Raw genomic sequence first — 55,001 nt, forward strand, 5'->3', positions numbered from 1 at the left:
AGCGAATGCCGAGATGTTCTCCGGCACCTTGGCATCCTTGCCAGCGGTGAACATTTCCTGGGCCTGGCGGGTGAAGTCCTGGACTTGACGTGTAAAGGCATCGTTCATGGGGGACACTCCTCAGAAAAATTTGTAATGTGCTCTCAAATGCGGTCGACGCTCGACGGCGAAACCTTGAAAAATATATAGCGGATAGTTTTGTGCACCGCAACATCTTTTTTGCGGCGCGTCCTAAAAAAGGGGAATTCAGCCCCGTTTGAGGCCGGTTTCTACCTACTAAAGTAGGTTAGCTTAACCCTGACAGGTAGGTAAACACCTATCCTCGCCTTCGCAGATGCGAAACGGATTTGGCGTCTCAAGGTTCCATCGGAAGCTGCGGAAAAACCTCGCGATAGCCGAGGGCCGCGGAATCAAAGATGATGTCGCGGCGGGTCAGCGGGCGCGCGAGCGCTAGACCCTGCATCGTCCGGCATCGCGACAAAGCGACATAGGTCTGGCCGTGCGCGAAGGTGCCGGTACCAAGATCGATGTAGACCTTATCGAGGGTCAACCCTTGCGCTTTGTGGATCGTCAGCGCCCAGGCGAGGCGTAGCGGAAACTGCTTGAAGGTACCTGCGACCGTCTCGACGATCTTTTCCGCCGATTGGTCGAAGGCGTAGCGGCGGTGCTCCCAGGCGACCGGCTCGACCTCGTATTCGCGGCCGTTCACGTCGACGAAAACCTGTTTATCGGTGAGACGCGAGATGCGGGCGACCGTGCCGTTGACCCAGCGTTTGTCCGGGTCGTTGCGCAGCATCATCACTTTGGCGCCGGGTTTCAGCTCGAGGGCCGGATCGGCGGGTTCGATATTGGCGTTGAAGTCACCGGTGATCGTCGCGTTGAAGCGGACGGCGCGCTCGGGGAGCGCTTCGAGGTAGCGGTTGTTGATGCGTTTCGCCGCCGCGTTTGTGGTCGTCAGGATGACGTAGGGTTCGCCTTCGGCGAGGGTGCGGATCGGGCGGACGCAGGTGTTGATGAAGGCGAGATCGCTGTCGTTGACATTGCCGTCGCGGACCGCATTCAAGACGCGGATCAGATCGTCGTCCGTCTGCCGGAAGATTTGGGTCAGCTCGAGAAGCGACGTGCCAGCGCCTTCGCGCAGGGCCTCGATCAGGAAGAAGAATGGACTGCCATGGATGTCCGTGAGATGCGTTAGCACCTCCGGTTCCTGGATCACCGGCGGCAGCTGGTGAAGATCAGCGAACAATAGAACGCGAGCGCCGCCAAACGCCTCGCGCGGGCGGCCGCGGTTGATGCGCATCGCGCGGTCGATGCCCCACATCAAATCCGAGCGCACCATCGAGGCTTCGTCGATGACGAGGAATTCGAGCTTGCGCATCACGCGGCCGTTGCGGCTGCGCTTGATGTCAGTCTCTTGAATCAAGCGCGGCGGAAAGCCGAAGAACGAATGGATCGTCTGACCGCCGATATTGATGGCGGCAAGGCCGGTCGGCGCCAGTACAACCATGCGGTCGGCGTAGGCATCGCGCAGCGCTTTCAGGAGAGTCGATTTTCCGGTGCCGGCGCGGCCGGTGACGAAAAGATTGCCGCTGGGCTGTTCCAGGAAGCGCGCGGCGCGCTCAAAGGCTGGGGTCGGAGTAACGCCTTTGGGCCAGATCACGGCGATTTATCTTCCAGGAGCTTTGGGGATTGGAATCAGAAACCAAACGTCGGCAGTCAAGTCAATGGAATCAAAAGCGCACGAGAGCCAATCGACTCTCGTGCGCTTTCCAAGTCCAGGGAGAAAAAATGCTCAGTCTGCGGTCATGCTGCGCAGCTTGAAATCCTTGTCGAATTTCAGGTCGTAATTCCTGCCATCCTTGCACTTGGCGTCGTCGAGTTCGAATACGCCGGATGCTTCGGTTTCTTTTTCCCATTTGCCGCCTTCACAGCCCCAGGCCGCGGCGGCAGCGGTTGCCTGCTTTTGTTCGTCTTCGTTCAAAGGTGCGTCGGCGAGGGCGGGGAGCGAAAAGGCAAGGATGAGCGAAGAAGCCAAAAGCATGCGTTTCATCGGAAACTCCTGTGGTTTGCTGGGGCGATGACCCCTACGTGGGAGTTCCGATTCAGCACGGCAATGCGGGAATTTTTCCCGATCACGCGATTTCACGGCAAGTCCGGGGCTTAAGCAGCACCGCTGGCGCGCTCGGCCTCGCTCTTGCGAGTCTGGCGCTTGCGCTCGTTGGGATCGAGCCAACGCTTGCGCAGGCGAATGGATTTGGGCGTCACTTCGACGAGTTCTTCATCGGTGATGTAGCTCATCGCCTTTTCGAGCGTCAGCCGCATCGGAGGAGTCAGCAGCACCGCTTCGTCTTTGCCCGACGCGCGGACGTTGGTGAGCTTCTTACCCTTTACGACATTGACTTCGAGGTCGTTCTCGCGCGAGTGCTCGCCGACGATCATGCCCTCGTAAACGCGATCTTGCGGGTTGACCATGAAGGGGCCGCGGTCCTGCAGGTTGAAGATCGCATAAGCAACGGCTTCACCCGGACTGTTCGAGATCAAAACACCCGTTCGCCGTCCGGCGATCTCGCCCTTGAACGGTTTATATGAGTGAAACAGCTTGTTCATGATGCCGGTGCCGCGCGTGTCGGAGAGAAGCTCCGACTGATAGCCGAGCAGGCCGCGCGTCGGGACGTGGAACACCATGCGCGTGCGCCCGCCGCCCGACGGTTTCATTTCCAGGAGATCGCCTTTGCGTTCGGCAAGCTTCTGCACGACGACGCCCGTGTAGTTGTCGTCGACGTCGACGATGACTTCCTCGATCGGTTCGAGCCGCTGTTTGGTTTCCGGGTCGACCTCGAACACGACCTTCGGGCGCGAAACCGTCAGCTCGAAACCTTCGCGGCGCATATTCTCGATCAGGATGGCGAGCTGCAATTCGCCCCGGCCCGAGACGATAAAGCTGTCCTTGTCGTCATTTTCGTCGATGCGGATGGCGATGTTGCGCTCGGCTTCCTTGAAGAGGCGATCGCGGATGACGCGACTTTGCACCTTGTCGCCTTCCTGTCCGGCGAACGGACCGTCGTTGATGCGGAAGGTCATCGACAGTGTCGGCGGATCGACCGGCTGCGCGGGAAGCGGTTCCTCGACGGAGGGATCGCATAGCGTATCGGCGACGTTCGCCAGGCTCATGCCGGCCAGCGCGATGATGTCGCCGGCGCCGGCTTGCTCGACGGGCGTCCGTTCGAGGCCGTGAAAGGCAAGAACCTTTTGCACGCGGAACTGTTCGAGCACCTTGCCGTCGCGGTCGAGCGCCTTCAGCGCCTGGTTCGGCTTGACGGTGCCCGATGTGATGCGGCCGGTCAGAATACGGCCGAGAAACGGATCGGCGTCGAGCGTCGTCGCCAGCATGCGGAACGGGCCGTCGTCGACGGCGGGCGGCGGCACGTGCTCGAGGATCAAGTCGAACATCGGCCCAAGATTTTCCTTCGGTCCCGACGGATCGCGCGCCATCCAGCCGCTGCGGCCTGAGCCGTAGAGCACGGGGAAATCAAGCTGCTCGTCCGTCGCATCGAGATTGGCGAACAGGTCGAAGACCTCGTTCAGCACATCAAGGTGACGCTCGTCCGGGCGGTCGATCTTGTTGATCGCGACGATCGGGCGGAGACCGCGTTTCAGCGCTTTCGAGACGACAAATTTGGTCTGCGGCAGCGGGCCTTCGGAGGCGTCGACGAGGACGACCACACCGTCGACCATGTTCAGGATGCGCTCAACCTCACCGCCGAAGTCGGCGTGGCCGGGCGTATCGACGATGTTGATGTGCGTGCCCTTCCATTCGACGCTGGTGCATTTCGCGAGAATGGTGATGCCGCGTTCGCGCTCGATGTCGTTGGAATCCATGGCGCGTTCGGCGACTTTTTGGTTTTCGCGGAAGGAGCCGGATTGCTTCAAAAGCTCGTCGACCAGTGTCGTCTTGCCATGGTCGACGTGCGCGATGATCGCGATATTGCGAAGGGCCATTGGAAACCTAGAGTTGAATCGGCTGAGCGCCGCGGTGCGGCGCAATATCGCCCGCACCTAGCATGATCGCCCGGCCTGCCGCTAGGGCAGGGGGTTTCGGGCCGGGTGCGGCTTATCAGTCGGCAGCGATATCTTCACGTCTGTAAGGGTTTTTCGGCCGACGGTCGCGCATTTTCCTCTTCCCGGGTCCGCAGCGCCGTCAGAAAGGCATCGACCTCGGGCTTCGGCGCCGGCTCACGCGCCAGCCGGCGGCGCTGGTGATCCTGCATGATGCGCGCGGCCATGTCCGCACCAGGGACCTTCAGCCGGCGTGCTCCGGAAATTAATAACGGGCTTTGCGGCTCTTCGAGATCGAGTTCTTCGAGGAACGTTTCACGGAGCGCGAAGAAGGACTGCAGGATCGCTTCGCGGACCAATGTCTTCTGTTCCGCCGTCGCCTCCGGGTTGGTGCGCGGGTCGAGCGTTTGGAGCGCCCGGCGCATATCGTGCAGCGGCGCGTAGGGATAAAGCCCGACAAGCGTGCTCGTCTCGCCCGAATTTTTATAGACGATGCGCATCGTGTCGATGGTTTCGCTGATCTTGTAGAATGCCGCGAGATAATCGTCGGTCGCGAGATAAGGTTTTTCGCAGGTCGAAAGAAGCGCCGACTTGGTGCGTACGATGTTGCGCCATTCCTCCTCCAGGCTTTCGACGAACTTGGAGCGCTTCTGGAAAATGTTCGAGAGGTAGGCGACGCCGCCGGTCGCGATCAGCAGGGACATGTCCCGCATGAAGTCATAGATTTTATTGGCAGCGGACACGACAAATGGGGGGAGGCCGGATATGTCGTCGGCGAATTTCGAGGCCAACAACAGCAGCAGGACGGCCGTCAGGAGCCCATAGAGGCGGTTGAGCGTGCGGTTGACGGAAACGCGGGTCATCGGTCGGGCGTTCGAAGCTCAGTTGCCATGTTCAGTTGTCGGGCGCGGGTCGGGGAAGTGTTCCGGACATTCGTGACCGGATCGCGACGGAGAGGCGGTGGAGATTGCCCGAGATATGGCCGGATGAGATGGATTTGGCAAATCGGTGCGGGTCATATGCGGGGAGCGTGTTGCGCTAAAGCTGTTCGGCATCGTCCGGCCGCTTCAGGATGGCCCAGTTCATGATGGCGATCTGGGCGCCGATCAGCATCAGGACGATGTCGATGCGAAATCCGGTGACGGCGGCCCAAAGTCCAACGGCGACGCCCAGTCCGGCGATGATCTTGGCAGCCATGGCGCGGGAGGCGAACGTCGCGATGATGTCGCGGTAAATGCGGCCGCCGTCGAGTGGGAAGGCAGGAAGAAGATTGAAAATGGCCATGGCCAGATTGATGCGGGCGAGCGTCACCGTGGCATGCGCCAGCCAAGGTGTCTCGCTCATCCAGTCGGGCCGATCGGTATAATGGAAATATCCGGCGCCCGAGACCTCCGGCGAGCCGAGCAGGCGCCAGAGCGCAAGGAAGATCGCGGCGTTCGCCAAGGGTCCCGCGAACAAAATGATGATATTCGCGAGCGTCGACGGTGCGTTCGCAAGCATCCGCGCGTAGCCGTAAAATCCGCCGACGAGGATTTCGCCGACCGGCACGCCGAAGAGCCGCGCCAGTGCAGCATGGCCGAGTTCGTGAAACAGGACCGATAAAAACACGCCGATAACGATGGCTGCGAACGCCGGTGCCGCAATTGCAAAAGGCGCCTGCTGCAGGATGCCGAGCAGCAGTAGCGGCACGAATATAAACGTGACGTCGATCCGGATTGGAATCCGGCCGATGCGGAACAGCTCAAGGCGAGGCGTATCGTCGATAAAGTTCATGGCGGCCAGCCTTCGGCAAGACGCATCGTTTCGTCAAGCCGAAGTCGCAAGCACCTCAGTCGCCGCGGCGGATGACGAATTTCACCGTGTCCGATGGAATGCCGCTGATTTCCACCGTTACCGGTCCCTGGCCCATCGCGAAACGGATGCTTTTCCGGACGCCATCGCAATCCGTTTTGCTGGTATGCGCGGCGGATTTGAGAGTCTTGCCGTCTTGCACGACGTCGACCCAGCTCCGTATCGGAAGGGAAATCTGATAGATGCCGGGCTCGCCGACGTTTTCGAACGTCACGGCACCACCGAACTGGGTTTTGTCGGCTTCCTTGCGGCGACGGCTCTGGTCGGCCGTGAACTTGACTTGCTCCATCGGGAGCAGCGACAGCGCGATGGCTTTCGCAGGAGGTTCCTTGAGGGTGGCGCCGGACGCGACGGCTTCGCTGTCGGCGGCCTTCAGCCATTGCAGCTCGGTTGCGATCGCCCAGGCGAAGGTTTCGCAGCCGCCCGGCTCGGCGGCATAGGCGTTCAATGGCACCAGACATGCCGCCGCTGCAACTGCGGCCCAGATCGATCTCTGCATTTTCATGTTTAGTCTATGGCCACCATGACGTCGGAGGATTTGATCACCGCCGATGCCGTCATGCCTTTGACAAGGCCCAGATCGTCGACGGATTCGTTGGTGATCGAAGCGGTGACGATCGTGCCGCCGACATCAATGCGGACATGGGCGGTCGTCGCGCCTTTGACGATGTCGACGACTTTCCCCTTCAGAACGTTCCTGGCGCTGATCTTCATGGCGGCTCCCGGAGTTGTCGCGTTGGTCTATCTTTAGACGATGCTTTTCGCGTAGAGATCGGTCCGGCGATCCCGGAAAAATCCCCAGTCGGCACGATAGCTTTCGATCAGGTCGAGGTCAAAGGCATGGATCAATACGCCTTCGTCTGACGACCCGAAACTTTCGACAAGCTCGCCGCGATGATCGCTGATGAACGAGTGGCCATAGAATTTCTGTTTCACGCCGGCGTTGTCCTCGAGGCCGATGCGGTTGGCGGCGACGATCGGAACGGCGTTCGAGACCGCATGGCCCTGCATCGCGCGCTGCCACGGCAGATGCGTGTCGAGCGCCGCATCGTAGGGCTCGGAGCCGATAGCGGTCGGATAGAACAGGATTTCAGCGCCTTGCAGCACCATGGCGCGGGCGCATTCCGGATACCACTGATCCCAGCAGATGCCGACGCCGATGCGGCCGAACTTCGTCGCCCAGGTTTTGAAGCCAGTGTCGCCTGGGCGGAAATAATACTTTTCCTGATAGCCGGGGCCATCCGGGATGTGGCTCTTGCGGTAGACGCCGAGGATTTCGCCGTCGGCATCGGCGATCGCGATGCTGTTGTAATAGCGCGGACCGTCCTTCTCGAAGAACGAGATCGGAATGACGACTCCAAGCTCTTTCGCGAGTTTCTTGAGTGCGAGCACGCAGGGATGTTCGTTTGCGGCGTGGGCCGTCTCGAACCATTTCGGGTCCTGTCGCGTGCAGAAGTAGATGCCCTCGAACAGCTCCGACGGCAAAATCACCTCAGCGCCCTTGCGTGCAGCTTCACGCACGAAGGCTTCCGTCTTGCCAATGTTGGCTTTGAGGTCGTGACCATACGACGTCTGGATCGTGCCGACGGTGATCGATCGTTTCGACATCAGGCCGGCTCCTGTTGAGTGATGCAGTGGAACGAGCCGCCGCCCGCCTCGCCGCATCCGAGCAGGCCGCGCGAGGACACGCCGACGACGGCGCGATCCGGGAAGACAGCTTGCAGGGCTTGCAGCGCGTCGGCTTCGGTGGCGGTTCCGTAGATCGGTACGACGACGACGGCGTTGGCGATGATGAAGTTCATGTGTGATGCAGGCGAGACTTCGCCGAGCGCGTTGCGATAGAGGCCGACGCCCGGAATGCGGATGACGTCGAGCTTGCGCCCTGCGGCATCGGTTTCGCGAGCCAGCGTCGCGGCGATGGCGTCGAGCGTCGCGGCGTTCGGATCGTCGGGTCCGGCAGGTGCCTGGCAGACGACGCGGCCCGGCGCCACGAAGCGCGCGATGTTGTCGACGTGTCCGTCCGTGTGATCGTTCTTCAGACCCTCGTCGATCCAGATGATTTTCTTCGCACCGAAGGCTTCACGAAGCGCTGCCTCGGCAGCGTCTTTTGCCCAGCCGTTGCGGTTGGGGTTCAGAAGCGTTTGCCGCGTCGTCAGGATCGTGCCTTCGCCGTCGTGATCGACCGCGCCGCCTTCAAGCACGAAGTCGAAACGACGGATCGGTGTCTTGGCGATGGAGGCAACATGGTCGCCGACGGTCGCGTCGTCGGGAAGGTCGTACTTGCCGCCCCAGCTGTTCGTCTTGAAGCGCAGCGCGACGACGCCTTCAGGCGTCCGTGCAAAGATCGGTCCGGTATCGCGCAGCCAGATGTCGCCGTACTTCGCCGGGATGATTTCCGCGACGTCGATCGATAGGGCAGCATGCGCGGTCGTTTGCGCTTCGTCGCCGTTCGCAAGGACGCGGACCTTGTTGCCGGCGATGCTCAGCGCGCGGACCAGCGCCGCCACGTCACGGCGCGGCGTTTCGAGATCGCCGTTCCATTCGCCGGGGTCGGCGGGCCACGCCGTCCAGATCGCTTTCTGCGGCGCCCATTCCGAAGGCGTTACGATGGGGGTTTTGCTCGGCGCCGTCGTCATATCTGTCCCTAAGTTTGTCGCCGCGGTGCTTTGCCGGACGCGCGCTGGCGCTCATCCTGCGCGAGATCGCCATGTCGTGGACCGTGCCACGGGTGTCAAGAGTTAGCTTACCGTCACGGATCTGTCGCGCGGCGGGCGCGCCAGCCTAGCGTTAATGTTTCGCGAACATCGAGCCGAGCAACGCGACCACGATCACCGCCGGAATGGTGATCATCAGGACGGCGCCGAGCGTGACCGCCAGCCCGAGCATCAGAAATACGACAACTGCGAGCAGCAGAAGCATCGCAAGGAAGACGACGGCGCGAACGACCCATTCGCGCCATCCGTCAATGACGGTCGTCTCTCCGTTCCTGGTGATGACGATCATGATCAAATTCCGCGTCGTTCATCCCGATAATAAGCTCGAAGTCTACTTTGGGTTCCGCTGTCCAAGCGTGCGCAGCCGCAGCGCGTTGAGCTTGATGAAGCCCTGGGCATCCTTCTGGTCGTAAGCGCCCTTGTCGTCCTCGAAGGTCACGAGGGTCGGCGAATAAAGCGACTTCGGGCTCTCGCGTCCGACGGTGATGACGTTGCCCTTGTAGAGTTCGAGCGTCACTTCGCCTTCGACGTGCTCCTGCGATTTGTCGATCAAGGCTTGCAGCATCTCACGCTCGGGCGCGAACCAGAAGCCATTATAGATCAGCTCGGCGTAGCGCGGCATGATCTCGTCTTTCAGATGCGCGGCGCCGCGATCGAGCGTGATGCTCTCGATGGCGCGATGGGCCGCAAGCAGGATCGTGCCGCCTGGCGTTTCGTAGACGCCGCGCGACTTCATGCCGACGAAGCGGTTTTCGACGAGGTCGATGCGGCCGATGCCATTGTCGCGGCCGAGATCGTTCAGCGCCTTGAGCAGCGTCGCCGGAGAGAGCTTCTTGCCGTCCAGCGAAACGGCGTCGCCTTTCTCGAAGCCGATCTTGATCGTCGTCACCTTGTCGGGCGCGGCCATCGGAGAAATCGTGCGCTGATAGACCAGCTCGGGGGCTTTAACGGCCGGATCTTCGAGAACCTTGCCTTCCGAGGACGAGTGCAGAAGGTTGGCGTCGACCGAGAACGGCGACTCGCCTTCCTTGTCCTTGGCGACGGGAATTTGATGATCCCGAGCGAACTTCAAAAGTTCTTCGCGGCCCTTGAACGCCCATTCGCGCCAGGGGGCGATGATCTTGATGCCCGGCTGCAGAGCATAATAGCCAAGCTCGAAGCGGACCTGATCGTTGCCTTTGCCCGTCGCGCCGTGGCAGACGGCGTCGGCGCCGACCTTCTTGGCGATCTCGATCTGCTTTTTCGAGATGAGCGGGCGGGCGATCGACGTTCCGAGGAGATAGACGCCTTCGTAGACGGCGTTGGCGCGGAACATCGGGAATACGTAGTCGCGGACGAATTCCTCGCGCAGGTCTTCGACGAAAATGTTCTCGGGCTTGATGCCGAGCAGCAGAGCTTTCTTGCGCGCCGGCTCCAGTTCCTCGCCCTGGCCGAGATCGGCGGTAAACGTCACGACTTCGGCGTCGTAGGTTTCCTGCAGCCATTTCAGAATGATCGACGTATCGAGGCCGCCCGAATAGGCGAGGACGACTTTCTTCACGGCTTTGGGTGCGGCGGTCATGCGGGCTGGCTTTCGATTTGATTGTAGGGTGAGGAACGCGCGGCACTATAGGGGCGACGGTGTCGGTCGCAAGTGCGGGCGAAGCGGCAACGCGACACGCCGCACGCGTAAGGATTATGACGCTTTAACGAAAGTCCGGGTCACGTGACGTTGGCGATCGCCACACGGGGACAGGTTCAGTCGGAGCGTGCTCGGCGGCTTGCCGATACGCGGTTCTCGACGATCAGGATCGCCGTTTTTTGTAGGCGAAGCCAAAGCGGCGGGCACACGCTTTGGCGCTGCGATTCGCGGGGGCGGATAGCTCTATTCGAGAGGCGCGCGGGGCTGATCCGATGGCCGGATGCGCCGAACGCCGCGAAATGCAAATCCCTTAGGGCTTTGCTCGGCTGGTTATTCATTGCAAAATCCGCATGTTAGGTTCGCTGCATTGCCATTGCGCATCGCATCAATTCCATAAACATAAAAATGGCGCGGGAGCGTTGTTTGGCGTAGGTCGCCAGGGCTCGAAATGCTAAGGAAATGGGAAGTTTTCTGAGGGGGGAGAGCGACCGTGTCGAGACTGAGCGGATACCTTGCGGTGCTGTTTTTGGCTGGGAGCGCATTGGCGTTGCCGCTCTCGGCGGAAGAGATAACGGTCACCATACCGCCCGATCCGCCGGCGCAAACTGCGGCCTCCGACACGCCTGAAGCTCAGCCGTCGACGCCGTCGTTTGTCGACAGCAGTTCCGCGACGTCGGCCGTGGCGCAGGACACGACATTGCCGCCGCCGGAAACTCAACAGGAAGCAGCGCCGCCGCCAGAACCGCCCCAGGCGAGCGAAAGCACGCCCGCGCCGGAAGCTGCACCGGCTGCTCCGAAGCATCAGGCTAAAGCCAAAAAGGCGACGGCGCCTGCCGGCGCAGCGGCTGCGTCCGAGACACCCGCTCACGCCGATGCTGCTCCCGCGAAGCCCAAGGCCAAGAAAGCGAGCGCGGCGGTGTCTTGCAAAAAGCTCGATGAAACCGCATGCGGCGGTAATTCGGCGTGCATCTGGGTTGTCGGCACGCCCGCAGAGGGTGCGAGCAAGGGGACTACGGCCGGGTGCCGGTCGCTTGCGGCGATGAAGAAAGAAGCAGAAAAGGCCCAGAAAGCCGCCAAAGCAGGCGCTTCTGAAGTCTTGCCCTGGGCTGCTCACACCGGCAGCATTCCGGAGAGCGGAGCAGGCGCTACATCGGCGGGTGCCGCGTCGACAGGTGATGGCGCGGCGAAACCGGCAGCTGCGAAGAAGACCAAGACGGCTACCGCGAAGAAGCCAGCCAAGCCAAAAACGGCTGAGCCCACGCCGCCTGCTGCTTCAGAAAGCGGAGATCAAGCAGCTCCATCGGCCGATGCACCAGCGGCGTCCGGTACGGACTGATTTTGCGGTTGAGCCGGCTCGTCGTTTGGCGCGTTAGTGGAGATAGGACGCACGCCGCCGGCGCGGCTCGAAGCTATTGCGCGGGCTGTTGTTGTCGTTGAACATGGAGCGCCATTGCGCGCACGCCGCGTCGGCGGCATCCATCGCGCAGGTGCTTGCTCGTGCTGTTGGAGCGGCGACCGAGTAGGGCACGCCGTAGCTCAGCATCATCGCCGTCAGCGGACCTTGGTAGAAAGTCCACGGGCTCGCGTTCAGGAATACGTTTGCGGTGAGCGAAGGCCAAGCGGCGGCGCCAGCCACCATTGCCGTCGAGGCGGGCGTTGCCCATGCCTGCCAAGCCTCGGCCATCGGGTTATTGGTTCGCGGCGGAGCGTTGACGTTCGTCCAACAGTCGAGCCAGTTTTGCCAGAGCGAAAACGGGTCGATGTTCGGTGCCGCAGGCGGGCTTGTCGTCGCGTGAATGGTATTAACCAGTTCGTCGTTGAAATTGCTTTGCCATGCAATTCCAGCGGCAAGCGAAGCCTGGCCCATTTCAAAAAGGGCCTCGGTAGCCTTTTGCAGGCATCGGAAATGGAGCGCAAAATCGAACACGGGCGAGATCCCCCCGAAAAACCCGATCATAGCAGAAGTGTTGCATTGCAGCAATCATGATGCGGCACGGTAAGACGGCGACGGAAGTCCTCGGATTTGCTGCCTTGTTGGGCATTTGGCGTCGACTCGCCCAAATATTTTTGTTGCCGATGAGACGCGAACTAGCGGTTCGGATCGGCCGAGCCGGTGTTTTGTTCGGTGTTTTGTCCGTCGACGGGTGCGGCATTTGCCTCTGCCGGGCCTGTTTCGCTCTGTCTGAAACTGAGCCGGTTCAGAAGCGTGCGATAGGTCGGCCGTGGCGTCGCGAGCGTCGTTGGTTTGCGTTGGGGAGCGCTTTCCGCGTTCGAGCTTTCGCCGGGCGATTGCGCGACAACGTCGGGGACTGAAGGCCCTTGGGCTGTCGCCGGTTCAAGCCTGGCGCGGCCTGCAAATTGGCCCGCCGCAAGCCAATAGACAAAGCCTGCGAAGAAGCCGGTCGTCAGAAACGTTTTCAAAGCGTAGTTGTTGAAGATCGTCGGCTCACCCTGAACCTCGCTCGCGTATTGCGCGGCGAAGCCAAGGGCTGCGATTGCAACGCCCCCGATGAGGTAGAACGGAAGGCCGCGTAGCGAAAAGAGTTCGCCGAGGCCTGCCACGATCAGCGCGAAGATGGAGGCAAAGATCGCGACGTGCGTTGCCGTCAGCAGCGCCAGCTCGAAGGTTTCTCCGGCGGTGCGCGGCAAGCGGCTCATAGGCTGGTTCAGGACCTCGCTCGGGGTGTTGACGAACAACATCGTCACGAACCCCGCCGCGATGCTCGCGAGGATAAACCCGAACGCCACCCGGGCGAATGATCCCAGGAACTTCAACACACGACCCTGCCCTGACCCGCCTTACACTCGGGTCAATTTACAAGGCCTAAGCTCCGGGGCTCAATAGAATTATCAGAATTAGCCGGTGCCGGGCGCGTGGAATAAGCGTCCTATGCCTTCTCGGCACCAGTGCGGCGCTCGCTGGCGCTCAGGCGCAGGCTTTCCGAGCGCAATTGTCCGCAGGCCGCCAGGATATCGCGGCCGCGCGGCGTCCGCACGGGGCTCGCGTAGCCTGCCCGGTTGACGACCTCGGCGAAGCGTTCGATCGTTTCCCAGTCGGAGCATTCGTAGCGCGTATTGGGCCACGGATTGAACGGGATCAGATTGATCTTCGCCGGGATGCCCGCGAGCAGCTTCACCAGGGCGCGCGCCTCGGCGAGGCTGTCGTTGACGCCCTTCAGCATGACGTATTCGAACGTGATGCGGCGTGCGTTCGAAAGCCCCGGATAGTCGCGGCAAGCCTGCATCAGTTCGGCGATCGGGTACTTGCGATTGATCGGCACCAGCTCGTCGCGCAGCGCGTTGTTCGTCGCATGTAGCGAAATGGCGAGCATGGTGTCGGCTTCCTCGCCCCATCGCGGAATTTCAGGGACGACGCCTGACGTCGAAAGCGTGATGCGCCGCTTGGAGAGCGCTAGGCCGTCGCCGTCGGAGGCGACCTCCATGGCGGCTTTGACGTTGTCGAAATTGTAGAGCGGCTCGCCCATGCCCATCAGCACGACGTTGGTGATCTTGCGCTCGCTCGACGGAAGCAGGCGGCCGTCGTCGGGTCCCTTGGCGCCGGGCCAGTCGCCGATGCGGTCGCGCGCCAGCATGATCTGGGTGACGATCTCTTCGGCTTCGAGATTGCGCACGAGGCGCTGCGTGCCGGTATGGCAGAACGAGCACGTCAACGTGCAGCCGACCTGGCTCGAGATGCAGAGCGTGCCGCGATCGCTTTCGGGAATGTAGACGGTTTCGACTTCGGGCGGGCGCGCTTCGTGGCCGCGTTTTGCCAAGCGCAGAAGCCATTTGCGCGTGCCGTCGACGGAGATTTGCTCGGAGACGATCTCCGGACGCTCCATTGTATAAAGTGCATCGAGCTGGCGGCGCAGATCCTTCGAGACGTCGGTCATGTCCTCGAAACGCGTGACACCGCGCACGTAAATCCAGCTCCACAGCTGGGCCACGCGCATGTTGAGCTGCTTCTCCGGGACGCCCCCGGCCGCAAGGGCTTCTTTCAGGCGCGCGCGCGTCAAACCCGCCAGCGAGCGTTTCTCGGCGGCAGGCTGAGCCAAGGTATCGGCGTCGATTTTAACGAATTGGGCAGCAGTCATAACGAAAAATGGCTTCGAGCTTCGGGAATGCGCACTTCTACAGGCGTTTGCGGGGAATGGATAGCTTCGGGTTGCCGCGTCACATTTTTTGGTTGGCGCTTGGCGGCCGGCGCGCGGAACGCGTGTCGCCAAGCGCGGACGTTACAAGATAAATCGGCTGAGATCGGCGTTTTTCGAAAGCTGGCCGACGCGGTCCGTCACGTAAGCGCCGTCGATCGCGAGTGCCTGACCGTTACGGTCAGAGGCTTCGAAGGAGATTTCGTCGAGGACGCGTTCGAGGACGGTCTGCAGGCGGCGAGCACCGATGTTCTCAACCGTCGAGTTCACTTCGACGGCGGCATCGGCGATGGCGTCGATGGCGTCGGGCTTGAATTCGAGCGTCACGCCTTCGGTTTCCATCAGCGCAACGTACTGCTTGATCAGGCTGGCGTGGGGCTCCGTCAGGATGCGTTTCAGGTCGTCTCGCGTCAGGGCGCTCAGCTCGACGCGGATCGGCAGGCGGCCCTGCAATTCGGGGAGCAGGTCGGACGGTTTCGAGACGTGAAAAGCGCCGGAGGCGATGAACAGGATGTGGTCGGTTTTCACCGGGCCGTGCTTGGTGCTGACAGTCGTGCCTTCGATGAGCGGAAGGAGGTCACGCTGCACGCCTTCGCGCGAGACGTCGGCGCCGCCGCGCGTGCCATCTCCGCGCGAACAGATCTTGTCGATCTCGTCGAGAAAAACGATGCCGTTGTTCTGCACCGCCGTGACGGCCTCGGCCGTGATCTGATCAGTGTCGATCAGCTTGTCGCTTTCGTCGGCGATCAGGATTTCGAAGCTGTTCTTCACGGTGACGCGACGCGGCTTGGTGCGCTGGCCGAGAGCTTTGCCCAACATGTCGCCGAGATTGATCGCCGACATCGAGGCGCCGCCGGGCAAATCGAACATCGGCATTTGCGGCGCCGTGTCGGCGACAAGGATGTCGATTTCCTTGTCGTTCAACTCATTGTTGCGCAGCTTTTTGCGGAAGCTTTCGCGCGTGGCGGGCGACGAGCCGCTGCCGCAGAGCGCATCGATGACGCGTTCCTCGGCTGCCTTTTCGGCGCGGGCGCGAACATCCTGGCGTTTGACGTTCTTGACGAGGGCGATGCCGACTTCGACGAGGTCGCGGATGATACTGTCGACGTCGCGGCCGACGTAGCCGACCTCGGTGAACTTCGTGGCTTCGACTTTCAGGAACGGCGCGCCGGCAAGCTTTGCGAGACGGCGCGAGATTTCGGTTTTGCCGACGCCCGTCGGGCCGATCATCAGAATGTTTTTCGGTAAGACTTCATCGCGCAGCTCGCCTGTCAGCTGCTGGCGGCGCCAGCGGTTGCGCAAGGCGATCGCGACGGCGCGCTTGGCGTCGTGCTGGCCGACGATATAGCGATCGAGTTCGGAAACGATTTCGCGGGGAGAGAAGTTGGTCATTGCCTGGCCGGTGGAAGATTGCGCGTGAACGGCATGTTCTGGAGCAACGGCAGCAAGCGTTGCCGCAGCGGATGCCAAAAGACGCCAAGGAGAAGAACGAAGCCGCCGACGAGGGCGAGCGTCAGGATAAAGGATATCGGGATGCCGCCGCGATCCGGCAAGCCGACGCCGCCGCTCAGGATGTCGTAGACGGCGACGGTGAACGAGGCGAGCGAGGAGACGAGCAGCGCCCGGCGGTCGATGGCGAGAGCGAAAATCGCCAGTAGGAGCACGGTCAGAATAATGATTGCGGATGTCGCGCCGCTGTTCGTTGCGTGCTTGATCAGCATGAGGGCGGGCGACACGATCAGGGGCGCGGCGACGAGATGCAGCCAGAAGGCGCAATCCGATAGGCGCGTGACGCGTTGCGGGTCGCGGGCGTCGTAGGCGAGCGCCACCGCAAGCACGATTAGGCCATAGCCAATCGCGGTAAGGGAGAAGCCGACGCCGATGCCGTAAAGGCTTCGCGCGGCGACCGCATATCCGAAGCAGGCGATCAGCGCGAGCGCGAATGGCAGGCGGAAGCGCAGATAATAGATCAGCGATGCGATCAGCGCGGGGATGCAGAAGACAAGCGTCGGATTTCGCCAGAAGGCCAGCTCAGAAGCGACATCCCAGTTCGATGTCTTGAGGTTGTCCCAGTGCAGCTGGATGACGACGGCGGAGGCCGCGAACACGACGAACAGGATCGACAGCGCCATGCCTGGCAGGACGGCGCGCAGGCGGGCGACCAGAATTTCGCTTAGAGCCCAGAACACCGCCGCGCCAACCGCCATCGTCGCCGCCCAGCCGAGGCCGAAGAAGGTCGTCGAAGTCGCGCCGAGCACGGCGCCAGCCACGAGCAGCACGCCGATCGTCAGGAAGACGTCGTTGAAGCCGTTGAGGAAACGAAAGCGTTCTTCGTCGGCAAGCGCGGGTTCGCCATCGGGGCCGATCGGGGGCGTGGACGAGCCGCGCATGGCGCGCAGTTTTTCGGCCTGCGCGGCGTCGATGACGCCAGCGTCGACGGCGGCCTTGAGGTCGTCAGGGGGTAGTTCATTGGCCATGATCGGGCTCTGCGCCGTTTATGAAGGTCGCGCGTCGAGGGTTTCGACCACGATGTTGCTGTTGGTGTAAACGCAGATTTCGGCGGCAATAGACATCGCCTTGCGGGCGATTGCCTCGGCGTCGAGCGGCTGGTCGAGAAGCGCGCGGGCGGCGGCAAGGGCGTAGTTGCCTCCCGAGCCAATGCCAGCGATGGCGTTTTCGGGCTCCAGGACGTCGCCGGTGCCGGTCAAGACCAGCGTCGTCGTTGCGTCGGCAACGATCATCATGGCTTCGAGGCGGCGCAGGAAACGGTCGGTGCGCCAGTCCTTGGCAAGCTCGACGCAGGCGCGGGTCAATTGTCCGGGGTATTGCTCGAGCTTGGCTTCGAGGCGCTCGAACAGGGTGAAGGCGTCGGCGGTCGCGCCCGCGAAGCCGCCGATTACGTCGCCCTTGCCGAGGCGGCGGACTTTCCGGGCATTCGATTTGATGACCGTCTGGCCGAGGCTGACCTGACCGTCGCCGGCAACTACAACCTTGCCATCCTTGCGAACCGTGAGGATCGTGGTGGCGTGCCAGCTCAAACTGCCGGAATTTTGCGTTTCATGCGTCATATGTATCGCGTCAGTTAAGCTCTTGGTGTCAGGATGCAAGGATATGATGCAAGGATATAGCGTCTAGATTTGCCTCGGCGACTCCCCTACGGGGAGCCGGCCGCCGAGGCGTTGTTCAATAGTTTGGCGGGTCTTGGCCTGCCGGGGCTCAAGCTGATAAACGCTCGGGCGGGCCTCGGCAACGAAAGGCTTTGTTGTCGACCTTGGCGGCTCGCTGAGAGAGCTGGCAGCCAGGGCCATCATTGGAGATTGATTCACGTGAAGCGCCAGGCGACGATCACGCGCAAGACGAAGGAGACCGAAATCTCCGCGACCGTCAATCTCGACGGTTCGGGCGCGTACGACATTTCGACCGGGATCGGCTTTCTTGACCATATGCTCGAGCAGTTGGCGCGGCATTCGCTGATCGACATCACGCTCCGGGCCAAGGGTGACCTGCACATCGATTTCCATCATACGGCCGAGGACTCGGGCATCGTTCTCGGGCAGGCGATCGCGCAGGCGCTTGGCGACAAGGCTGGCATCGTTCGCTATGCCGACGTCCATCTGCCGATGGACGAGACGCTGACGCGCGTCGCGATCGACGTGTCGGGCCGTCCGTTCCTGATCTGGAAAGCCGAATTTTCTCGCCACAAGATCGGCGAGATGGATACCGAGCTTTTCCGCGAATGGTTTCAGGCGTTCGCGCAGAATGCGGGCATAACGCTGCACGTCGAAAACCTTTACGGCGAGAACAACCACCATATCGCGGAGACTTGCTATAAGGGGCTGGCGCGTGCTCTCAAGGCTGCGATCGCCGTCGACCCGCGCCAAGCCGGTCGCGTGCCTTCGACGAAGGGTACGCTCTAAGGTTGATCGCGGAACGGAGTTTTGCTTTGCCGGTGTCGAGGAGTTTGTCTTCCGTGGTGACTTACACTGTTCATGAGCCGCCGGATGCCGGTTCCGACCGCGTCGATCGCGGCGTCGAACTCGAATTCGTCAAGGACGGGTTTTCGTGGCTGACGGCAATCTTTCCGCCGTTTGGATTGCTGGCCAATGGGCTCTGGCTTTTTACGATCGCGTATCTCGTGGGTGCGGTCGTTGTTGGATGGGCGCTCAGCGCATTGAAACTCGGTCCGCAGATCACCGGGTTCGTTTTTCTGCTGATCAATATTTACCTGGGTTTCGAGATTTCGACGCTGAAACGCTGGATGCTCGAGCGGACTGGGTGGCAGGCGCTGGGGGTCGTCACTGGCAAATCGATCGCTGAGTGCGAGCGGCGTTTCTTCGAAAGCTGGCTTCCGGCGCAGCCGATCATCGCAGCCGAAACGGCTGGGCCGTCGGGGACGTCGGTCCCGCCCATGACAGCGCGCGGCGGTTCGCGGTTCTGGCCATTCGGCGCGTGGCGCTGAGCTGAAAAGCAAATGCAGAACGTCGTTATCATCGATTACGGCTCGGGGAATCTTCACTCCGCCGCGAAAGCTTTCGAGAGCGCGTCGCGCGATAGCGGAGCCGACGCCACCATCATCGTCAGCCCGCGTCCGGAGGATGTGCTGGCGGCGGATCGCATCGTGCTGCCGGGCGTCGGGGCCTATGCCGATTGCAAGCATGGTCTCGAGCGCGTTCCGGGCCTGATCGCGGCGCTTGAAGACGCCGTGCGTGCGAAGGGACGTCCGTTTCTCGGCATTTGCGTCGGGATGCAGCTTCTGAGCGAGCGGGGACTCGAGTTCGCCGAGACACCGGGGCTTGGCTGGATCGGCGGCGAAGTGCGCGCCATCGAGCCGAAAGATCCGGCGCTCAAAATTCCGCACATGGGCTGGAATACGCTGAACGTCGTCAACGCACATGCGCTGCTCGACGGTATTCCGACGGGGCCGGATGGATGGCACGCGTATTTCGTGCACTCGTTCGGCCTGGTGCCGAAAGAGCGCCGCGTCATCGTCGCCGAGACGGACTACGGCGGGCCGATCACGGCGCTCGTCGCCGACGGCAATATCGCGGGCACGCAGTTTCACCCTGAGAAGAGCCAGAAACTCGGGCTCAAGCTGATCGCGAACTTCCTGTCGTGGAAACCGTAGACGCGGCGGCGGACGTCAATCCGCCGCTGACACGTCTAAAGAGCACTTCGCCGGTCATATTGTAATTGCTGAGACGGCTGTTGCTCGATGCGTCGAGGATGACCGCCTGCGCGGCCATGACGATGGTGAGTCAAAAAACGTCGAGACGTGCGTCAGGCGACATCCAACCTGCAGTTACCTCCAACGCTTCAGTGAGAAGGCGGGCGACGCCAGTTACCGCAGACTGAAAAGCGGTCCAGACGCCGCGCGGCAGCTGCCATGACGCTGCCGGTTCCTCGTCTTCGAGGCGTCCCTGCATCCATTGCATATGAGCAGCGACGCGCTGGTCGGCGCGGCCTAGCTCGTGCACGGCGAGTTCATCGGGGTGATCGAACAGGATGGCCAGGCGCCGCTTGATCTGATCGGCGCTGAGCCAAGTGCGCACATACCAGACTCCGTTGCCTACGGGCGCGTATTCAGAGGCGATATAGGGGAGTGAGAACGCGACCGCCCAGGTGTCCTGGTTGGGGGATTTCGGGGTGTGATGGACGAGATACGTTTTCATGGCTGTTTACCGGGGGGCGTTGGGGGGATCAGGGCAAGGGACGCGGAACGCAACTCACTAAAAACGCAAATTCGGCTCGGGTCGGCGCCGGTTCGAGAAAAAGGAGGCCCGGGATCGGGGGGATGATCCCGAGGCGCTCCATCATGGTCTTTGAGCGGGACGGACCCATTGGACGACGAAGGGGGGAGACGGTCCCGCCCCGCCCAAAGACCTGAAACTCAGCCGGCAAATTTAGCCGGCTCTGGCGAATGGCAGCTCGGGCTCCATCGGCTCGGACGCAAGCGTCTGCAGCGAGGGGAAGGCGATGATGTTGCCGTCCGGCGCGAGATCGAGACCGGGGCGGCGTTGGCGGAACCAGCGCAGCGAGGTGTTGGTCAGCACAGCGTCGCGCTTGGTCGCCTGGATCAGCAAGCCGTCATCTTCGCTAAGCAGCTCTCTGAGGTCAGCCTCAAGCTCGACTTCCTCGCGGTCCGACATTACGTACCAGGTGTCGACGAGCGGACGGGCCCACTTGTCGCCAAGCCCCATGATGAGCTGAGCGATGACGTGCTGGTTGCGGTTCGGCTTGGCGAGGTCGTACGAGATCAAGTAGGTGCGCATCGGGGGGCTCTCCTAGGCGTGCGAGGAAGGGTCGATACGCTACGGTGACCCGGGACGGCGACTGATTTAGGGCGCCGTGAACATATAAAGAACATGCCACGACTCAGCGCAGTTGTCCAGCACTTGTTCTGAAAATGTTCTTGTGAAGTTCTTAATATCGTAGCATGATCAACTCTGGTCGGGCAGGTGGAGAACGTTCGCCATTGCGTCACAAACGGGCGGTCCACGAGCGACAGTAATGAGGCAGGTATCCGCCGCGCGTATACCGGCCTCCCAGACGTTGGCTTCAGGTCGTCGAAGCTGCGTTAGAAGTGATAGTTGATGCCGACCTTTAGGGTCGTGTCGGAGGTGTCGATCTTTTTCAACGGCAGCAGCTTGCCGTCTCCCATCAGGCCGAGCTGGTAGGTATTGGTGCCGAAATCGGAATAGAGCCCTTCGACTTTGAGGGATACGCGCTGGGTAAAGAGCCACTCGAAGCCACCGCCCACGACGTAGCCGGTGTTCCATTGGCTCTTCTTGAGGCTGTAGGGACCGTGACCGCCGACAGAGACCGGACGGCACCAGCCGGCAATTACGGCCGAAGCGTCTGGCGGGCAGGACTCGCCGTATTCAAGGTCCTGGAAAGCAACGCCGCCGGTTGCGTAGGCGAGCACAGCAGGGGTCAGAAGGACACCGGCGCGCGCGCGGATGGTTGCGGTGTGCTGGATATTGGATGTTTCGACCAGGTAGTTGCCGTCGCGTTTCGAGTCTGAGATGTTGGCGAAATTGAAATCGCCTTCGACGCCGATCACAAAGCGGTCAATCTGATGGTTGTAGCCGATCGTGCCGCCGATCGTTGCTCCTGATGGGCTCTGGTTCGGAGGGCCGCAATCACCGCATGGGTTGGGCGGCGCCACATAGGGATTTTTACCCGGCCAATCCCAATTCCCCCAGGAATAACCGGCATTTAAGCCAGCGTAAAACCCTGTCCAATTGGAACCTTCGGCAATTGCCGGGCCGTCCTTCAGACTTCCCCGGTAGTCGTCGTCGGCTGACGCAGATTGCATCCCAACGACAAGCGCAGGCACGATGGCCGCGAACACAAATGACTTAATCAACGCACACCCCACACACTGGAACTCAACAAGATGTTAACAACTTATTAACATTATCCGTGAGCCGACAATGTCGATATGCCGTGGGTGGGAATATTGATCGGATCTCGTGTCGCCGATGCAACGATGAGTGCGACGGGCCGAAATTTACACGTCCGGAAATAGGCAGAGTTGGCCAGGGTGTGCCGCTAGAGGAACGCGGCGGTGGGGGCCGGGGTCGAACCGGACTTCAATTCCGGGGAAGCGAGCCTGGAATTCCTCAAGCGCCCGGGCACGGCTGCCGGGAAAGCGCGCTTCCTCCCAGATTTCGTAGAGGCGGCGTGGGTCGCAGGCATAGCGTCGCTGCAGGTCTACCGGCCGGATGCGGAGCCAGCGCGCGATCCAGATGTCAACGGCGTCGTCTTCAGTCAGCGGGCGTCGCGCGATGGGGGGCGGAGGCTCGACTAGGAACGCTGTCACCATGAAACGTCACACTTTGTGCGCTGCTATTCCCTTGCGGGAGCCGGCCGCCTCTTTGATTTGCGCGTTGCGACTCCGCTTCGCGGAGCCGGCCGCAACGCGCACTTGACGCCGCGCCCAGAAGACTTAAGGACCGAACAAAGCAAACTGATGGCCGTTGTGACTCACCAAACTGCGGTCACCGTTGCACTTTCCTTCTCCCTTGGGGTGAAGGTGGCCGCAGGCCGGATGAGGGACTTCGAGGCACGAAACAAGTCCCTCACCTGCCCTTCGGGCATCCTCTCCCGTTTCGGGAGAGGCAAGGGAACCCGATCTAGAAAGTACTGACTTGATCCTTTTTCCGGCGATTGATCTCAAAGACGGCAAATGCGTGCGCCTCAGGCTTGGCGAGATGGACGCCGCGACGGTGTTCAACGACGATCCGGCGGCGCAGGCGCTCGCCTTCGAGCGGCAGGGTTTCAAATATCTGCACATCGTCGATCTCAACGGCGCGTTCGCGGGCAAGCCCGTCAACGGCGCAGCGGTCGAAGCGATCCTGAAAGCGATCTCGATCCCGGCGCAGCTCGGCGGTGGCATCCGCGATCTGGCGACGATCGAGGCATGGCTCGACAAAGGCATCCGCCGCGTCATTCTCGGGACGGTCGCCGTGCGCGATCCGGCGCTGGTCAGGGAAGCCGCGAAGCGCTTTCCGGGGCGCGTCGCCGTCGGCATCGACGCCAAGGGCGGCAAGGTTGCCGTCGAAGGCTGGGCCGAGACGTCGGAGCTTACGGCTGCCGATCTGGCGCGGCGCTTCGAGGATGCGGGCGTGGCGGCGATCATCTATACGGACATCGAGCGCGACGGCATCCTCAAGGGGCTCAATCTGCCGGCGACGGCGGCGCTTGCCCAGGCGACGCGCATTCCGGTCATTGCGTCGGGCGGGCTGGCGTCGATCGACGACGTGCGCGAACTCATGAAGCCCGAATATCGCATGCTTGAAGGTGCGATCACCGGCCGGGCGCTCTATGACGGGCGCATCGACGCCAAGGAAGCCCTCGAACTTTTGGGAGCCGCATGAAGATTGGTGACAAGGTCCGCATCGAGCGGATGCCGGATGGCGTGCCGCCCGACAACAAGCAATTGCAAACCCTGTTTCGCAGCTGCCTCGGCAAGACGTTTCCTATCGTCAAGTTCGACGGGCCTCTCGTCGAGCTGCATGTCGGCGAAGTTTTCGGCAAGCCGGCCGAGTATCATCAGATCTGGCTCGATCCGGATCGCGTCAAGCTGGTCGAGGCCTGAACGTTGAACGTCACGCCGCAATCTGAATCGGCCGCACCGGCCGCATCCGCAACGCCGCCCGAGATCGCCCGACGCCGGACGTTCGCGATCATCTCGCATCCGGACGCCGGTAAAACGACGCTGACGGAAAAGCTGCTGCTGTTCGGCGGAGCCATTCAGATGGCGGGCGCCGTCAAGGCGCGCGGCGAGCGGCGGCGCACGCGCTCCGACTGGATGCAGATCGAGCAGCAGCGCGGCATCTCGGTGACGTCGTCGGTGATGACGTTCGAGCGCAACGGCATCGTCTACAATCTGCTCGATACGCCGGGCCACTCGGATTTCAGTGAAGACACCTATCGCACGTTGTCGGCGGTCGACGCCGCCGTGATGGTGATGGACGCCGCGAAGGGCATCGAAAGCCAGACGCGCAAGCTGTTCGAGGTTTGCCGGCTGCGCGACATTCCGATTATCACGTTCATCAACAAGATCGATCGCGAGGCGGAAGATCCGCTGACGCTGCTCGATCTCATTGCATCGGATCTGGCGCTCGATCTCGTGCCGATGGCGTGGCCGGTTGGCATGGGCACGGATTTCCGTGGCGTGCTCGATTTGATGAGCAACAAAATCCTGCTACCGGAAAACCGCGAGCGCGGCGCCTCGTTCGGACATGCGGAGCCGTTGAGCGCGCTTGCCGACATCCGCAAGATCGACGGCATCGACGAGCGGATCGCCGATCGCACGCTCGAAGGCGTCGAGCTTGCGCAGGGTGCGCTGCCGACGTTCGATCTCGAAGCATTTCGCGAAGGGCATCTGTCGCCCGTGTTCTTCGGCAGCGCGCTGAAGAATTTCGCAGTCGAGCAGCTTCTCGATGCGCTGGCGCAATGGGCGCCGGGGCCGTTGCCGCGCAAGGCGACGCAACGCACCGTCGAGCCCGGCGAAGATCAGGTGACCGGCTTCGTGTTCAAGGTGCAGGCGAACATGGACCCGAACCATCGCGATCGCGTGGCGTTCGTGCGCCTCTGCTCGGGGCGCTTCAAGCGCGGCATGAAACTGCTGCATGTGCGCGACAACAAGCCGATGACGGTTTCGTCGCCGACGTTCTTCTTCGGGCAGGGCCGCGAAACGGCGGATGAAGCCTATGCCGGCGACATCATTGGCGTGCCGAACCACGGCACGCTGCGCGTCGGCGATACGCTGACGGAGAAAGAGAGCCTGAAGTTCACGGGCATTCCGAACTTCGCGCCGGAGCTTTTGCGCCGCGTCGTCATTCAGGATGCGATGAAGGCGAAGCAGCTCAACCGGGCGCTCGACGATCTCGCGGAAGAAGGCATCGTGCAGGTGTTCACGCCGATCGCCGGGGGCCGTCAGATTTTGGGCGTCGTCGGACAGCTGCAGTTTGAAGTTCTGCAATCGCGCGTTGCCACCGAATACGGAGTGCCGGTAACGCTGGAGCAGTCGCCGTTCGAGCTGGCGCGGTGGATCGGCTCGGACGATCCGGCGAAATTGCAGAAATTCGTCGATGCGCATCGCGGCGAGATCGCGACGGATCGCGATGGGGCGATGGTGTTCCTGGCCGAGAGCGCCTGGATGCTGAAATACAAGGGCGAGAAGTTTCCCGACATAACATTCGCCGCGCTCAGGGAACGCGGCGAATAACAATTCCGGAAAGCAATTTTATCAGACGGAGATATTTGGACCGCGCGGGGCGGGTTCCTTGTAGCGGTGCTCGATCGAATCCAGCCAGGTCTTGAGATCATTCTCGAGGCTGTCCGTCTGAGCGGATGCTTTGCTATGCTGCAATTCCGTTACAGTCGCCTCGCTGTCGAGGGACCCGCGAATGGTGTCGTGCTGAGTGGAAAATTTCCTCAACTCTTCGGAGTGCTCGTCGACGGCGCCGTGCGCTTCGAGTTTCGTGCGCGCCTCAGCGATCCGGTCTTGCAGCGCCGACAGACGGGCGCGAAGGTTCAGCGGAGCAAAGTCTTCGACCATTGAGAGAATTCCCCTATGCAAGTGCAACTCCAGAGTTTCACGCAGTTATGCAAAACTCCACAACACCGTCGTGAGTAAAGAGTTCCTCTAGAAATTGGTTTATGTGCTCGACGGCGCCCGGAACCCCATGATAGCCGGAATCGCAACAATCTCTGAGTAAAAAGTATACCGTCATGCTGAAAGTCCGCATCATCCCGTGCCTCGACGTGAAAGACGGCCGTGTCGTCAAGGGCGTCAACTTCGTCGATCTCATCGATGCGGGCGATCCTGTCGAGGCGGCAGCCGCCTACGATGCGGCGGGAGCGGATGAGCTTTGTTTTCTCGACATCACCGCGAGCCATGAGAATCGCGACACGATCTTCGACGTCGTCGAGCGCACGGCGAACCGCTGCTTCATGCCGTTGACCGTCGGCGGCGGCGTTCGCACCATCGACGATATTCGAAAGCTGCTCGAAGCGGGCGCCGACAAAGTTTCGATCAACACGGCGGCGGTCACCAATCGGGCGTTCGTCAAAGAGGCGAGCGAGAAGTTCGGCGCGCAGTGCATCGTCGTCGCCATCGACGCCAAGAAGGTTTCAGGCGAAGGCGAGGCCAATCGCTGGGAGATCTTCACGCACGGCGGACGCAAGCCGACGGGGATCGACTCCGTCGCCTTTGCGCGCGAAGTGGCCGAGCTTGGGGCGGGCGAAATTCTTCTGACCTCGATGGATCGTGACGGCACGAAGTCGGGGTTCGACGTGGCGCTGACGCGGGCGGTGTCCGATGCCGTTTCCATTCCGGTCATTGCTTCGGGTGGCGTCGGGACGTTGCAGCATCTTGTCGACGGCGTGCGGGACGGACACGCGAGCGCGGTGCTCGCCGCCTCGATTTTTCACTTCGGCACGTATTCGATCCCTGAAGCCAAGACGTTCATGGCGAATGCCGGTCTCGCGATGCGGGTGGACGGCTGAAGGTAATTCCCTTCGCCTCGACTGGGCGAACTTCTAGATGCTGCCCCCAGCCCCCGCCCCCTCCCCGCGAGGGGAGAAGGCGGCAGGTTGCGCGGCGATCGTGCGTCAGGGCGCAGGGGTCTTGTCGGGGTAGAGGCAGATGTCGTTGATCAGGCAGCGCCAGCATTCGGGCTTTCGCGCTTTGCAGACATAGCGGCCGTGCAGGATCAGCCAATGGTGCGCGTGCAGCGCATAGTCCGGCGGCACGACGCGAAGCAGGTCAGCTTCGACTGCCAGCGGTGTCGTTCCTTGCGATAATCCGATCCGGTTCGCGATACGGAACACGTGCGTATCGACGGCCATCGTCGGATGACCAAAGGCGATGTTCATCACGACGTTCGCCGTTTTGCGGCCGACGCCGGGAAGCGTTTCGAGAACGTCGCGGTTGCCCGGCACCTCGCCGCTGAACTCGTCGACGAGGCGTCTTGAAAGCGCGATGACGTTCTTGGCTTTGGTGCGGTAGAGCCCGATCGTCTTGATCAGGTCGCGCACCTTATCTTCGCCGAGCGCCACCATTTTCGCCGGTGTGTCGGCGGCCTTGAACAGGGCAGGCGTCGCCTTATTCACGCCGGCGTCGGTTGCCTGGGCGGAAAGCACCACGGCGACCAGCAACGTGTAGGCGTTAACGTAGAGCAGTTCTCCCTTGGGCTCGGGGCACGCGGCGTGAAAGCGGCGGAAAACTTCGAGAATTTCCGCCTCCGTCAGGCGTGTACGGCGTCGTCCTTGTGCTGCCGATTTTTTGAGCGATCCGGTGGCTTTTACGGGGTTGCGCTGGGTCCTGGAACTCGCGATGCTCGACGGACTTTTATCCTTTAGTGCTTTGGCCATCGGAAAGTCCGTATTTCAAATTGCGGTTGCGGGCAACGACGTGAGTCAGAGAAGCCGAAAATGACGGACAGTCTCACAGAAATGCAATCCACAAACGTCACGCGATTTGTGTTGCATCCTTACCGCTCGCTGACCCCGCGCGGCTTCACGATTTTGATGACCGTGCTCGGCCTCGTCAGTTTCACGATCGGGATGGTATTCCTGTTCATCGGCGCGTGGCCGGTGTTCGGGTTCTTTGGTCTCGACGTCGCGCTGATCTATTACGCATTCAAGCGCAATTATCGTTCGGGCCGCCTCTACGAAATGGTGACGCTGTCGCCTGAGCTTTTGAAACTGACGCGCATTCATCCGTCTGGGCGCTGCGAGGAGTTTGATTTCAATCCCTACTGGGCGCGCGTTCGCGTTTCCATCGATCATCCGGACGGGCGGACGTCGATGCGGCTCATCGCTCAAGGGAAGGAAGTGCTGTTTGGTCAGTTTCTGACCGACGACGAACGGCGCAATTTCGCCGATGCCTTGACCGGCGCGCTGGTTACGACGCGCGGGTCGCTGTTCTAGAGTCTTTCCGTTCTCACTTTTCGAAAGCGCTCGATCTTTGTTTTTTCGTGCTTCTTGGCGGAAAACCGGTTCCCACTTTTCCGGAAGCACTCTCGTTCAATCGTTGAGCATCGTCAGTGCGGCGCGGCGGTCGCCGGGCTTCAGACGGAGGAACTGCGTGCGCGCCGCCTTGATGTCTTTGTCCGCACCCGTCTCCGACGCGGTCTTCAGGGCTTTCGTTGCGGCGTGATCGGCGCCGACGACGAATGCGAGCGCGCCGGACAGTCGCCCCATCATCGCCGCATCGAATTTGAAGTCTTCGTCTGCCATCTGATTTTACTCGAACCTGCCGCCGCGCTGCAGAACCTCGATCTTGTAGCCGTCCGGGTCCTCGATGAAGAAGAATTTTCCGAACGGCTTGCCGTCGTGGCTCATTGTCTTGATGTCCTTCGGCTGATAGCCCGCCGCCGTGATGCGGGCGCGCTCGGCTTCGAGATCATCGACGGCAAACGCGACGTGGCCGTAGCCGTTGCCGAGGTCGTAGGCGTCGGCGCGGCCCTTGTTGACCGTCAGCTCCAGCTCGAAATCGTTCTCCGGGTTTTTCATGTAAATCAGCGTAAAGTCGGGCCAGTCGCGGCGGTCCGAGACTTTGAGGCCGAAGCAATCCTCGTAGAATTTCACCGAGCGGGCTTCATCGAGCACGCGCACCATCATGTGGATCGCCTTGGCCATCGTCGTGCTCCTCCCGATGTGTTTCGGCTATAAAAAACGGTAGTTCGAGACTTCTTTTACAGCCAGGGACGCGCGGAATTGATGGTGGTCTCGAAAGTTGAGATCGCCTTCGATTTTTCCAGCGTCAGGCCGATGTTGTCGAGGCCGTTCAACAGGCAATGCTTGCGGAAGGGATCGATGTCGAACGTGATGACGCCGCCGTCGGGTCCACGAATTTCCTGCTTTTCGAGATCGATGGTCAGCGTCGCGTTGGCGCCGCGGCTGGCGTCGTCCATCAGCTTGTCGACCTCGCTTTGCGGCAGCTTGATCGGCAGAATGCCATTCTGGAAGCAGTTGTTGTAGAAGATGTCGGCGAAGTCCGGAGCAACGACGCAGCGGATGCCGAAGTCGAGCAACGCCCAGGGGGCGTGTTCGCGCGAGGAGCCGCAGCCGAAGTTTTCGCCCGCGACTAGGATCTTCGCCTGGCGATACTGCGGCTTGTTCAGAACGAAATCCGAAATCTCTTTTCCCGTCTCGGGGTCGTAGCGCATCTCGTAAAACAGGGATTTGCCAAGTCCGGTCCGCTTGATCGTTTTCAGGAACTGTTTCGGGATGATCATGTCGGTGTCGACGTTGCGGATCGGCAAGGGCGCCGCGACGCCGGTCAGAACCGTGAACTTGTCCATGCTATCGTCTCCAGTCAGCCGCGCCGTCGGTCAGGCGCGCAACGTATCCGCAAGCGCCCTGAAATAGCCCTCCGCCGCCGTCAGTCGCCGTGCCTGCGGAAAGGCGCCGAACTCCCGGATGGCAGCTTCGAGGTCAAAGGGCTTCAGATGTTCCAGGCGCCGTTTAACGCCAGCACGCTTGCGTCCGTCAAGATGCGCATCGAGCGCGGCCATGATGGTTTCGAGATAACCGGCGATGCGGCCCAGCTCGCGCGTCGCGGTCAGGACGGCCGAACGGTCGCCCGGAGCGGATTCGAGAGTACCCAGGGCGGCGGCCGCCCGCGAGAGGGTGGCAGCGATCTCTTCGGCATAAAGCGCCACCTTTTCGCGGCGAACCCCGTCGAGGCGGGCGGCTTCGCCCAGCCAGCGGTGGATCGTCTCGGCAAAGCTCGAAAGGCGTCGAAGGTAGTCGGCAAGCCGCATGGGCAAAATCCTGAATTCACGATCCAGGATTTTATGGCCGAGGCCGAGCGCGGGGATAAGATTTTGCCGGTGGGCGCTATTTGATGGTCGGGTCTTCGTAGCATTTGCGCATGTAGGCGCAACGATACGAGCCTGAGAAGTGCATGGCGTCGCCCTTGGCCGGGGAAATGAAGGTGCACACCTCCTCAAGGCCCTCGGGCTTCAGCCAGCCTTGGCGGCGGCCGCGTTGGACAGCGAAGCAATCTGCGGTTTCTTCATCGGGTCCACGAAACTGATGTCCGCATTCGTGGGCGTAGATCCACTGTTTAACGGGGGTCGAGACCTTCTCGAGGTAGCGCGGGTTCATGATCAGAAACCCGGGATAGGCGGCGCCATAATCGTCGAGCTTGTTATCGATGACTGTCGGCCGCTGCCCGCACAACTGCGTATTGCCGTCGAGCTTGAACTCGCCGGGTTTCAGGATGCGGCTGTCGCCGCCGACGGTCGAAACGTACTGCTCAGGTGTTGGAATGCCGTCGCCCAGGTTCTTCGCGTCCTGCGCATCGGCGCCGGGCGCAAGGACGAGTATCGCGCCCGTGAACAATGCCAAGGCGATCCGGTGAAACAATCCCCGCGCTTCCATCCCCGCTTCCGTTCTCAAAACGACCCCATCGATTTCGTGCCCGTCCCTACAACATGGCGCGAAACGCCTTATGGCTCAATCCCATCTAACTTGTGACGTGCAGGAGGTTAACTTCGAGTGTGCCGGCTGGCTTTACGCACTGGCCCCGGCCTCGATGCCCTCCATATCCTCATCCGAGAAGCCGAAATGATGGCCAATCTCGTGGACGAGCACATGCGCGATCAGAAACCCCAACTCTTCCCCGTTTTCCGTCCACTCGTCGAGAATAGCGCGTCGGTAGAGAAAAACCATATCCGGTTCGCGCGCACTCTCCATGACGCTTTGTTTCGTCAGGCTCACGCCCTGATAGAGGCCGGTCAGCTCGAACGGGTCCTCGATATCGAGACCGTCCAGAATTTCGTCGGTGGCGAAATCCTCGACGCGGATGAGAAGGTCGCCGGCGACTTCGCGGAACTCGGGCGGCAGTTTCTCCCAGGCATTCATTGCGAGCGCTTCGAACTCCGCGAGCGTTGGGGCCTTGGCGCCGGCCCAATTCACTGACACGTGCTCTCTCCTTCCCGTAACGTTACGCAACCTACCGAGATAGTGTAAGGAAGGGGGAATGGAAGGGCTTTCTGGTCTGGGCCCGGATTTGTTCATATTTGAGATCAAGCAGTCTTGTCCGCGATCACCAGCAATTCCTGCAAGGTGAAATGCAACGCGCCGGCTTCATCGGTGCGCGGTTTGAGGAAAGAGCGCAAATTTGGCGAATCGCCCGTCAGGATTCGCTGCAGCTCGGCGATCGTGCCGGACGCGCATCGCATCCGCGTCACCCACGACGAGAAATCGAGTTCTTTGCCGAATTGCTCTCTCGCGACAATCTTGAAACCGGCATCCTCAAGCAGGCCGATCCAGGCGTCCGGCGGTGGCGCAAGGCCATGACTGGGATCGCGTAATTTCTCGAAGGCATTGTAGGCGGCGCCCGCGTCGGCGATTTCGGTCTGTGACGTGCCGGGCAATTGCCGCGCGTCGGGGGCGACGTTGTCGACCAGGGCGAAGCGGCCTCCGTTCTTCAACACGCGGCGAACCTCGGTGACGAAGCGGCGCAAGTCCGGGAAATGATGGGCGGCCAGACGGCAACAGACGAGGTCGAAGCTTGCATCCTCGAATGGAAGCGCGCCAGCTTCTGCCTTGGCGGTCGACATGTTGGCGAGTTTTTTTTCCGCGGCGAGCTTCGACGCCTCGCTCAGCATCTCGTCGGTGATGTCGCTTGCAATGACCTGTGCAACGTGAGGCGCGAACGCTGCCGCCATGTGACCGGCTCCGGTCGCGACATCGAGAACCCGCCAATGATGCTGCGGTGCAGCAAGCGCTACGATGCGCGTGAGGCTTTCGCCGCGGGCATGGACATCCGAGGTGGCGTACGCGGCGGCCGAGGCGCCAAACTGCGACCGGACAAGCGCGGTGTCATCTTTCGTCACGATAGCCTCTGTTCCGAATTAACTGTTTCCTAAAATCCCTTTTATAGTCAGATGGCTCGGCCATTCATCTTAACACCTCGCAAGAACATTTGCCGCATCGTCGCGTAGCGGTTGCAAGCCTATGTTCCATACCACTTTTTTACGGTGCGGGTTCCCATAGCAGGTTGAGAATACACGATGTCGAAGACGCTAGCGTTTCGCCCCCGGCAGGACTCAATGCCGGTCGAAGAGGGCTCGTGGCACGGGAACAGCAAATCCTTCGAATTGCGCATTCTCGAAGACGATCATGACATCCGCGAAGCCTTGCAGCTTCGGGGCCGGGCCTATTCGGCGATCGGCTACGACATCGAAAAGCCGGATGGTGAATACACGGACCATTTCGACACCCTCGCGACGACGGTTTTGCTCGGCGCCTACGATAGCGGACGCCTCGTCGGTTCGGTTCGGTTGTGCTTCTCGCTTCCCCAGTCGCTCGCAACGCTTCCGTGCGCCTCGCATTATCCGGCGCTCAAGGATATGCATCGCTCGCAGAGCCATGGGTTCGTTGAAATTTCGAGGCTGTCCCTCGAGCCGGACGTCGCCAACATTTCCTATCGGACGACCCTCTATGCGTTTCTGGTGCGCGCATCGTTGACGGCAGCGATGGCGACCGGCGTTTCGATGCTGCTGATCGCGACCCGGCCTGATTGGGTCAAGTTCTATCGCTATATGCTAGGCTTCCAGCAGATCGGCGAGCCGGAGTTCTACCCTCCCGGCGATTTCAAGATCACGCTGCTCGGCGGCAGCCTCGAGCAGGCGCGCATGCGCCAGCGGCTGCAGAACCGCTTCTTCAAGATCTCGGAAGAAGAAATCGCCAGCATGCAGAACGCGATTGGGCGGACGTTGAGCCGCGCGGATCACGCCGAAGAAATCAAGATCGCGGTATAGTTTTTATTTGGTGGCGGCGACTTTCCTTCGGAAAGCCGGCCGCCGACGCCGTTGTTCCGGGCTAAGCCTGCCAGCTCCGCACGTCGACGAAGTGGCCTTCGAGCGCGGCGGCCGCGGCCATGATCGGCGACACAAGGTGCGTGCGGCCTTTGTAGCCCTGACGGCCTTCGAAGTTGCGGTTCGAGGTCGAGGCGCAGCGCTGGCCGGGCTTCAACTGGTCCGGGTTCATGCCGAGGCACATCGAGCATCCAGGCTCGCGCCATTCGAAGCCCGCCGCCTTGAAGATCTTGTCCAGGCCTTCGGCTTCCGCCTGCTCTTTGACGAGACCTGAGCCCGGCACGATCATCGCGTAGGCGAGGCGTGACGAGACCTTCTTGCCGTCGACGATTTTGGCAACGGCGCGCAGGTCTTCGATGCGGCCGTTGGTGCAGGAACCGATCCAGACGACGTCGAGCGGGATGTCGGTGATCTTGGTTCCGGGCGCAAGGCCCATATAATCGAGGGCGCGCTGCATCGAGGTGCGCTTGTTCTCGTCGATAACATCGGCAGGGTTGGGCACGACGCTGGTGATGGCGGTCACGTCCTCGGGGCTCGTGCCCCAGGAGACGATCGGCGGCAGCTTCGCGGCGTCGAGGCGGATTTCACGATCGAAGTACGCGCCGTGATCCGACTGCAAGGTTTCCCAGTATTTCATCGCCAGATCCCAGGCCATGCCTTTCGGGGCCTTGGGGCGATCCTTGATGAAGGCGAACGTCTTTTCGTCCGGCGCGATCATGCCGGCGCGGGCGCCGCCTTCGATCGACATGTTGCAAACGGTCATCCGGCCTTCCATCGACAGCGAGCGGATAGCGTCTCCGGCGTACTCGATGACCGAACCCGTGCCGCCCGCGGTGCCGATCTCGCCGATGATGGCGAGGATGATGTCCTTGGCGCCGACGCCATGCGGAGCGACGCCGTCGACGACGACGCGCATGTTCTTGGCTTTCTTCTGGATCAGCGTTTGTGTCGCCAGAACGTGCTCGACCTCGGAGGTGCCGATGCCGTGCGCAAGCGCGCCGAATGCGCCGTGCGTCGAGGTGTGGCTATCGCCGCAGACGATCGTCGTTCCCGGCAGAGTGAAGCCCTGCTCCGGTCCGACGACGTGGACGATGCCCTGCCGCTTATCAAGCTCGTTGAAGTATTCGATGCCGAAGTCGCGCGCGTTCGTCGCCAGCGTTTCGACCTGGACGCGGCTCTGCTCGTCGGCAATGCCTTTCGTGCGGTCGGTGGTCGGGACGTTGTGGTCGACGACGGCGAGGGTTTTCTCCGGCGCGCGCACTTTGCGCCCGGCCATTCGCAGCCCTTCAAACGCTTGCGGACTCGTGACCTCGTGGATGAGGTGGCGGTCGATATAGAGGAGGCATGTTCCGTCCTCGGACTGCTCGACCACGTGATCGCTAAAGATTTTATCGTAAAGTGTTTTTGCCATGTTTTTCAGGGGCCTTAACGGGCGTCGGACGGTGAAACCGGTTAGATAGCGTCAGACCGGTATTTTCGCAAATAAGCCGTGGTCGCAGGTTCGATAAGGAAAGCTTCGGGCCTCACCGTGACCGGCTGATCTTGGATACCAGAAAGTCGCGTAAAAGCTGGACTTTTTTCGAGGCCTTCAATTCCTCGGCGTAGGCGAAGATCAGGTTCAGCGACGGCTGCTCGATTTCCGCCAGCACGGGCACGAGATCCGACTGCGCGTCGCTCATGTAGTCGGGAATCATGCCGATGCCGATGCCGGCCTGGATGGCGTATTTGATCGCCACGACGCTGTTGACCCTGAGTGCCGCTTCGCGCGGCGCGGCGCCTTCGCGCCCCGCCGTTTCGATCCACGACATGGCGTCGAGGTGCTGAGCGGGAATGCCGGTATAGGCGATGATCCGGTGCTGATCGAGGTCGGCGAGCGTCTTCGGCGCTCCGTGCTTGCGCAGATACTGGGCCGAGGCGAAGGCGCGAACGCGGCTTTCGAACAGCGAGCGGCGGATCAGGTCGGCCTGTTCCGGTTCGCGCGTCCAGATCGCGACGTCGGCGGCACGCATGCCGATATCAACCTGATCGTCGTTGAGGATCAGCTCGACCCGGATCTCGGGATAGAGGTCGCCGAATTCCTGCAGGCGGGGCGTCAGCCAGATGGTGCCGAAGCCGATCGGCGCCGTGATGCGCAGATCGCCCGAGGGTTTCGAGGTCGAATCCGAGAGCAGCGTTTCGGCGGTCTGAAGTTTCGCGAACACCTCGGCGACGGTGCGATTGAGGAGTTCGCCCTGTTCCGTCAGAACCAGGCCGCGGGCGTGACGATGGAAGAGTGTGACCTTGAGATTGGCTTCGAGCGCCGAGATCTGTCGGCTGACGGCGGACTGACTCATATGCAGCTGTTCGCCGGCATGCGTAAAACTGCCGGCCTCCGCCGCCGCGTGGAAAATACGCAGTTTGTCCCAATCCATTTTCAACGCTTTCAGTGATTGGCCAGATTGCGCCAGATCGGGCACCGCTCGGAAGCGGCGCCGAAGACTAGCGAAACCCGGTTACGTTGCAATGTCGTGCCGGTCCGTGTCGTGCCAGTCCGTCGACGAATTATTCGGCAGCGTCCGCTTGAGCTTCGACCTTAGCAAGATACCGTTCGGCTTCGAGCGCGGCCATGCATCCCATGCCCGCCGCCGTCACAGCCTGACGGAAAACCTCGTCCTTGACGTCACCTGCCGCGAAGACGCCCTGAATCGCCGTTGCCGTCGAGTCGGGCGCGGTGATCAAATAGCCGGACGGCGTCATGTCGAGCTGGCCTTTGAACAGCTCGGTTGCCGGGGCATGACCGATGGCGACAAAAAATCCGTCGGCCGGAATCTTGGACGTCGCGCCGGTTTTGACGTTCTTCAGAACGACGCCGGTGACCGACTTTGGCGCCAGCGTGCCGACGATTTCCTCGACGGCGCTATCCCAGATGATCTCGATCTTCGGGTTCTTGAAAAGGCGTTCTTGCAGGATTTTTTCGGCGCGCAGGAAGTCGCGGCGATGAACGAGCGTCACCTTGCTCGCAAAGTTGGTCAGGAACAGCGCTTCCTCGACGGCGGTATTGCCGCCACCGATGACCACAACATTCTTGCCCTTGTAGAAAAAGCCGTCGCAGGTCGCGCACGCCGAGACGCCGTGGCCCTGGAAGTGCGCTTCCGATGCAAGTCCGAGCCAGCGCGCCTGGGCGCCGGTGCAGATGATCAGCGCATCGCAGGTGTAGGTATCGCCGCTATCGCCTTCGAGGCGGATCGGGCGGCCGCGCAGTTCCACCTTGTTGATCTGGTCCATGACAATATGGGTGCCGACGTGCTCGGCCTGGGCCTGCATCTGTTCCATCAGCCAGGGGCCCTGGATCGGCTCGGCGAAGCCGGGGTAGTTTTCAACGTCGGTCGTGATGGTGAGCTGGCCGCCGGGCTGCGAGCCCTGGATGAGCGTCGGGGCAAGCATGGCGCGGGCCGCGTAAATGGCCGCCGTGTAGCCGGCGGGGCCGGAGCCGAGGACGATCACCTTGGAATGGTGCGGTTTCTTGGTCATGATTTAAAGCTCCGGGGAGGGGCAGATAATTAGGGGACGGGGGATCGGAACGTCAATGACAGGCAGGGTTGGCGCGGCAATAGGGGCATCCGGCTGGCGAACGCGGGCGTCGTCCGGCCTATTTTGGGGCAAAATTGGGGGGTCGATCGCGTGATCGAAGCGACAGCGCCGCCGGCGCTCAGCATGCGTGAGCGAATCAGGGCCATTCTGATCGGGTCCTCCGGCAATCTGGTCGAGTGGTACGATTTCTACGTCTACGCGGCGTTCTCGCTCTATTTCGCCAAGGCGTTCTTTCCGGCGGGCGACCAGACGGCGCAGCTCCTCAATACCGCCGCTATATTTGCCGTCGGATTCCTGATGCGACCGGTCGGGGCGTGGCTGTTCGGGCGCATGGCCGACCGGCACGGCCGGCGCGTCGCGCTGACGACGTCGGTCCTGCTGATGTGTTTCGGTTCGGCGCTGGTCGCCGTTACACCCGTCTACGCAACAATCGGCATCGCGGCGCCCGTCATCCTGCTCATCGCGCGGATGATCCAAGGTTTTAGCCTCGGCGGCGAATACGGCACGAGCGCCACCTATCTTTCCGAAATGGCGACGGCCGAGCGGCGCGGATTCTATTCGAGCTTCCAGTATGTGACGCTGATCGGCGGGCAGCTGGCCGCCATGCTGGTGCTCGTCGTACTGCAGAAGTTTGTGCTGACGCCGGCCGAACTCGACGCCTGGGGCTGGCGCATTCCATTTGTCATCGGAGCAGGCCTTGCTGTCATCGCCTATGTCATGCGGCGCGATCTCGCTGAGACGGAAGCATTCAGCCGCGCGACGCGGCGGGAGGGTTCGCTCAAGGCGCTGTTCGCGCACCCGCGCGAAGTCGCGATCGTCGTCGGATTGACGCTTGGCGGCACGCTCGCATTCTATACGTACACGACGTACATGCAGAAGTTTCTGGTCAATTCGTCGGGCTTTTCGAAAGATACCGCGACGCTGATCTCGGCGTCGGCGTTGTTTGTCTACATGCTGCTGCAGCCCGTCGTCGGCGCATTCTCCGACAGGATCGGGCGGCGGCCGGTGCTGATCACGTTCGGTGTGCTCGGGGTGGCGTTTACGGTGCCGCTGCTCACGGCCATCCAGTCGACGAAAGATCCGCTCGCCGCTTTTGCGTTGATCGTCACGGGCCTCGCGATCGTGTCGTGCTACACGGCGATCAATGCCGTTGTGAAGGCGGAGCTTTTTCCGACTTCGGTGCGGGCGCTGGGCGTGGGCCTTCCTTATGCGCTGACGGTGGCGCTGTTCGGCGGCACGGCGGAATACGTCGCGCTATGGCTGAAGCAAGCCGGTCGCGAGACGGATTTCTTCTGGTACGTCACGGCCTGCATCGGCGTGTCGCTCGTCGTCTACGCGACGATGCGCGATACGCGCGACGAGAGCGCGCTCAACACGAGCGACGATCCTTAAATCAGGCGCAGCGATTTGAGGCTGGCGTGGCCGTGGCGGCCGACGATGACGTGGTCGTGGACGGTGACGCCGAGCGGCTTCGCGGCATCGATGATTTGCTTCGTGACATCGATGTCGGCGCGCGAGGGCGTCGGGTCGCCGGACGGATGGTTGTGGACCAGGATGATCGCGGTTGCCGATAGTTCGAGCGCCCGCTTTACCACTTCGCGGACATAGACCGGCGTATGGTCGACCGTTCCGCGACCTTGCACTTCGTCGGCGATCAGAGCGTTCTTCTTATCGAGGAAGAGAATGCGGAAATGCTCGCGGTCTTCGAAGCCTTGCGCAAGGCGGAGGTAATCGAGAACGCCGCTCCAGGACGACAGCGCCGGGCGCGATTTGATCTCGCCTCGGGTCAGGCGTTCCGCCGCCGTCTTGATCAGTTTCAGTTCCTGGACGGCGCGGTCGCCAATGCCTTCGATCTCTTTCAGCCGCTCTGGCGGGGCAGAGACGACCTCCGCGAACGAGCCGAAGCGGGCCAGCAGGCGTTTCGCGATCGGCTTCGTGTCGATGCGCGGAAACGCGCGAAACAAGATCATCTCGAGGAGTTCGTAGTCGGGCACCGCGTCGGCGCCGCCGTTCGTGAAGCGCTCGCGAAGGCGGCCGCGATGTCCGGCCTTATCGTCGGGTGTGGCTTGCGCCTTGGGCGCGCCGCCAAATAGCGCGCCTTGCTCCGCGGCACTCGCCTTGTCGTCGCCAGCCCCCTTGGAATGCGACATCGGCTTTGTCCGGTCAGGCGGCGGCGGGCAACTTGTAGGGCGGAAAGTCACATCCGGCAGGCGAAGCCGTGAAGATCTCGCATCCCGTTTCGGTGACGCCGACCGTGTGCTCGAACTGTGCTGAGAGTTCGCGATCGCGCGTGACCGCGGTCCAGCCGTCGGCAAGAATTTTGACGTGCGGCTTGCCGAGATTGATCATCGGCTCGATCGTGAACAGCATGCCCGGCTCCAGGATCACGCCTTCGCCCGGCTCGCCGTAGTGGAGGATATTCGGCCGGTCATGAAAGACCCGGCCCAGACCATGACCGCAGAAGTCGCGAACGACGCTGCAGCGTTCGGCTTCGGCGAACGTCTGGATCGCGGCGCCGATGTCGCCGGTCGTATTGCCGGGCTTCACCACTGCGATGCCGCGCATCAACGATTCATACGTCACGTCCATTAACCGCCCGGCGCGGCGCGAGACTTCGCCGACGGAATACATGCGGCTGGTGTCGCCATGCCAGCCGTCGACGATCAGGGTCACGTCGATGTTGATGATATCGCCGATGCGCAACGGCTTGTCGTTGGGCATGCCGTGACAGACGACGTGATTGATCGAGGTGCACGTCGCGTAGCGATATCCGCGATAGTTCAGGGTCGCAGGAAGCGCGCCGTGATCGAGGGCGAAGGCGAGCACCAGATCGTCGATCTCACTGGTCGTAACACCCGGCTGCACGACGGGGATGAGCATATCCAGCGCTTCGGCAGCCAGGCGACCAGCTTTGCGCATTGCCGCAAAACCTTCCGCATCATGCAGCGGGATTTTGCCGTCGCGGGTGGCGCCTCTGTTTACTTCAACGTTCGACATGTTGCTCCGGTCGGGAACTTATATGGCCGTGATTGCAATTTAGTGCCAAACTATCCCGCTACAAAAGAGCGCCTTTACCAATGGCGCCGTGACCACAGGAGGAAACCCATGTTCCAATTCCGCGCCTCTCTCGTTGGAGGGGTCTGTTGCGCCGGGCTGATGTTTCAATTCGCAAGCGTTGATATAGGGCATGCGACGTCGACGGTCGAGATGCTGAGCGCTCGTGACGCTGCCCGTGCTCCAACGAACCAAGACACGATCAAGATCGCACAGGATGACTCGGCTCCGCCTTCAACAGGCGGACAGGCGACGACCGATTTTTACGGTGGCAGCACGGCTCCGCAAAACCCTGCGTGGGCGGCCGAGGCGACGTTCAATCCCGACTACGCGGCGAATTCATCAAACGCGCCCGCGGCGACTGATGATACGGCCCAGTCCGCGCCATCAGAGAGCGAAACATCCGGGGCAACCGCTCCGACCCAGATCGCCGAGGATGCTGCTCCGCCTCCGACGGGCGGGCAAGCGACGACGGATTATTATGGCGGCTCGTCATCGCCACAAAATCCAGCATGGGCGGCTCCGGCCGAGATGAATCCGGACTATTCGAGCGAACCTGCGGCACCTGTCGAAGCCGCCCAGCCCGCCCCGACCGAAGCACCGGCTCCAGCTCCGGCTGCGGAAGAAGCGCCGCCGCCGACCGGTGGGCAGGCGACGACGGACTACTATGGAGGTAGCTCGGCTCCGAGCAATCCGGCGTGGGCGGAGCCCGCGAAAATGAATCCCGACTACGACGCGGCCGCTGCACCCGCCGCGACGGAAGCGGCGGCTCCTGCCGCTGATGCTTGTCGCGAAACCGTGGCCACCAACGCCAAGGCTGCGACGCTGCATTTCACCGAGGACAGCGCCGCCATCGTACAGGACAGCCGCAATAGATTGTCGGCTCTCGCCGATGCGCTCAAGGCTTGCGGTGGTGTTGCTGTAGAGGTTCGGGGCTTCACGGACAGCGTCGGCTCATCGGAAGGCAACAAGATCCTGTCGGAGCTTCGGGCCAAGAAGATCGTCGATTTCCTGACGGACGCCGGCGTCGAAGCATCGAAGCTGACGGCCGTCGGCAAGGGTGAGGACGATCCGGTCTCCGATAACGGCACGGCGGAAGGCCGCCGGTTCAATCGGCGCGTCGAGTTCGTGCTGTCGGGTCAATAGACCTGCGCATTTGGCAGATACGAAGCGGCGGCTTGATCGGCTGCCGCTTTTCGTTTGGCGCGATTGCTTTCGCGGTGGCTCCGCAGGCGCAAAACAAAAACGCCGGATACGAGATCCGGCGTTTCATTTCTTAGATGTCGATTTAACGCCGTCTTATTCCTTGGCTTCCTCAGCCGGAACTTCGGACGCCGTGAGTTCGGCGACGAGGCGCTGTGCCTGGCCGATCCAGTCCTGCTTCTCGATGGCGCCCTTGAGGTTCAGCGTCTCATCGATGTTGGCGATGTCTTCATCCGACAGGTTGGCGATCTGCTCGATCTTGTAGCAGTTGAGATGCTTCAGGCGGTTCTGCAGGTCGATGTCGATGGTCTTGATCTGGGTCAGATCATCGGCCTCGCCCTTCGGCTTCTTGAAGCCCTTCCAGGCCGCGTTGAGACGGCGTGCGCGCGCATCCGTGCGCTCGAATATGCGGGCGGCTTTACCGCGGCGGCCGCGGAGATAATACAGCTTCGCGCGGCGGACCTTGCCGCGGCGGAGGACTTCGATCTCGGCGATGTAGGGCGAGTAGATCGGGAAGACGCGCTCGACGCCCTCGCCGTAAGAAATCTTGCGAACCGTGAAGTTCTCGTTGATGCCGGCGCCCGAACGGGCGATCACGACACCTTCATAGGCCTGGAAGCGAACGGTCGATTCCTTCGCGACCTTCTTCTTCTTGTCCTTGGGGTCGGCGTCAGCCGACTCGATGACTTTCACCATCACCTTGACGGTGTCACCGGGGCCAAATTCGGGGATGCCACGCTTCGAAAGAATGGCGTCCATTTGCTCGCGTTCGAGCTGTTGGATAATGTTCATCTTGTTGATTCCGTTTCGTTTTTTGATGACGCAGAGGATCGGCTGGCGGCAATAAACACCGAACCGGTCGTGCAAGCCCGTGATGGGCCACCCGTTTGAGGGGAGTTATCGTTGGGCCGCTGATACTCGAAGACCCGGCCGTTGTCGAGTGGAAACGGGACGCACCCGATTGCATGTGCGACGGAAGGCGAGCGGGGAAAGTGGCTGCTGCCGGTCTACTTCAGCGTGTACGCGGTCAGCTCGTGCGTCGTGCTATCGCGGACGTGTCCGCTCTGCTTTTGAACGATCGTGCGTTTTACATATCGTCTGACGGCAGGCGCGTACCAGGATATCAGCGTGACCTCCTGATGACGGCTTGGGTCCGCGGCCGAAACGCGTTCGACGTCCATGATGACCTTGAACGCGTCGAACGTTCCGGCTTTCGTTGTGACTTTTTCAAGCGCAACGGTCTTCGACGTTCCGGTTATATTGAAGATACTTCCGGTTTTCAGATTTTGTTCTTGGTTTTTGACGCTCCATTCCTTGCCGACCGAGAGTGGCAGCTTGAAGCCGCTCGCGTCATTGGGAATCTTCCTCCAAAGATCGTTGCTGATGAGATCCCAGTCCTGATCGAAAATCGCGAAGTCGTTGCCTGGGCCGGTGCTCTTCGTTATGCGCGCGAAGATCTTGTCGGCGGTGCATTCCGTGACGATGAACGTCAGCTCGAATTTCTTGTCGCCGGTGATGTCGTCGGTGACCTGATACACCCAGCGATCGCCGGTATGGACAGCGGGTGATTGCGTCGCCTGTTTTGTTTCTTCCGCCGTAGCTAGGGTGGCGATCGATGTCAGAAGAAATGCGGCTATGATAAATTTCTTTAGCAATCTGGTTCTCCGTTCGCGAAGCTTTATGCCGCCGGTTATTGAAGAGCCCGACGTCACGGCGCTTGGGCGTAATCGACGAGTTCCTCGCTGAGGCTGGCGCGCAGGCGGCCCAAGCTGCGGACTGCGGTGATCCGCTTGACCCATCTGTTGATCGACGGCGCGTACCAAGTCGTGATTGTGGATTGAAAAGACTTGGCGGGATCGGCGGTGGCGGTCTCGCGCAATTCGGCGACGATTTTGAACGTATCGAATGTTCCGGCCTGCGTCGTGAAGCTTTCCTGTCTCACAACTTTCGCCTTACCGGTTTCCGCGTAGAACTCTCCCGTCTTCAAGTTCTGCAGTGACTCGGAAATACGCCACTCTTTGTCGAGTTTTAGTGGCGGCTCAATGCCTTCACCGCCGGTGCGGCGGTGCTTTTTCCAAACACCATCATCGATCAAGTTCCAATTGGGATCGAAGACCATAAGGCCGACGCGTTCGTCTCCGCGTCGCGTCACCCGGAGCGTAATTTCTCTATCGGTCACGGACGCGACGGCGTTGGTGTAGGTAAACTTGAGGTTGCCGGTTATTTCGTCGGTCTGGTCGTAGGTCCATTGATCGCCGGGCTTCACGCCTTCCGGCTCTTTCGTGGGAGTGGCGTCGTCAGCGACGGCCGAACCGACTTGGATCGCAAAGGCCAGCAAGAGCAAGCATGGCAATTTCATCACGAACTCGCCCCCGAAACCGCTGCCACGTGATCGGATTACGGATGGCTGGCTCGGCGGGTGAGATCAAGTTGGCCAGATGGCCTAAGAGCGTCGCATTTCTGTTCGCGTGTCGACGACAGGCGCGCGACGTCAGAGCCCGAAGGCGCTGCCGATGATGTCGCCAAGCGTTGCGTTCGTTTGCGCGGAGCGCCGGGAGGGGCTGTCCTGGCCACGCGACTTGGCCGCAACCGACGCAGGGCTGAAGCTCGGCTCGACCGGTGCCAAGTGATTGCGGCCCTTCTTGATTTTCGACCATTGGCCGTCGAGCGCCAGGGTCACCCGCTTTTCGTGGCCGTAGACGTCGTTGAAGGTTTTCAATTTGCCCTCGTCACTGACCCAGGCGGTGAAATAGACGAGGTGGATCGGGATTTCCTTCGTGATCGGAACCTCGTTGTTGAGCGGCCCCGAACGGTCGAGCTCAGCGACCTTGGCTGAGTCCCAGCCCTTGTCTTCCTTCAGGACCATTTCGGCGAGCTGCATCGGGTTTTGCACGCGCAGACAGCCGTGGCTCAGCGTGCGTTGCGCCGGGCGGAACATCCATTTGTCGGGCGTGTCGTGCATGAAGATCGTGTGCTGGCTCGGGAACGAAAACTTGACGCGGCCGAGGACGCTCTTCGGGCCGGGCGGCTGGAGAACGATGAAGTTGCGAATATCGGTCGATGCCCAATCGTATTGGCGCCAGTCGACGCGGCGACCGTCCTTGGTTTGGAGCTGCAGTCCATACTGGCGCATGAGCCCGCCGCCGCGAATGAGGCTTGGCCACAACTCGTTGACCATGATGCTTTCCGGGACGCGCCATGCCGGACGCAGCACGACGTATTTCAGAGGCCGCGAGAAAATCGTCGATTTCTTGTCGATCTCGCCAGCAACGATCTTGGCGGAGCGGACGATTTCGCCGTCCTTGTAGACGTACTGCATGAACTCGGGGATGTTGTTCAGCACATAGAAGTCGCCCATGTCGGGCCACATCCAGCGCCACATCTCCATGTTGGCGCGAAGGCGTTTGGCGGCGGGGCTGAGCTTCGCCAGGTTGCCGTCAGCGGGCAGCATCGTCACGTAGAGCTTGCGCAGCTTTTCAAATTGCGGCTGCTGCGGATGAAGGCCGCGAAGGTAAGCGTCCGGTTCGCGCGAGTCCGCCAGAGCTTTGATGACGGTCGCGGGTTCGATCCACTGCGGGCGGCGATCAAATTCGGTCGTCAGCATTTCGGCGGGATCGGGAATGCGTCCGCCACGTGCGAAGCGTGCATATTGCAGGGCCGCGGTCGAATACTGGATCTCGGCGTCAGCGAGCATGTCGGTGTCGGTCGCAGTCAATGCACCGTTTTCGAGTTTCGGAAGTTTGAAGGCGCTGGCGTCGAGGCCGTAGGCATTGGCGTTTTCGATTTCGGTGATCAGCGCTTTGGTTTCAGGCTTCAGGCCGGACGCGGTGACCCAAAGTCCTTCCCGGTGCCGCGCCGCGTAAAACTCGGTGAGCGCCGCCTGATCCATTTTTTCGCGCTCGTCGTCGGAAGCCTTCGTGGCCGCGAGCTTCGAACGCGTGACGCCGAGCACCGGATCGTCCGGCGTTGCCGTTGGCGCGGCAGCGGTCTCAGGAGCCGGGGTTGCTTCAGGGTTTGCTTCAGGCTGTGCAGCCGTTGCTTGAGCCGGAGCTTCGCTCGGCGACGGGTCCGCGAAAGCGGGCTGGATCATCGCCAAGGCCGCGATCGCGCCGAATAGACTACCTTTGAAGTTCCCCATAGCCCCGTCCCGATAGGTCACGCGCACACCGGCGTTTCTTACGGTTTCCGCCGCGCATGCCGTGGCGGGCGCCCGAATCTTTCCCCTGGACGCATTTGTCCAGGAAAATCCTGACCATGCAAAGGCGAAGGTTTGATGGCGCGCTTTACGGGCGCTTTTGGCCCTTCGGGTGTAGCAAATCGGGCCGCCGGGCGGCCGTCAATTTCTCAGACTGATCCTGCCGCCACGCCTCGACTTTCTTGTGATCGCCGGACAGCAGGATGTCTGGAATGGCGCGGCCCTGCCAGTCGCGCGGTTTCGTGAACTGGGGATATTCGAGCAGGCCGGTCTCGAAGCTCTCGCTGGCGAGGCTTTCGCTGGCGCCGAGGACGCCCGGAAGCAAGCGGACGCAGGCTTCGATCAGGACCATGGCCGCGACCTCGCCGCCCGCGAGCACGTAATCGCCGATCGAGACTTCCTTCAGCCCTTTCGCGGCGATGACGCGCTCGTCGATGCCTTCGAACCGTCCGGCGAGCAACTTCACTCCCGGGCCTTCGGCAAGACTGCGCGCCAGGCTTTGCGTCAGCGGCGTTCCGCGCGGCGACAGGTAGATCATCGGCGCATCGGGCGAGAGCGTTGCCGCGTGATCGAGCGCGGGGCCGAGCACGTCGGCGCGCAGGACCATCCCGGCGCCGCCGCCTGCGGGTGTGTCATCAACCTGACGATGCTTGCCGAGACCGAAATCGCGAATCTGGATCGTGTCGAGCGACCAGATGCCAGCGTCGCGCGCTTGCGCGGCGAGCGAAACGCCGAGCGGTCCCGGAAATGCTTCGGGGAACAGCGTCAGCACAAGCGCGCGCCACGGCGGACGTCCATCGCCGGAAGGGAAGTGGGGCATCGCATTGCTCTCGCGTGAAGCGGTCATCCCAAGCAGAATGCCCAGGATGACTCAAAAGGTCAGACGCCTTCGACGACGACGATGTCGAGTTTGCCTGCGCCCTGGCGAAGGGCTTTGGCTTCGGCGTATTCGGGTGACGTCGCATAGCCGTGGGCGTGCTCGTAGCTCGGGAATTCGAGAACGACGTTGCGCGACGTGCCATTGCCTTCGACGATCTCGTGGCGGCCGCCGCGCACGATCGGCTTGCCCTCGTACTTGTCGAGCGCGATTTTCGATTTCGCGACGTAGGCGGCCCATTTGTCAGGGTCGGTTACGGTGGCGTGGGCGATGACGTATCCCTTCGGCATTGCGGTCTTCCTGCTATCTGATGTTCGAATGCCGTGGCATAGCCGGTGCGAGGCGGCTTCGGCAACCCGTGAGGAAAAAGAAGGGAAACCGCGGCGGCTCAGGGGGTGAGCAGCGGTTGCACCGCGCCGAGGCTGGCGTCGCTGCTCTGGCGGGGCGGACGGCTGATGGTCGCCGTTGTCGAGCCCCAGCTCAAGCTCGTGAAAAAGCCGCCGATGCTCGAGCTTTCCTCCGCCGCTTTCATTTTCTTGCCCTGGGCTTCGAGGCTCGGATCGTTCTTGGCGAGGCGCTTGGACATGCGCGGCGACAAGGGTGCGAGGCGCTTGCCGATCAGCGCCGGGCACGCGGCATTCGGGTCCATGCCGACCGGCGTCAGCGAATTGACGACATAGCGCCTGGCGCACATGCCGATCTTCGGCGGCTCTCGCGTTTCGCCGAAATCATCATAGGCCTGTTTGAGCGGCGCCCAGGTGTCGCGCGCGGGATTGTCGGAGTGACGCTTGATGTTGGCGGCGGTCATGCGGAACGGGAACACGTGCACCGGAACGGACAGTTCACCCGCCGCGAGGGCATCGCGCACGAAAGCGTAGATCTCTTCGATCAGTTTGTCCGACATGGCGAAGCAGCCGACGCTGCGGCAATCCCCATGCACCATGATGTAGGCGCCGGTTCGTCCAAGGGCGCGATCGAGTGCGTTCGGATAGCCGATGTTGAAGGCGAGATGATATTTGCTGTCGGGTTTCATTCCGCTGGGTGTGGCCGCGTAGAATCCTTCGGGCGACATGCGATCGCCCTGCGTCTGCTTCGGGCCGAGGGTGCCGCCCCAGTTGCAGATCGGGAAAGTTTTGACGAGTGCGTAGCGGCCGTTCGGGCGCGCCTTCCAGACTTCGAGTTCCGACTCTTCCTTGAAGACGCGAATATAGACGGGCGCTTCCGGCACGATGTCCTTCATCAGGAGCGCGGCTTCGGTGGTGGCAGGAAGAGGTTTTGCGGCGGCGGGTTCCTCGGCGCGTGCCGTAGGGAGCGCTGGCAGCGCACTCAGCAAAAACAAAACTGCAGCGAGCCAATCCGCGCGCTTTCTTGTACGCCGCAACATCTGCCGTGAACCCCGCGTGACCTGTTCCCCGGACTAGCGCTTTAGCCTAGCCCCACAGACGGTTAACGCTTGGTAAATTGCGAGTGTGCGCTGGGCGTGGTCAGAGCTTGGCGAGGATGTGGCAGGCGCCTGTTAGCGGTCGTGTCGATGCCTGCGCGTCATGCGTTGGCGATACGGGCCAGGAAGGCTTCGGCGGCGGCTTTTGGATCTTTCGCAGCGTTGATCGGGCGGCCGACGACGATGTGATTGGCGCCGTCGCGGATTGCTTCTTCCGGTATCGTGATGCGCGCTTGATCGCCCGTATCGCCACCAGGGAGGCGAATCCCGGGCGTAACAATCAGGAATTCTGGCGAGGTCTTGGCGCGGATGGCGGCCGCCTCCTGCCCGGAGGCGATGACGCCATCGACGCCGGCGTTATGGGCGATACGCGCGCGGCTCAGCACCAGGGCGCCGGGCGTCAGCGGAATGCCCTGCTCATCGAGGTCGCTTTGATCGAGGCTCGTCAGGACGGTTACAGCGAGAATTTTCAGCTGCGAGTCGCCGCGTCCGCGTGCTGCAGCTTGCAGGGTTTTCGTATCCGGCCCGTGAACGGTGATGAAGTCGACGCCGAGTGCGGCGGCCGAGGCGACGGCTCGCTCAACAGTGTTGCCGATGTCGAGGAATTTCAGATCGAGGAAAACGCGTTTGCCTTCCTGCTTCAACTCACTCGCGAGCGACAGGCCGTCGGAAAAGACAAGCTCGAGCCCAATCTTGTAGAAACTCACCGTATCGCCGAGACGATTCACGAGCGCCCGCGCCGCATTGTAAGAAGGAAGATCGAGGGCGACGATCAGTTTGTCTTTGGGGTTCGTCATCGGCGTTATCCGTGCAAAACGCGGGCGGCGCGCGCGAGCTTCTGAATGACTGTTTTCAGTTGCTCCTGCTGATCCTTGTTTTTCAGGTGCCCGTGCTCGTCGTAGGCGTCGATCGCGCGCGGTAGGAGGAACTGTTCGGGAAGCACCAGCGCGCCGATGCCGGTCTCCAGAACCAGACGAAGCTGTGACAGGCCACGCAAGCCGCCCATGCCGCCGGGCGACGCGGAGCCGAGCGCAAACACACGCGTGCGATAGACTTCCATCGGCGCTTCGCTTTCGTCGCGGATATGGCTCACCCAGTCGATCGCGTTCTTCAGAAGCGGCGTGAACGAGGCGTTGTACTCGGGGCTGAAAATAAAAACGCCGGTGTGCGCCTTCATCAGGTTTTTCAATTTGTGGGCGTTCTCGGGCTGGCCCGCGCTCGCTTCGATGTCGCCGTCGTAGAGCGGCATCGGATAATCGGCGAGGTCGGCGAATGTCGAAGCGATGTTGTTCGCTTCGGCGATCTGGGCCGCGAGGCGCGCCAAGCGTTTATTGTGCGAGTTCTTGCGAGCGCTGCCCGCGAAGAAGAGCAGGCGTGGATCGGACTTGGTCGATGCTGTCATGGAGAGTGAAATTGTCCGTGTCGGATTGGCGGTCGGTCGGGCGGACCCTAGCCGAGGCAATGGGGATTAGGGAATGGGATTAGTGGAAAGGGGTTATAGCAGAGTTCGCGGCTCGGCTCAGCTGCTCTTGCCCTCGAAGAATTCCTTAACGCGGGAGAAGAAGCCAGCGCTTTCGGGGCTCGTTTCCTTGTGGCTCGCGCGTTCGAACTCTTCGAGCAGTTCGCGCTGGCGGCGCGTGAGGTTCTTCGGCGTTTCGACGTCGACCTCGATGTACATATCGCCGGTAACCTTGGCGCGAAGAACCGGCATGCCCTTGCCGCGGAGACGGAACTGCTTGCGGCTTTCGGTGCCTTCCGGAACTTTGACACGCGTGGTCGTGCCCTCGAGCGTCGGAACCTCGATCTGGCCGCCGAGTGCGGCCGTCGTCATCGAGATTGGCACCTTGCAGAAGATGTCCGCGCCGTCGCGCTGGAAGAACTCGTGCGGCTTGATGGATAGGAAAATGTAGAGATCGCCGGGTGTGCCGCCGCGAAGTCCCGCTTCGCCTTCACCGGCCAAGCGGATGCGGGTGCCGTCCTCGACGCCGGCGGGAATGTTGACGGAGAGCGTGCGCTCCTTCTGCACGCGACCGGCGCCGCCGCAATCCGCACAGGGATCGTCGATCATCTCACCGCGACCCTGGCAGGCCGGGCAAGTGCGCTCGATCGTGAAGAAGCCTTGGCTGGCGCGGACTTTTCCCATGCCGCCGCAAGTCGTGCAGGCCTTCGGCTTGGTGCCGGGCTTGGCGCCGCTTCCGGAGCACGTTTCGCATTTGACGCTGGCCGGAACGCGGATCTGAGCGGTCTTGCCGGCGAAAGCTTCGCTCAGCGTAATTTCGAGGTTGTAGCGAAGGTCGGCGCCTGCTTCGCGCCCTGTCCGTCCACCGCGGCCCTGGCCGCCGGCGCGCCGTCCACCCATGAATTCGCCGAAGAGATCGTCGAAAATGTCGGACATCGAGGAGGCAAAGTCGGGCCCAAATCCTGCCGGTCCGCCGCGGCCCATTCCGCCTTCAAAGGCTGCATGTCCGAACTGATCGTAGGCGGCGCGCTTTTGCGGATCCTTAAGCGCTTCGTAGGCTTCGTTCACTTCCTTGAAGCGGCGCTCGGCCTCTTTGTCGCCGGCGTTGCGGTCGGGATGGAATTCCTTCGCGAGATTACGGTACGCGGATTTGACCTCTTGTTCCGTGGCGTTTCGTTTGACGCTCAGAACCTCATAGTAGTCCCGCTTGGCCATGGTTTTATTGTTCTGTGACCTGTTGGCAAAAAAGGGCTGCCTGAGCCCCTAAAATATAAACACTATATTCGTTCGCCCTCGACCCAGCAGCGGCACCCTATGCAGGGATTTCCACTGTGTGTCGAGGGCGATGAGAGTGCGATCGACCGTTAGGCCGATTTCTTCCTGTCGTCTTTGACTTCCTCGAAATCCGCGTCGACGACGTCATCGCCGCCAGCGGATTTCTCAGCGGACGGCTCCTCGCCTTCGACGCCGGCCGCACCGCCCTTGGCTGTGTAGACGGCTTCGCCGATCTTCATCGCGACCTGCGTCAGCGCCGTGGTTGCGGAGCGGATGGCTTCACCGTCCTCGCCCGCGATCGCAGTCTTGGCGGCTGCAATGGCGCTTTCGATGTCGCCCTTGATCGAAGCCACGGCCGGGATCGACTCGTTTTCGGCGAGCGATTTCTCGGTGCCGTGGATGAGGGCCTCGGCCTGGTTGCGAAGCTCGACGAGCTCGCGGCGCTGTTTGTCTTCGGCCGCGTGCGCTTCGGCGTCCTTCACCATCTTGTCGATGTCGGCGTCGGACAAACCGCCCGATGCCTGGATGCGGATCGACTGTTCCTTGCCGGTCGCCTTGTCCTTGGCGGAGACGTGGACGATGCCGTTGGCGTCGATGTCGAACGTCACCTCGATCTGGGGCACGCCGCGCGGAGCCGGCGGGATGCCGAGAAGATCGAACTGGCCGAGCATCTTGTTGTCGGCAGCCATTTCGCGTTCGCCTTGGAACACGCGGATGGTGACGGCGTTCTGTCCGTCTTCCGCCGTCGAGAACGTCTGGCCCTTCTTGGTCGGGATCGTCGTGTTGCGATCGATCAGGCGCGTGAACACGCCGCCGAGCGTCTCGATGCCAAGCGATAGCGGGGTGACGTCGAGCAACAGGACGTCCTTGACTTCGCCTTTCAGGACGCCGCCCTGGATCGCGGCGCCGACAGCCACGACTTCGTCGGGGTTGACGCCCTTATGCGGTTCCTTGCCGAAGAGCTGTTTGACGACTTCCTGGACCTTGGGCATGCGCGTCATGCCGCCGACGAGAACGACTTCGTCGACCTCGGCCGCTTTCAAGCCAGCATCCTTCAAGGCCTTCTCGCAAGGGCCCTTGGTGCGGTTGATCAGCGTCTCGACCAGGCTTTCGAGCTTGGCGCGCGTCAGCTTCATCGTCAGATGCTTCGGACCCGACGCATCGGCCGTGATGAACGGCAGGTTGATTTCAGTCTGCGGCGCGCTCGACAGCTCAATCTTGGCTTTTTCGGACGCTTCCTTGAGGCGCTGCAAAGCGAGCTTGTCGGAGCGGAGATCGATGCCCTGCTCCTTCTTGAACTCGTCGGCCAGGTAGCTGACCAGGACCATGTCGAAGTCTTCGCCGCCGAGGTGCGTGTCACCGTTCGTCGACTTCACTTCGAAGACGCCGTCGCCGATTTCGAGGATCGAGACGTCGAATGTGCCGCCGCCGAGGTCGTAGACCGCAATGGTTTTGGCTTCTTTTTTCTTGTCGAGGCCATAGGCGAGCGCGGCTGCCGTCGGCTCGTTGATGATGCGCAGAACTTCAAGCCCGGCGATCTTTCCAGCGTCCTTCGTGGCCTGGCGCTGAGCGTCGTTGAAGTACGCCGGGACGGTGATGACGGCCTGCGTGACTTTCTCGCCGAGCTTGGCTTCGGCGGTTTCCTTCATCTTCTGAAGGATGAAAGCGGAAATCTGCTGTGGCGAATACTGCTTGCCGTGGCTCTCGACCCAGGCGTCGCCGTTGGTGCCTTTAACGATGTTGAACGGGACCAGCTTCAGGTCCTTCTGGACCTCCGGGTCGTCAAAACGGCGGCCGATCAAACGCTTGATGGCGAAGAAGGTGTTGGTGGGGTTCGTCACAGCCTGACGCTTGGCCGGCAAGCCGACGAGACGTTCGTCGTCGGCCGTAAATGAAACAATGGATGGCGTCGTATTCGCGCCCTCGGAATTCTCCAGAACCTTCGGCTTTCCGCCCTCCATCACGGAGACGCACGAGTTGGTCGTGCCGAGGTCGATCCCGATAACTTTAGACATTCTCGTCAATCCTTCTGAGTTGCGGCAGACCGGGTGGACCCTGTTTGGCATCCAACGTGCCCGCCCACGAGGGGCTCAAAGCACCGGTCCCCAGGATTTCAATGGTGTGACCGACGGTTATATAAGGAGCTGTTTTTCGCGTGCAACGGTTCAACCGCGCAACCGCACATCAACTTTAAAGCCACCGGGTCGCGAATTACCAGCACAAACCTTTTCCTCAAACACGTTCGATTTTGGGCCATTCTGCCGGAAATGATTTGATCCAAAACGCCGCTGCAAGGGTACGAAATCCTACGGATCTCGTCAGGCCGGGCTCTGCGCAAAGTCGTCACAGGAGCACGATCAAGCAGCCGAAGGTGGTTCGTTCGCGTCCTGTTTCGCGATCTTCGGACCGCCCTTTGAGACGACGACCATCGCCGGTCGCAGGCAGCGGTCGTCGATCAAATAGCCGACCTGGAAGACCTGAAGCACGGTGCCGTTCGGAACGTCAGGGTTCTCCTGCTCCATAACCGCCTGATGGTGATGGGGATTGAAGGGCTGGCCGACGGGATCGACCACGGCAATGCCGTGCCGTTCGAGGGCGCCGCGATAATCGCGTTCGGCGAGAACGACGCCGTCAAGCAAAGCTCCCAAGGCAGGATCGCCTTCAAGGGCGTCTTTCGGAACGGCGGCGATGGCGCGCTGGAAATTGTCGCCGACCGTCAGAATGTCCTTGGCGAATTTCGAGATTGCGTATTTCGCCGTTTCCTCTTTCTCCCTCTCGAGGCGGCGGCGTACGTTTTCGGTCTCGGCGACAGCACGCAGATACGCGTCCTGCTTGGCCGCGAGTTCAGCGGATTTGTTGTCGATCTCGCCCTGCAGAGCAGCGACCATCGCTTTGAGCTGTTCCGGCGTCACCTCGCCGTGCTCGGGCGCGGCGTCCGCGGTGGGTTCGTCAACCGGCTTGTTCTCGTCGCTCATGTTTCTCTTCGCTTGGGATTGATGGGAACCCGATGCGCACACGAACGGGTCCCGGGATATCGGCCGCTATGGCCGAAAAATCAAGGCGGTCGTGAACCGCAGTAGGTGCTTGCGCTCAATGAACCCTTAAGGAATGAGGCGGCTGACCAGCTTGGCCGTGTAATCGACCATGGGAATGATGCGGGCATAATTGAGACGGGTCGGACCGATGACACCCAAAACGCCGACCACATGACGGGTGTCGTCGCGGAACGGCGCGACGATCAACGACGATCCCGACAACGAGAACAATTTGTTCTCCGAGCCGATGAAAATGCGTACGCCGTCGGCCCTGTCGGACGCGCCGAGCAGCTCGACGATGTCCTGTTTCGCCTCGAAGGCATCGAAAAGCTGACGGATGCGCTCGAGATCCTCGGCTGCGGTCACGTCTTTCAGCAGATTGCTCTGGCCGCGGACGATCAGGCTTTTGCGGTCATCGGAGACGCCGGACCATTCCGCGAGACCGGCCGTGATGACCTTTTGCGCCAACTGGTCGAGTTCGGCCTTTGCCACATGGAGCGATTTTTCAAGCTCGATCTTGGCCTCGGCGAGCGTCATGCCGCGGACGTGGGTGTTCAGATAGTTGGAGGCTTCCTGCAACGCGGAGGGGGGAAGACCCTCGGGCAGCGCGATGATGCGGTTTTCGACGTTCTGGTCTTCATCGACGAGAACGGCGAGGCCACGTCCGGGCTCGAGCGGAACGAATTCGATGTGGCGCAGGCGCGCGACCTGCTTTTCGGCGAGCACGATGCCCGCGCAGTGCGAAAGGCCGGAGATCAACTCGCTGGCTTCGCTCAGCAACTGGTCGACGGACTTGTCGCGGCGGTAGGCGATCTGCGTCTCGATCTGACGGCGCTCTTCCGGCGTCACGTCCCCAACCTCGAGCAGGCCGTCGACGAACAGCCGCAATCCAAGCTGCGTCGGCAATCGTCCGGCGGAGGTGTGCGGCGACACGATGAGCCCAAGCTGCTCCAGGTCCGACATGACGTTTCGGATGGAGGCAGGTGACAGGGCTATCGGCAGGGCACGCGAGAGGTTGCGCGAGCCGACGGGCTCGCCGGTCGCCAGATAGCTCTCGACAATGCGCCGCAGGATTGTGCGCGAGCGCTCGTTAAGCTTCTGAAGAGGGCTTTTGCCGTCCAGCAGGGCTGCGGTCACGGTCTGATCGTCGATTTTCATGACTTCAGAGTCTAGGAAGACCAACGGCTTCCGTCAAATCGGCTTGCAGGGTTTCGGGCTTTAGGGTTGAAGGGCGGGGACGACTTCTTTAGCCTCCAGCAAAATTTCAAGGTTTTCAGGAACAATATGCGACCCTCCAAACGCAAGCCCGATGAGCTGCGCCGCGTTTCCATCGAGCGTGCAGTGTCTAAACATGCCGAAGGTTCTTGTCTGATCAAATTCGGCGACACGCATGTGCTCTGCACGGCCAGTCTCGAAGAGCGGTTGCCGCAATGGCTGAAAGGTCAAGGCCGGGGCTGGGTCACGGCTGAGTATTCGATGCTCCCGCGCTCGACGCACGAGCGGACGCGCCGTGAAGTGACGAGCGGGCATCCCTCGGGGCGGACGCAGGAAATCCAGAGGCTCGTGGGGCGGGCGCTGCGTGCCGTCGTCGATCTGCCGAAGCTCGGCGAGCGCCAGATCACGGTCGACTGCGACGTCATCCAGGCCGATGGCGGAACGCGCACGGCGTCGATCACCGGGGCCTGGGTCGCGCTGCACGATTGCATCCAGTGGATGAAAATGCGCGACATGGTGAAGGACGGCGTCCTGCGCGACCATGTCGCCGCCGTGTCATGCGGGCTTTATAAAGGCGCGCCGGTACTCGATCTCGACTATGCCGAGGACAGCAACGCGGACGCGGATTCCAACTTTGTCATGACGGGCACGGGCGGGATCGTCGAAATCCAGGGAACGGCGGAGACGACGCCGTTCACGGAAGAGCGTTTCGGAGACCTGCTGGCGCTCGCTAAAAAGGGTATCGGCGAACTCGTTCAACTGCAGAAGCTGACGGTCGCGTAAAAGCAAACGCTCGGGTGGAACGAGCATGTTCGGAGACTTCGCACTCGTGGCGGCAGCCATGTTCGCCGGAGCAGCGCTTTATATCAGCGTTGCCGAGCATCCGGCGCGCATGGACCTCGACGACGCTCCGGCTCTCGCGCACTGGCACGTCGCC

General features: G+C 61.5%; 62 protein-coding genes (1 of these 62 running past the window's edge). 15 read left to right on the forward strand and 47 right to left on the reverse strand.

Going from position 1 to position 55,001, the window contains the following annotated elements; all coding sequences use genetic code 11:
- Positions 1-355: 355 nt before the first annotated feature.
- From WC026_RS08610 to WC026_RS08660, 11 genes are all read right to left on the reverse strand, one after another.
- Entirely contained in the window at positions 356-1,660 is a 1,305-nt protein-coding gene (locus WC026_RS08610; RefSeq protein WP_372710456.1) for an ATP-dependent RecD-like DNA helicase, read from the reverse strand.
- A 132-nt stretch (positions 1,661-1,792) separates the two neighbouring features.
- A complete protein-coding gene (locus WC026_RS08615) occupies positions 1,793-2,146 on the reverse strand; it encodes a hypothetical protein (protein WP_372710458.1) in 354 nt (117 codons plus the stop codon).
- A gap of 14 nt (positions 2,147-2,160) precedes the next feature.
- Complete coding sequence (gene typA, locus WC026_RS08620) at positions 2,161-3,999, reverse strand: translational GTPase TypA (protein WP_372710459.1); 1,839 nt, start codon at positions 3,997-3,999, stop codon at positions 2,161-2,163.
- 134 nt (positions 4,000-4,133) lie between these two features.
- Positions 4,134-4,919: a hypothetical protein gene (locus tag WC026_RS08625; protein WP_372710460.1), complete on the reverse strand. Its 786-nt coding sequence runs from the start codon at positions 4,917-4,919 to the stop codon at positions 4,134-4,136.
- A 175-nt stretch (positions 4,920-5,094) separates the two neighbouring features.
- Positions 5,095-5,829 carry a site-2 protease family protein gene (locus WC026_RS08630; RefSeq protein ID WP_372710461.1) on the reverse strand — a complete coding sequence of 245 codons (735 nt, stop codon included), beginning with the start codon at positions 5,827-5,829 and terminating at the stop codon, positions 5,095-5,097.
- 55 nt (positions 5,830-5,884) lie between these two features.
- Positions 5,885-6,406 (reverse strand): hypothetical protein, encoded by a 522-nt coding sequence (locus WC026_RS08635; protein ID WP_372710462.1) that lies wholly within the window; start codon positions 6,404-6,406, stop codon positions 5,885-5,887.
- A gap of 8 nt (positions 6,407-6,414) precedes the next feature.
- The gene (locus WC026_RS08640; RefSeq protein ID WP_372710463.1) at positions 6,415-6,621 is read right to left on the reverse strand and encodes a molybdopterin-binding protein; all 207 of its coding nucleotides are present in this window, start codon (positions 6,619-6,621) and stop codon (positions 6,415-6,417) included.
- Between the two features lie 33 nt (positions 6,622-6,654).
- The gene (gene aguB, locus WC026_RS08645) at positions 6,655-7,515 is read right to left on the reverse strand and encodes an N-carbamoylputrescine amidase (protein WP_372710464.1); all 861 of its coding nucleotides are present in this window, start codon (positions 7,513-7,515) and stop codon (positions 6,655-6,657) included.
- Positions 7,515-8,543, reverse strand: a complete 1,029-nt coding sequence (locus WC026_RS08650) for an agmatine deiminase family protein (RefSeq protein WP_372710465.1) — start codon at positions 8,541-8,543, stop codon at positions 7,515-7,517. The genes aguB and WC026_RS08650 overlap by 1 nt, the downstream gene beginning before the upstream one ends.
- A gap of 151 nt (positions 8,544-8,694) precedes the next feature.
- Entirely contained in the window at positions 8,695-8,910 is a 216-nt protein-coding gene (locus WC026_RS08655) for a hypothetical protein (protein WP_372710466.1), read from the reverse strand.
- Positions 8,911-8,952: 42 nt separating this feature from the next.
- Positions 8,953-10,182 (reverse strand): argininosuccinate synthase, encoded by a 1,230-nt coding sequence (locus tag WC026_RS08660; protein WP_372710468.1) that lies wholly within the window; start codon positions 10,180-10,182, stop codon positions 8,953-8,955.
- A gap of 550 nt (positions 10,183-10,732) precedes the next feature.
- Between WC026_RS08660 and WC026_RS08665 the strand changes: the two genes are divergently transcribed.
- Positions 10,733-11,578: a hypothetical protein gene (locus tag WC026_RS08665; protein ID WP_372710469.1), complete on the forward strand. Its 846-nt coding sequence runs from the start codon at positions 10,733-10,735 to the stop codon at positions 11,576-11,578.
- 33 nt (positions 11,579-11,611) lie between these two features.
- Here the strand turns inward: WC026_RS08665 and WC026_RS08670 are convergent, their stop codons facing one another.
- The 6 genes from WC026_RS08670 to hslV form a co-directional block, all read right to left on the reverse strand.
- Complete coding sequence (locus tag WC026_RS08670; protein ID WP_372710470.1) at positions 11,612-12,109, reverse strand: hypothetical protein; 498 nt, start codon at positions 12,107-12,109, stop codon at positions 11,612-11,614.
- Between the two features lie 221 nt (positions 12,110-12,330).
- Complete coding sequence (locus WC026_RS08675) at positions 12,331-13,020, reverse strand: hypothetical protein (protein WP_372710471.1); 690 nt, start codon at positions 13,018-13,020, stop codon at positions 12,331-12,333.
- Positions 13,021-13,130: 110 nt separating this feature from the next.
- Positions 13,131-14,336 (reverse strand): 23S rRNA (adenine(2503)-C(2))-methyltransferase RlmN, encoded by a 1,206-nt coding sequence (gene rlmN, locus WC026_RS08680; protein WP_372710472.1) that lies wholly within the window; start codon positions 14,334-14,336, stop codon positions 13,131-13,133.
- Positions 14,337-14,477: 141 nt separating this feature from the next.
- Positions 14,478-15,785 (reverse strand): ATP-dependent protease ATPase subunit HslU, encoded by a 1,308-nt coding sequence (gene hslU, locus WC026_RS08685; RefSeq protein ID WP_372710474.1) that lies wholly within the window; start codon positions 15,783-15,785, stop codon positions 14,478-14,480.
- On the reverse strand, positions 15,782-16,870 hold the full coding sequence (locus WC026_RS08690) for a hypothetical protein (RefSeq protein WP_372710475.1): 1,089 nt from the start codon (positions 16,868-16,870) through the stop codon (positions 15,782-15,784). Before WC026_RS08690 ends, hslU begins: the two co-directional genes overlap by 4 nt.
- An 18-nt stretch (positions 16,871-16,888) precedes the next feature.
- Entirely contained in the window at positions 16,889-17,461 is a 573-nt protein-coding gene (gene hslV, locus WC026_RS08695) for an ATP-dependent protease subunit HslV (RefSeq protein WP_372710476.1), read from the reverse strand.
- A 258-nt stretch (positions 17,462-17,719) separates the two neighbouring features.
- Here hslV and hisB point away from each other — a divergent pair, with 258 nt between their 5' ends.
- From hisB to hisH, 3 genes are read left to right on the forward strand one after another with little or no spacing between them, the layout of a single operon-like run.
- Positions 17,720-18,310 carry an imidazoleglycerol-phosphate dehydratase HisB gene (gene hisB, locus WC026_RS08700; protein ID WP_372710477.1) on the forward strand — a complete coding sequence of 197 codons (591 nt, stop codon included), beginning with the start codon at positions 17,720-17,722 and terminating at the stop codon, positions 18,308-18,310.
- Between the two features lie 53 nt (positions 18,311-18,363).
- On the forward strand, positions 18,364-18,852 hold the full coding sequence (locus WC026_RS08705; RefSeq protein ID WP_372710478.1) for a DUF2628 domain-containing protein: 489 nt from the start codon (positions 18,364-18,366) through the stop codon (positions 18,850-18,852).
- 12 nt (positions 18,853-18,864) lie between these two features.
- A complete protein-coding gene (gene hisH, locus WC026_RS08710) occupies positions 18,865-19,518 on the forward strand; it encodes an imidazole glycerol phosphate synthase subunit HisH (protein ID WP_372710479.1) in 654 nt (217 codons plus the stop codon).
- Positions 19,519-19,648: 130 nt separating this feature from the next.
- On the opposite strand, the gene WC026_RS08715 is transcribed toward hisH, so the two are convergent.
- The 3 genes from WC026_RS08715 to WC026_RS08725 all read right to left on the reverse strand — a co-directional run bounded on the left by WC026_RS08715 (position 19,649) and on the right by WC026_RS08725 (position 21,744).
- The gene (locus WC026_RS08715; protein ID WP_372710480.1) at positions 19,649-20,062 is read right to left on the reverse strand and encodes a hypothetical protein; all 414 of its coding nucleotides are present in this window, start codon (positions 20,060-20,062) and stop codon (positions 19,649-19,651) included.
- Positions 20,063-20,293: 231 nt separating this feature from the next.
- Positions 20,294-20,662, reverse strand: a complete 369-nt coding sequence (locus tag WC026_RS08720) for a hypothetical protein (protein ID WP_372710481.1) — start codon at positions 20,660-20,662, stop codon at positions 20,294-20,296.
- 305 nt (positions 20,663-20,967) lie between these two features.
- Positions 20,968-21,744, reverse strand: coding sequence for an outer membrane protein (locus WC026_RS08725; RefSeq protein WP_372710482.1), 777 nt, complete (start codon positions 21,742-21,744; stop codon positions 20,968-20,970).
- A gap of 216 nt (positions 21,745-21,960) precedes the next feature.
- On the opposite strand from WC026_RS08725, the gene WC026_RS08730 reads away from it, so the two are divergent.
- The 4 genes from WC026_RS08730 to WC026_RS08745 all read left to right on the forward strand — a co-directional run bounded on the left by WC026_RS08730 (position 21,961) and on the right by WC026_RS08745 (position 25,128).
- Positions 21,961-22,203: a hypothetical protein gene (locus tag WC026_RS08730; RefSeq protein ID WP_372710483.1), complete on the forward strand. Its 243-nt coding sequence runs from the start codon at positions 21,961-21,963 to the stop codon at positions 22,201-22,203.
- A gap of 340 nt (positions 22,204-22,543) precedes the next feature.
- Entirely contained in the window at positions 22,544-23,272 is a 729-nt protein-coding gene (gene hisA, locus WC026_RS08735) for a 1-(5-phosphoribosyl)-5-[(5-phosphoribosylamino)methylideneamino]imidazole-4-carboxamide isomerase (RefSeq protein ID WP_372710484.1), read from the forward strand.
- On the forward strand, positions 23,269-23,493 hold the full coding sequence (locus tag WC026_RS08740) for a hypothetical protein (protein WP_372710485.1): 225 nt from the start codon (positions 23,269-23,271) through the stop codon (positions 23,491-23,493). The genes hisA and WC026_RS08740 overlap by 4 nt, the downstream gene beginning before the upstream one ends.
- A 3-nt stretch (positions 23,494-23,496) precedes the next feature.
- Complete coding sequence (locus WC026_RS08745) at positions 23,497-25,128, forward strand: peptide chain release factor 3 (protein WP_372710486.1); 1,632 nt, start codon at positions 23,497-23,499, stop codon at positions 25,126-25,128.
- A gap of 21 nt (positions 25,129-25,149) precedes the next feature.
- On the opposite strand, the gene WC026_RS08750 is transcribed toward WC026_RS08745, so the two are convergent.
- The gene (locus tag WC026_RS08750; RefSeq protein ID WP_372710487.1) at positions 25,150-25,461 is read right to left on the reverse strand and encodes a hypothetical protein; all 312 of its coding nucleotides are present in this window, start codon (positions 25,459-25,461) and stop codon (positions 25,150-25,152) included.
- 173 nt (positions 25,462-25,634) lie between these two features.
- On the opposite strand from WC026_RS08750, the gene hisF reads away from it, so the two are divergent.
- Positions 25,635-26,411 carry an imidazole glycerol phosphate synthase subunit HisF gene (hisF, locus tag WC026_RS08755; RefSeq protein WP_372710488.1) on the forward strand — a complete coding sequence of 259 codons (777 nt, stop codon included), beginning with the start codon at positions 25,635-25,637 and terminating at the stop codon, positions 26,409-26,411.
- A gap of 105 nt (positions 26,412-26,516) precedes the next feature.
- Here hisF and nth read toward each other — a convergent pair whose 3' ends face one another.
- The gene (gene nth, locus WC026_RS08760) at positions 26,517-27,278 is read right to left on the reverse strand and encodes an endonuclease III (protein ID WP_372710489.1); all 762 of its coding nucleotides are present in this window, start codon (positions 27,276-27,278) and stop codon (positions 26,517-26,519) included.
- Between the two features lie 60 nt (positions 27,279-27,338).
- Here nth and WC026_RS08765 point away from each other — a divergent pair, with 60 nt between their 5' ends.
- Entirely contained in the window at positions 27,339-27,836 is a 498-nt protein-coding gene (locus WC026_RS08765; RefSeq protein WP_372710490.1) for a DUF2244 domain-containing protein, read from the forward strand.
- A gap of 96 nt (positions 27,837-27,932) precedes the next feature.
- Here the strand turns inward: WC026_RS08765 and WC026_RS08770 are convergent, their stop codons facing one another.
- From WC026_RS08770 to WC026_RS08800, 7 genes are all read right to left on the reverse strand, one after another.
- A complete protein-coding gene (locus tag WC026_RS08770; RefSeq protein ID WP_372710491.1) occupies positions 27,933-28,145 on the reverse strand; it encodes a hypothetical protein in 213 nt (70 codons plus the stop codon).
- 6 nt (positions 28,146-28,151) lie between these two features.
- Positions 28,152-28,547 carry a VOC family protein gene (locus WC026_RS08775; RefSeq protein WP_372710492.1) on the reverse strand — a complete coding sequence of 132 codons (396 nt, stop codon included), beginning with the start codon at positions 28,545-28,547 and terminating at the stop codon, positions 28,152-28,154.
- A 56-nt stretch (positions 28,548-28,603) separates the two neighbouring features.
- Positions 28,604-29,212 (reverse strand): 3-isopropylmalate dehydratase small subunit, encoded by a 609-nt coding sequence (gene leuD, locus WC026_RS08780; RefSeq protein ID WP_372710493.1) that lies wholly within the window; start codon positions 29,210-29,212, stop codon positions 28,604-28,606.
- A 30-nt stretch (positions 29,213-29,242) separates the two neighbouring features.
- Positions 29,243-29,674 carry a hypothetical protein gene (locus WC026_RS08785; RefSeq protein ID WP_372710494.1) on the reverse strand — a complete coding sequence of 144 codons (432 nt, stop codon included), beginning with the start codon at positions 29,672-29,674 and terminating at the stop codon, positions 29,243-29,245.
- A gap of 76 nt (positions 29,675-29,750) precedes the next feature.
- Complete coding sequence (locus tag WC026_RS08790; RefSeq protein ID WP_372710496.1) at positions 29,751-30,296, reverse strand: hypothetical protein; 546 nt, start codon at positions 30,294-30,296, stop codon at positions 29,751-29,753.
- Between the two features lie 132 nt (positions 30,297-30,428).
- Positions 30,429-30,839, reverse strand: coding sequence for a metallopeptidase family protein (locus WC026_RS08795; RefSeq protein WP_372710497.1), 411 nt, complete (start codon positions 30,837-30,839; stop codon positions 30,429-30,431).
- A gap of 104 nt (positions 30,840-30,943) precedes the next feature.
- Positions 30,944-31,756, reverse strand: a complete 813-nt coding sequence (locus tag WC026_RS08800; RefSeq protein ID WP_372710498.1) for a class I SAM-dependent methyltransferase — start codon at positions 31,754-31,756, stop codon at positions 30,944-30,946.
- Positions 31,757-31,933: 177 nt separating this feature from the next.
- Between WC026_RS08800 and WC026_RS08805 the strand changes: the two genes are divergently transcribed.
- Positions 31,934-32,683 (forward strand): acyl-homoserine-lactone synthase, encoded by a 750-nt coding sequence (locus WC026_RS08805; protein ID WP_372710499.1) that lies wholly within the window; start codon positions 31,934-31,936, stop codon positions 32,681-32,683.
- A 61-nt stretch (positions 32,684-32,744) separates the two neighbouring features.
- Here the strand turns inward: WC026_RS08805 and leuC are convergent, their stop codons facing one another.
- The 3 genes from leuC to trxB form a co-directional block, all read right to left on the reverse strand.
- Positions 32,745-34,151, reverse strand: a complete 1,407-nt coding sequence (gene leuC / locus WC026_RS08810; RefSeq protein ID WP_372710500.1) for a 3-isopropylmalate dehydratase large subunit — start codon at positions 34,149-34,151, stop codon at positions 32,745-32,747.
- Between the two features lie 112 nt (positions 34,152-34,263).
- Entirely contained in the window at positions 34,264-35,151 is an 888-nt protein-coding gene (locus WC026_RS08815; RefSeq protein WP_372710501.1) for a LysR family transcriptional regulator, read from the reverse strand.
- Between the two features lie 130 nt (positions 35,152-35,281).
- Positions 35,282-36,250: a thioredoxin-disulfide reductase gene (trxB, locus tag WC026_RS08820; protein WP_372710502.1), complete on the reverse strand. Its 969-nt coding sequence runs from the start codon at positions 36,248-36,250 to the stop codon at positions 35,282-35,284.
- 183 nt (positions 36,251-36,433) lie between these two features.
- On the opposite strand from trxB, the gene WC026_RS08825 reads away from it, so the two are divergent.
- Positions 36,434-37,702 carry an MFS transporter gene (locus WC026_RS08825; protein ID WP_372710534.1) on the forward strand — a complete coding sequence of 423 codons (1,269 nt, stop codon included), beginning with the start codon at positions 36,434-36,436 and terminating at the stop codon, positions 37,700-37,702.
- On the opposite strand, the gene radC is transcribed toward WC026_RS08825, so the two are convergent.
- Positions 37,699-38,460: a DNA repair protein RadC gene (radC, locus tag WC026_RS08830; protein ID WP_372710503.1), complete on the reverse strand. Its 762-nt coding sequence runs from the start codon at positions 38,458-38,460 to the stop codon at positions 37,699-37,701. The genes WC026_RS08825 and radC overlap by 4 nt on opposite strands.
- A gap of 13 nt (positions 38,461-38,473) precedes the next feature.
- Positions 38,474-39,307, reverse strand: coding sequence for a type I methionyl aminopeptidase (map, locus tag WC026_RS08835; RefSeq protein ID WP_372710504.1), 834 nt, complete (start codon positions 39,305-39,307; stop codon positions 38,474-38,476).
- A gap of 108 nt (positions 39,308-39,415) precedes the next feature.
- Here map and WC026_RS08840 point away from each other — a divergent pair, with 108 nt between their 5' ends.
- Positions 39,416-40,510: an OmpA family protein gene (locus tag WC026_RS08840; RefSeq protein WP_372710505.1), complete on the forward strand. Its 1,095-nt coding sequence runs from the start codon at positions 39,416-39,418 to the stop codon at positions 40,508-40,510.
- Positions 40,511-40,663: 153 nt separating this feature from the next.
- Here WC026_RS08840 and rplS read toward each other — a convergent pair whose 3' ends face one another.
- The 13 genes from rplS to hrcA all read right to left on the reverse strand — a co-directional run bounded on the left by rplS (position 40,664) and on the right by hrcA (position 54,007).
- Positions 40,664-41,359, reverse strand: a complete 696-nt coding sequence (rplS, locus tag WC026_RS08845; RefSeq protein ID WP_372710506.1) for a 50S ribosomal protein L19 — start codon at positions 41,357-41,359, stop codon at positions 40,664-40,666.
- A gap of 215 nt (positions 41,360-41,574) precedes the next feature.
- Entirely contained in the window at positions 41,575-42,222 is a 648-nt protein-coding gene (locus WC026_RS08850) for a hypothetical protein (RefSeq protein WP_372710507.1), read from the reverse strand.
- Between the two features lie 53 nt (positions 42,223-42,275).
- Entirely contained in the window at positions 42,276-42,926 is a 651-nt protein-coding gene (locus tag WC026_RS08855) for a hypothetical protein (protein WP_372710508.1), read from the reverse strand.
- 132 nt (positions 42,927-43,058) lie between these two features.
- Entirely contained in the window at positions 43,059-44,705 is a 1,647-nt protein-coding gene (locus tag WC026_RS08860; protein ID WP_372710509.1) for a L,D-transpeptidase family protein, read from the reverse strand.
- 145 nt (positions 44,706-44,850) lie between these two features.
- Entirely contained in the window at positions 44,851-45,582 is a 732-nt protein-coding gene (gene trmD, locus WC026_RS08865) for a tRNA (guanosine(37)-N1)-methyltransferase TrmD (protein ID WP_372710510.1), read from the reverse strand.
- A 59-nt stretch (positions 45,583-45,641) separates the two neighbouring features.
- On the reverse strand, positions 45,642-45,929 hold the full coding sequence (locus WC026_RS08870; protein WP_372710511.1) for a DUF1330 domain-containing protein: 288 nt from the start codon (positions 45,927-45,929) through the stop codon (positions 45,642-45,644).
- A 98-nt stretch (positions 45,930-46,027) separates the two neighbouring features.
- Positions 46,028-47,023 carry a murein L,D-transpeptidase family protein gene (locus tag WC026_RS08875; protein ID WP_372710512.1) on the reverse strand — a complete coding sequence of 332 codons (996 nt, stop codon included), beginning with the start codon at positions 47,021-47,023 and terminating at the stop codon, positions 46,028-46,030.
- Between the two features lie 158 nt (positions 47,024-47,181).
- Positions 47,182-47,877 carry an orotidine-5'-phosphate decarboxylase gene (gene pyrF / locus WC026_RS08880; protein ID WP_372710514.1) on the reverse strand — a complete coding sequence of 232 codons (696 nt, stop codon included), beginning with the start codon at positions 47,875-47,877 and terminating at the stop codon, positions 47,182-47,184.
- A gap of 5 nt (positions 47,878-47,882) precedes the next feature.
- Positions 47,883-48,482: an NADPH-dependent FMN reductase gene (locus WC026_RS08885; protein WP_372710515.1), complete on the reverse strand. Its 600-nt coding sequence runs from the start codon at positions 48,480-48,482 to the stop codon at positions 47,883-47,885.
- Positions 48,483-48,599: 117 nt separating this feature from the next.
- Positions 48,600-49,754, reverse strand: a complete 1,155-nt coding sequence (gene dnaJ / locus WC026_RS08890; protein WP_372710516.1) for a molecular chaperone DnaJ — start codon at positions 49,752-49,754, stop codon at positions 48,600-48,602.
- Between the two features lie 149 nt (positions 49,755-49,903).
- Positions 49,904-51,829, reverse strand: coding sequence for a molecular chaperone DnaK (gene dnaK / locus WC026_RS08895; RefSeq protein ID WP_372710517.1), 1,926 nt, complete (start codon positions 51,827-51,829; stop codon positions 49,904-49,906).
- A 342-nt stretch (positions 51,830-52,171) separates the two neighbouring features.
- Positions 52,172-52,831 carry a nucleotide exchange factor GrpE gene (gene grpE, locus WC026_RS08900; protein ID WP_372710518.1) on the reverse strand — a complete coding sequence of 220 codons (660 nt, stop codon included), beginning with the start codon at positions 52,829-52,831 and terminating at the stop codon, positions 52,172-52,174.
- Between the two features lie 84 nt (positions 52,832-52,915).
- Positions 52,916-54,007 carry a heat-inducible transcriptional repressor HrcA gene (gene hrcA / locus WC026_RS08905; RefSeq protein ID WP_372710519.1) on the reverse strand — a complete coding sequence of 364 codons (1,092 nt, stop codon included), beginning with the start codon at positions 54,005-54,007 and terminating at the stop codon, positions 52,916-52,918.
- Positions 54,008-54,133: 126 nt separating this feature from the next.
- Here hrcA and rph point away from each other — a divergent pair, with 126 nt between their 5' ends.
- Entirely contained in the window at positions 54,134-54,847 is a 714-nt protein-coding gene (rph, locus tag WC026_RS08910; protein WP_372710520.1) for a ribonuclease PH, read from the forward strand.
- Between the two features lie 25 nt (positions 54,848-54,872).
- Positions 54,873-55,001: the 5' portion of a DUF1772 domain-containing protein gene (locus WC026_RS08915; RefSeq protein WP_372710522.1), read on the forward strand. The gene runs 297 nt beyond the window's last position; the window shows 129 of its 426 coding nt (coding positions 1-129); the start codon lies at positions 54,873-54,875; its stop codon lies beyond the right edge, outside the window.

It is taken from the genome of Hyphomicrobium sp., from assembly GCF_041674905.1.
Lineage (GTDB): Bacteria > Pseudomonadota > Alphaproteobacteria > Rhizobiales > Hyphomicrobiaceae > Hyphomicrobium_B.

Bases quoted from the DNA above. Each gene is read 5' to 3' on its own strand.
- WC026_RS08625 (WP_372710460.1), bottom strand. From the start codon at position 4,919: ATGACCCGCGTTTCCGTCAACCGCACGCTCAACCGCCTCTATGGGCTC.
- radC (WP_372710503.1), bottom strand. From the start codon at position 38,460: ATGTCGCATTCCAAGGGGGCTGGCGACGACAAGGCGAGTGCCGCGGAG.
- hslU (WP_372710474.1), bottom strand. From the start codon at position 15,785: ATGACCAACTTCTCTCCCCGCGAAATCGTTTCCGAACTCGATCGCTAT.
- WC026_RS08790 (WP_372710496.1), bottom strand. From the start codon at position 30,296: ATGGAAGCGCGGGGATTGTTTCACCGGATCGCCTTGGCATTGTTCACG.
- WC026_RS08715 (WP_372710480.1), bottom strand. From the start codon at position 20,062: ATGAAAACGTATCTCGTCCATCACACCCCGAAATCCCCCAACCAGGAC.
- WC026_RS08740 (WP_372710485.1), top strand. From the start codon at position 23,269: ATGAAGATTGGTGACAAGGTCCGCATCGAGCGGATGCCGGATGGCGTG.
- WC026_RS08870 (WP_372710511.1), bottom strand. From the start codon at position 45,929: ATGCCGAAGGGATACGTCATCGCCCACGCCACCGTAACCGACCCTGAC.
- WC026_RS08660 (WP_372710468.1), bottom strand. From the start codon at position 10,182: ATGACCGCCGCACCCAAAGCCGTGAAGAAAGTCGTCCTCGCCTATTCG.
- WC026_RS08650 (WP_372710465.1), bottom strand. From the start codon at position 8,543: ATGACGACGGCGCCGAGCAAAACCCCCATCGTAACGCCTTCGGAATGG.
- leuC (WP_372710500.1), bottom strand. From the start codon at position 34,151: ATGGCAAAAACACTTTACGATAAAATCTTTAGCGATCACGTGGTCGAG.
- WC026_RS08640 (WP_372710463.1), bottom strand. From the start codon at position 6,621: ATGAAGATCAGCGCCAGGAACGTTCTGAAGGGGAAAGTCGTCGACATC.
- WC026_RS08815 (WP_372710501.1), bottom strand. From the start codon at position 35,151: ATGGATTGGGACAAACTGCGTATTTTCCACGCGGCGGCGGAGGCCGGC.
- WC026_RS08785 (WP_372710494.1), bottom strand. From the start codon at position 29,674: ATGCGGCTTGCCGACTACCTTCGACGCCTTTCGAGCTTTGCCGAGACG.
- leuD (WP_372710493.1), bottom strand. From the start codon at position 29,212: ATGGACAAGTTCACGGTTCTGACCGGCGTCGCGGCGCCCTTGCCGATC.
- WC026_RS08635 (WP_372710462.1), bottom strand. From the start codon at position 6,406: ATGCAGAGATCGATCTGGGCCGCAGTTGCAGCGGCGGCATGTCTGGTG.
- WC026_RS08775 (WP_372710492.1), bottom strand. From the start codon at position 28,547: ATGGCCAAGGCGATCCACATGATGGTGCGCGTGCTCGATGAAGCCCGC.
- WC026_RS08885 (WP_372710515.1), bottom strand. From the start codon at position 48,482: ATGACAGCATCGACCAAGTCCGATCCACGCCTGCTCTTCTTCGCGGGC.
- WC026_RS08690 (WP_372710475.1), bottom strand. From the start codon at position 16,870: ATGGCCAATGAACTACCCCCTGACGACCTCAAGGCCGCCGTCGACGCT.
- dnaK (WP_372710517.1), bottom strand. From the start codon at position 51,829: ATGTCTAAAGTTATCGGGATCGACCTCGGCACGACCAACTCGTGCGTC.
- map (WP_372710504.1), bottom strand. From the start codon at position 39,307: ATGTCGAACGTTGAAGTAAACAGAGGCGCCACCCGCGACGGCAAAATC.
- aguB (WP_372710464.1), bottom strand. From the start codon at position 7,515: ATGTCGAAACGATCGATCACCGTCGGCACGATCCAGACGTCGTATGGT.
- WC026_RS08805 (WP_372710499.1), top strand. From the start codon at position 31,934: ATGTCGAAGACGCTAGCGTTTCGCCCCCGGCAGGACTCAATGCCGGTC.
- WC026_RS08765 (WP_372710490.1), top strand. From the start codon at position 27,339: ATGACGGACAGTCTCACAGAAATGCAATCCACAAACGTCACGCGATTT.
- trxB (WP_372710502.1), bottom strand. From the start codon at position 36,250: ATGACCAAGAAACCGCACCATTCCAAGGTGATCGTCCTCGGCTCCGGC.
- nth (WP_372710489.1), bottom strand. From the start codon at position 27,278: ATGGCCAAAGCACTAAAGGATAAAAGTCCGTCGAGCATCGCGAGTTCC.
- hrcA (WP_372710519.1), bottom strand. From the start codon at position 54,007: ATGAAAATCGACGATCAGACCGTGACCGCAGCCCTGCTGGACGGCAAA.
- WC026_RS08840 (WP_372710505.1), top strand. From the start codon at position 39,416: ATGTTCCAATTCCGCGCCTCTCTCGTTGGAGGGGTCTGTTGCGCCGGG.
- dnaJ (WP_372710516.1), bottom strand. From the start codon at position 49,754: ATGGCCAAGCGGGACTACTATGAGGTTCTGAGCGTCAAACGAAACGCC.
- WC026_RS08655 (WP_372710466.1), bottom strand. From the start codon at position 8,910: ATGATCGTCATCACCAGGAACGGAGAGACGACCGTCATTGACGGATGG.
- WC026_RS08875 (WP_372710512.1), bottom strand. From the start codon at position 47,023: ATGTTGCGGCGTACAAGAAAGCGCGCGGATTGGCTCGCTGCAGTTTTG.
- trmD (WP_372710510.1), bottom strand. From the start codon at position 45,582: ATGCCCCACTTCCCTTCCGGCGATGGACGTCCGCCGTGGCGCGCGCTT.
- WC026_RS08770 (WP_372710491.1), bottom strand. From the start codon at position 28,145: ATGGCAGACGAAGACTTCAAATTCGATGCGGCGATGATGGGGCGACTG.
- typA (WP_372710459.1), bottom strand. From the start codon at position 3,999: ATGGCCCTTCGCAATATCGCGATCATCGCGCACGTCGACCATGGCAAG.
- rlmN (WP_372710472.1), bottom strand. From the start codon at position 14,336: ATGACTGCTGCCCAATTCGTTAAAATCGACGCCGATACCTTGGCTCAG.
- rplS (WP_372710506.1), bottom strand. From the start codon at position 41,359: ATGAACATTATCCAACAGCTCGAACGCGAGCAAATGGACGCCATTCTT.
- WC026_RS08630 (WP_372710461.1), bottom strand. From the start codon at position 5,829: ATGAACTTTATCGACGATACGCCTCGCCTTGAGCTGTTCCGCATCGGC.
- WC026_RS08860 (WP_372710509.1), bottom strand. From the start codon at position 44,705: ATGGGGAACTTCAAAGGTAGTCTATTCGGCGCGATCGCGGCCTTGGCG.
- WC026_RS08750 (WP_372710487.1), bottom strand. From the start codon at position 25,461: ATGGTCGAAGACTTTGCTCCGCTGAACCTTCGCGCCCGTCTGTCGGCG.
- WC026_RS08720 (WP_372710481.1), bottom strand. From the start codon at position 20,662: ATGCGCACCTACTTGATCTCGTACGACCTCGCCAAGCCGAACCGCAAC.
- hslV (WP_372710476.1), bottom strand. From the start codon at position 17,461: ATGACGCATGAAACGCAAAATTCCGGCAGTTTGAGCTGGCACGCCACC.
- pyrF (WP_372710514.1), bottom strand. From the start codon at position 47,877: ATGACGAACCCCAAAGACAAACTGATCGTCGCCCTCGATCTTCCTTCT.
- WC026_RS08670 (WP_372710470.1), bottom strand. From the start codon at position 12,109: ATGGGCCAGGCTTCGCTTGCCGCTGGAATTGCATGGCAAAGCAATTTC.
- WC026_RS08855 (WP_372710508.1), bottom strand. From the start codon at position 42,926: ATGAAATTGCCATGCTTGCTCTTGCTGGCCTTTGCGATCCAAGTCGGT.
- hisF (WP_372710488.1), top strand. From the start codon at position 25,635: ATGCTGAAAGTCCGCATCATCCCGTGCCTCGACGTGAAAGACGGCCGT.
- rph (WP_372710520.1), top strand. From the start codon at position 54,134: ATGCGACCCTCCAAACGCAAGCCCGATGAGCTGCGCCGCGTTTCCATC.
- hisH (WP_372710479.1), top strand. From the start codon at position 18,865: ATGCAGAACGTCGTTATCATCGATTACGGCTCGGGGAATCTTCACTCC.
- WC026_RS08825 (WP_372710534.1), top strand. From the start codon at position 36,434: ATGCGTGAGCGAATCAGGGCCATTCTGATCGGGTCCTCCGGCAATCTG.